Here is a 40,568-nt window from a genome sequence, read left to right on the forward strand (position 1 = left end):
CCTCAGAAAAATGAGCCTCCGACCCGGCTGCGGCTCATTTTTCTGAGGGTACGATCATAAAGCGATTCTTTCACGCTGAAGCGGGTCCGACTGGAAGTCGGAGGGTTTGCTCCACGGCGTGGATACTAAAAAAACTGCCGTTCAGCAGCCACCGGTCGATTTTTGCCGCCTGAATAAATTTTACCAATTGATAAAATTTTAAATCGTGGAATACTGCACTCAGCCATCCAATCCATGGAGACCGCCATGAGTGATACAGCGTTGACCCCCGGCATCCGTGCCGGTCGCCTTGATCCCGCAGAGCTTGCCGATAACTTCGCCGACCTGCACCCCGTGCTTGATGATCACGAAGCCCTTGTCGCGGCGGACCGCTGTTATTTCTGCCACGATGCGCCCTGCATCACCGCCTGCCCCACCGATATCGACATCCCGCTTTTCATCCGCCAGATCGCCACCGGCACGCCCGAGGCCGCGGCACGAACCATCCTCGACCAGAACATCCTTGGCGGCATGTGCGCCCGTGTCTGCCCGACCGAGACCCTGTGCGAACAGGCCTGTGTGCGAGAGGCCGCCGAAGGCAAGCCCGTTCTGATCGGACGCCTTCAGCGCTATGCCACCGACACCCTGATGGCGCATGGCACGCATCCGTTCGTGCGCGCCGCGCCCACCGGCAAATCGGTTGCGGTTGTCGGCGCCGGTCCCGCCGGTCTTGCCTGCGCGCACCGTCTGGCGATGCATGGCCATGACGTGACCCTCTATGACAGCCGCGACAAACCCGGTGGCCTGAACGAATTTGGCATCGCCGCCTATAAAAGCACCGACGATTTTGCCGCGAGAGAGGTCGACTGGCTTCTTCAGATCGGCGGCATCACTTTGCAGACCGGCAAACGGCTGGGTCGCGAACTATTGCTGAGTGATCTGCGCGACGCGCATGATGCCGTGTTTCTTGGCATAGGTCTTGGTGGCGTGAACGCGCTTGGGCTTGAGGGCGAAGACAGGGTGGGCATGCGCGACGCGGTCGATTTCATAGCCGAGCTGCGACAGGTCAGTGATCTTGCCACCCTGCCCATCGGGCGCGACGTGGTGGTGATCGGCGGCGGCATGACGGCGGTGGATGCTGCCGTACAGGCCCGTCTGTTGGGCGCGCTGAACGTCACCCTTGTCTATCGCCGGGGCCGCGAGCGGATGAATGCCAGCCGCTTCGAACAGGATCTTGCCGCCTCCAAGGGCGTGCGCATCATCACCAATGCCAGCCCGATTGCCGTGCATGGCAACGGCGCGGTCCGCGAGATTGAATTTGAATATACCGATGACGCGCTGACCGCGACCGGCCAGACCTTTCGCCTTGCCGCCGATCAGGTCTTCAAGGCCATCGGTCAGTCCCTTGAATGTGGCGACCTGCCCGATCTTGAAGGTCGCAAGATCGCCGTGACCGGCGCCGGGCGCACAAGCGCGCCGGGGGTCTGGGCGGGGGGTGATTGTGCCACGGGCGGTGATGACCTTACCGTGACGGCGGTGGCCCAGGGGCGCGATGCGGCGATGGATATTCATGCTACACTGCTCGGATAAACCACAATTGGCGAGGGCATCGGAATGAGCCTTACAGAAACAGATATCGCCCGGCACTATGGCAAGCGCGGGCTTTATGAACGGATCATCACCGGCTTGGCAGAGCTTGGTAAATCAGAGGAAAGTCTGACGCCCGAGGATCTGAAGGCGGTGGATGAGTTCCATATCGGCGGGATCGAGGCGACACGGGATCTGATGGCGCAGATCGATATCGGCCCGCAAAGCCGCGTTCTCGATATCGGCTCTGGCATCGGCGGTCCGGCGCGGCATATGGCCCACAGCCATGGCGCGGCCGTAACCGGGCTGGACCTGACCCCCGAATATGTGGAAACCGCGCGCAGATTGACAACACTGGTCGGGCTGAGCCCTGAATTTGTGGTCGGCAGCGCTCTGGACATGCCGTTTGACGACCGGAACTTTGATGTTGCGACCTTGATCCATGTGGGCATGAACCTGCCCGACAAGCCGAAACTCTTTTCCGAGGTGGCGCGCATCCTGCGACCCGGCGGCACCTTTGCTGTCTATGATGTGATGCAGCTCGGAGGCGCACATCCGGAGTTTCCCGTGCCCTGGGCAAGCTCCGCCGACACATCGTTTCTGGATGCACCGGAAACCTATCTTGCGGCCGCAGACAAGGTCGGCCTCACCTTGGTGGCGCAACGCGAGCGCGTCGCATTTGCCCGCGATTTCTTTGACCGCCTCTCGGCCAGCCTGCAGGGGGCAAGCCCGCCCCCTGTCGGGCTTGGCCTGCTGATGGGCGAGGACGCGCAATTGAAAATCCGGAATATGGTCAAATCCATAGGTGCCGGTGACATCGCACCCGTCGAAATGATCTTTCGCTTGCCCGGCTAAGCGGCAACCCCAACAGGGAAAGGAAACAGCCCAATGGCCAATCTCGAAACCACCTTTATCGGCATCAAATCCCCCAACCCGTTCTGGCTTGCCTCGGCGCCGCCAACGGACAAGGAATACAACGTCCACCGCGCGTTCGAGGCCGGCTGGGGCGGGGTCGTCTGGAAAACCCTGGGCGAGGCCGGGCCGCCGGTGGTCAACGTCAACGGCCCGCGGTACGGCGCAATCTACGGCGCGGATCGTCGTCTTTTGGGGCTCAATAATATTGAGCTGATCACCGATCGCCCGCTTGAAGTGAACCTTGAGGAAATGAAGCGGGTCAAGCGCGACTGGCCCGACCGCGCCCTCATTGCGTCGCTGATGGTCCCGGTCAATGAGGACGCCTGGAAAGACATCCTGCACCGGGTCGAGGATACCGGCTGTGACGGGGTCGAGCTCAATTTTGGTTGTCCGCACGGGATGAGCGAACGCGGCATGGGAAGTGCCGTGGGCCAGGTGCCCGAATACGTCGGCCAGGTGGCCCATTGGTGCAAGAAACACAGTGACCTGCCGGTGATCGTCAAGCTGACGCCGAACATCACCGACATCCGCAAACCCGCGCAGGCCGCCAAAAAGGGCGGCGCCGATGCGGTAAGTCTGATCAACACGATCAACTCGATCACGTCGGTCGATCTGGACCTGTTTGCGCCGGAACCCACGATCGACGGGCAAGGCGCGCATGGCGGATATTGCGGGCCGGCGGTGAAACCAATCGCGCTCAACATGGTGGCGGAAATCGCCCGTGATCCGGCAACGGCAGGCCTGCCGATCAGTGGCATCGGCGGGGTAACCACCTGGCGCGACGCGGCCGAATTCATGGCGCTTGGGGCGGGCAACGTTCAGGTCTGCACGGCGGCCATGACCTATGGCTTCAAGGTGGTGCAGGAGATGATGTCAGGCCTGTCGCAATATATGGACGAAAAGGGGTTTACGTCGACCGAGCAACTGATCGGGCGGGCCGTGCCGAATGTGGTGAACTGGCAGGATCTGAACCTCAACTACGTGGCCAAGGCCAAGATCAACCAACAGGACTGTATCAAATGCGGGCGGTGCTATGCGGCCTGTGAAGATACCTCGCATCAGGCAATTTCAATGTCCGAAGATCGCGTGTTCGAGGTCAAGGACGACGAATGCGTAGCCTGCAACCTTTGCGTCAATGTCTGCCCGGTTGAGGGGTGCATAACGATGGAACAAATGCCAGCGGGCGAGATTGATCCGCGTACCGGCAAGGTAGTACAAGAGGACTACACCAACTGGACAACCCACCCCAACAATCCGGGCGCCTGTGCCGCAGAGTGAGACCCAAGATTTTTCGTCGAAAAATCTCAATCCAAGAAAATTCGGCGAATTTTCTTGGTCCTAAAACAGGATACGGATGGGGCCAGAATGGCAGACCACGACAAACTGATCCGCCGTCTGAATCAGATGAAAGCCGCGACACTTGACCTCTTGCATAAAGCGGTCTCGGCCAACCTCGCGATCAACCCACGCGAGGGACCGTCGCACCACAGCGCCCTTTCGCGCCGATTTGGCGGAAAACAATTGAGCGATCCAGGGCTCATTCGGGGCATGGCGGGTCATCATGTTCATGCCCGGTATCCTGCCGATTCGAGGTTAATCCAAGCTTAAGGCCTCAGCAAACGGCGAAACATCATATCAAGATGCGCGCGCGCCCCGCCCTCTACATCTGCCTCTCCCATCAAAACTCGCACCTGTGCGGCGAAATCGGCATAATGCTGCGTCGTGGCCCAAATCGAAAATATCAGATGCCGCGCATCCATCTGCGCCAGCTTACCCGCCGCCATCCAGCCCTCGAACAGGGTTGAAGTTTCATCCACCAGCGGTTTCAGTCCCGCCTCAAGATGCGGCCCGATGCGCGGCGCGCCCTGAATGATCTCGTTGGCAAACAGGCGGCTTTCTCGGGGAAACTCTCGGCTCATCTCAAGCTTTCGATGCACATAGCGCAGGATTTCCTCAAGTGGGTCACCCTCAGGGTCAATCTCTCGCATGGGGGCCAGCCAGGTATCCATCAGCCCGTTCAAAAGCGTGATATGGATCTCTTCCTTGCCAGTGAAATAATAGAGGATATTGGGCTTGCTCAGCCCCGCACAGGTTGCGATCTGATCCAGCGTCGCCCCGCGATACCCATGCGTCGAGAACACCTCCAGCGCAGCATCGAGAATAAGCTTGCGATTGCGCTTTTGGATGCGGCTTGGCTTTCGGGTCGGGCTGGCGGTGTTCATCGGTTTCTCCGGCATGGTCCTGCCTAGCATGGGCCATTTCACGCGCCGGGGGAAGGCTGGGCGCCGATCCCCTTGAGGATAATGCCCTTGACCGTTTCCTTGGCCGCCGCCCATTGCACGTCGGACAGAGGGCGCCCCCCATTCAGGGTCTCGATCTGATGGCCGAAATCGGCATAATGCTGAGTCGTCGCCCAGAGCATGTACAAAAGATGGCGCGGATCGACCGCGTCCATTTTACCCTCGGCGATCCAGCGGCGGATCACATCCATACGCCCCTCGGTCCACTCCACCAGGGTCGTTTCAAGATAGTCCTGAATGACCGGCGCACGATGCATGACCTCGGACGCCCAAACCTTTGAACCCGCCGGATGACGGCGGCTGATTTCCATCTTGGCATCAATATATGCGCCCAAGCCCTCAACCGGGCCGGGGGCAGCGTCAAAGACATCCGCCGCCTTGAGCCAATCGAGAAAAATCGCCTGCACCACCTGCCGATAAAGCGATTCCTTGGTGGGGAAGTAATAATGAAGGTTGGCCTTGGGCAACCCGGCCATATCGGCGATCAACTGCATCGTGGCCCCGCCAAACCCGGCCTCTGCAAAGACTTTCTCGGCGGCCTCAAGAATAAGCCTTTCATTCTCTCGACGGATATCCTTGCGGCTCAGCGGGCGGGAAGACGCAGTCATCGCAGATCGCTTTCAGAAATTTCTTGACCAGTTGGTCAACCTATGATGCTCTTTTCTTGACCATACGGTCAGGAACCGCTCGATTGCAAGAGGCCGCTCATCGGCCCGCATGACCCGACACCCAGGAGATTTCAGATGGCAGCCCCCGGCGAGAACCTCAAGATCAACCCAGATCGCCTTTGGGATAGCCTGATGGAGATGGCCAAGATCGGCCCCGGCGTGGCGGGCGGCAACAACCGCCAGACGCTGACCGATGAAGACGGCGAAGGGCGCAAGCTATTCCAGTCCTGGTGCGAGGATGCGGGCCTTGCCATGGGGCTGGACAGCATGGGCAACATGTTTGCCCGGCGAGAGGGAACCGACAAGGACGCACTCCCGGTTTATGTCGGTTCCCACCTCGACACCCAACCGACGGGCGGCAAATACGACGGCGTGCTTGGCGTGCTTGGGGGGCTTGAGATCATCCGCACGATGAATGACCTTGGCATCAAGACCAAACACCCCATCGTCGTGACCAACTGGACCAACGAAGAGGGCACGCGCTTTGCCCCGGCGATGCTTGCCTCGGGGGTTTTTGCCGGGGTCCACGCCCAGGACTGGGCCGAGGACCGCACCGATGCCGAAGGCACCCGCTTTGGCGACGAGCTTGACCGGATCGGCTGGCGCGGAGACGAACCCGTGGGCGCACGCAAGATGCACGCGTTCTTCGAACTGCATATCGAACAGGGCCCCATTCTTGAGGCCGAAGGCAAGGACATCGGCGTGGTCACCCATGGCCAGGGCCTTAGCTGGACCCAGGTCACGATCGAAGGCAATGCCAGCCATACCGGATCAACCCCGATGCCAATGCGCAAGAACGCCGGGCTTGGCATGGCGCGGGTGCTGGAACTTGTCGAACAGATCGCCCTGTCCCACGCCCCCGATGCGGTGGGCGCGGCAGGGCATATCGACATCTTCCCCAACTCGCGCAACGTGATCCCCGGCAAGGCGGTGTTTACCGTCGATTTCCGTTCGCCCGACAAGGCGGTGATCGAGGAGATGGAAAAAATGCTGCGCATGGGGGCATCCGATATCTGTGGCCAGATGGGCCTTAGCATCGCCTTTGAAAAGGTCGGCGGATTTGATCCGGTGACCTTTGACGAGGGCTGTGTTGCGGCCGTGCGGGGCGCCGCCGAACGGCTGGGCTATTCCCACCGCGATCTGATCTCGGGCGCCGGCCACGACGCCTGCTGGATCAACCGGGTGGCGCCGACGGCTATGGTGATGTGCCCCTGTGTGGACGGGTTGTCGCACAACGAGGCGGAAGAGATTTCGCGGGAATGGGCGGCTGCGGGAACCGATGTTCTGATGCATGCGGCGTTGGAGACTGCGGAGGTGGTGGAATAATCGGGGGCGCTGCCCCCGTCGCGCAAGCGCGACTCCCCCGGGATATTTCCAGCAAGAAGAAACGCAAAGACGATCTATGACAAACGGAGACATGACATGACCAAAGTCATCAAGAACGGCACTGTCTGCACGGCGGATCGCACGTGGAAGGCCGATGTTCTGATCGAAGGCGAAACGATCAAGCAGATCGGCGAAGACCTCAAGGGCGATGAGTATATCGACGCCGAGGGCGCCTATGTCATCCCCGGCGGGATTGATCCGCATACCCATCTGGAAATGCCCTTTATGGGCACCACTGCCGCCGAGACGTTCGAGACCGGCACATGGGCCGCGGCTTGTGGTGGCACCACGATGCTGGTGGATTTCTGCCTGCCCGGCGCCGACGGCTCGATCAAGAACGCGATCAATGAATGGCACCGCAAGAGCGCGCCGCAGATTTGCAGCGATATCGGCTATCACATGGCGATCACCGGCTGGAATGAGAACGTGTTTTCCGAAATGGAAGATGCGGTCAAGATGGGCGTGAATTCGTTCAAGCATTTCATGGCCTACAAAGGCGCCTTGATGATCGAGGACGATGAGATGTTCGCCAGCTTCAAGCGCTGTGCGGAACTTGGTGCGCTGCCGATGGTGCATGCCGAGAATGGTGATCTTGTCGCCGAGATGCAGCAGAAATATTTCGATCAGGGCATCACCGGGCCAGAGGGGCACGCGTACTCGCGCCCGCCAGAATTTGAGGGCGAGGCCGCCAATCGCGCGATCTGTATTGCCGATGCGGCGGGGGTGCCTTTGTACATCGTGCATGTCAGCTGTGAGCAGGCGCATGAAGCAATCCGGCGCGCGCGGCAAAAGGGGATGCGGGTCTACGGCGAGCCGTTGATTCAGTTTCTGACGCTGGATGAGAGCGAGTATTTCAACAAGGATTGGGACCATGCCGCGCGCCGTGTGATGTCGCCGCCGTTCCGCAACAAGGCGCATCAGGATAGCCTCTGGGCCGGGCTGCAATCGGGGTCTTTACAGGTCGTGGCGACCGATCACGCCGCCTTTTCCACCGCGCAGAAACGTGCCGGACGCGATGATTTCCGCATCATCCCCAATGGGTCAAACGGGGTGGAGGAACGCCTTGCCATGCTCTGGACCCAAGGCGTGGAAACCGGCCGCCTGACCCCTAATGAATTCGTCGCGGCGACCAGCACGAATGTGGCCAAGATATTGAATATATACCCGAAAAAGGGCGCGATCGTCGAAGGGGCCGATGCCGATATCGTGATCTGGGACCCGAAAATCACCAAAACGATTAGCGCCTCGAACCACCACTCTATCCTTGATTACAATGTGTTCGAGGGCTTCGAGGTCAAGGCGCAAAGCCGCTATACCCTGAGCCGTGGCGAGGTGATCTGGGCCTGGGGTCAAAACTCGCAGCCGCAACCGGGTCGCGGCCGGTTCGTGCCCCGCCCGGCCTTTCCATCGGCGCACGAGGCGCTCAGCAAATGGAAGGCGCTGACCGCCCCCAAGATGATCCAGCGCGACCCGCTGAACATTCCGGCAGGTATCTAAAAATGACGCCTCCCCTGCCGCCTTGGGCGGAGGATGGCTTGACAAAGACAAGGCAGCACGGCGCAGTAGAGACGGGCAAGCGGGGGATGAAGTTTGACCAGTGACACGGTGATCAGCGCAAGGGATTTGTCGCTGACGTTCCAGACAAATGACGGGCCGGTGCATGCGCTCAAGGATGTAAACCTTGAGGTGCAGAAAGGCGATTTCGTAAGTTTCATCGGTCCCTCGGGCTGTGGCAAAACCACCTTTCTGCGGGTGATGGCCGATCTCGAACACCCCACAGACGGGCAAATCACCGTGAATGGCATCAGCCCCGAAGACGCCCGCAAGGCGCGCGCCTATGGCTATGTGTTTCAGGCGGCGGGGCTTTATCCCTGGCGCACGATTGGCGGCAACATCCGCCTGCCGCTCGAGATCATGGGCTATGCCAAGGCCGATCAGGACACGCGGGTGCAGCGCGTTCTTGAACTGGTTGATCTGGCAGGGTTTGAAAAGAAATTCCCGTGGCAACTGTCGGGTGGCATGCAGCAGCGCGCCAGCATCGCCCGCGCCCTCGCGTTTGACGCCGATCTTTTGTTGATGGACGAACCCTTTGGCGCGCTGGATGAAATCGTGCGTGACCACCTCAACGAACAGCTTTTGGAGCTGTGGAAACGGACCAGCAAGACCATCTGCTTTGTCACCCACTCGATCCCCGAGGCGGTCTATCTGTCCACCAAAATCGTGGTCATGTCACCGCGCCCCGGCCGGATCACCGATGTCATCGAAAGCCCGCTGCCGCGCGATCGCCCGTTGGACATCCGCGACACGCCTGAATTCCTCGAGGTTGCGCATCGCGTGCGCGAGGGTCTGAGAGCAGGGCATGGCGATGCGGTATAAAGGAACTCTCTTGGCAAGTGCCCCCTCCCGTATGACGGGGAGAGGGGCTTTCACCGTTCACGGCCATCGGCTCTCCAGCCTGTTCCGCTTTTATACAAAACCCCAAAATCCTTTCATCGTTCTTAAAATACTCAAAAAATTCGCTCGATCCCGCCCGTGGGATTTGAGTATTTTTGGAACAGTGAAAGCAGGGGCGACATGATGCGAAATCTTGTGCCTATTCTCACGGTAGTCGCGACGTTGTTTGTGCTCTGGTACAGCGCGGCGATAGCCCTTAACGCGCCTTGGGCGCGGGATCAGGCGGCACGCGCGGGGCAAGAGCTTGGATTTAGCGCGCTGGTGGCAGAGACCTGGTCACAAGACAAGCCAAAGCTGCCTGCGCCGCATCAAGTGGCGGCTGAAATCTGGAAGACAACCGGCGCGATGGTTCTGGCGGGGCGTGGGTTTTCAAAGCGCTCCCTGTTTTATCACAGCTGGATCACCTTTAGTGCAACAGCACTCGGCTTCGTGCTTGGCACCGCGCTTGGCGTCTCGCTTGCGATCGGGATTGTCTATAATCGCACCATGGATATGAGTGTGATGCCCTGGGTCATTGCCAGCCAGACCATTCCCATTCTGGCAATTGCACCGATGATCATCGTGGTGCTGAATGCGGTCGGCATTTCGGGGCTTTTGCCCAAGGCGATGATCTCGATGTATCTGTCGTTTTTTCCTGTGGTCGTTGGCATGGTCAAGGGGTTGCGCAGCCCGGGCGCCATGCAGGTTGATCAGATGCGCACCTGGAATGCGAGCCCGGCCCAGACATTCTGGCGGCTGCGCCTGCCCTCCTCGATGCCCTATCTCTTTACCTCGCTCAAGATCGGCATGGCCGCGAGCCTTGTGGGCGCCATTGTCGGCGAATTGCCCACCGGTGCGGTCGCCGGGCTTGGCGCGCGTCTGCTGGCCGGGAGCTATTATGGCCAGACCATCCAGATCTGGAGCGCGTTGATCATGGCCGCCACTCTGGCCGCGGCGCTGGTGGGGATCATTGGGCTTGTTCAGCGTATCACCCTAAAGCGTATGGGGATGTCATGATGGGTTGGCTTGTGTTCGGAGCCGTTGTCTGGGCGGCAGGCTGGTGGATCAATTCCCGCCTGTCGCACCGCCCGAAAACACGCCTCACCTCCTTGCTGGTGCCGGTGATCTTTGGCCTGACGCTGGTCGTGATCTGGGAAAGCCTTGTGCGCGGGCTTGATATCTCGCCGATCCTTCTTCCGCCGCCCACGGCGATTGCGGCGACCTTTGCCAAATCCACCGATATCCTGTGGCAGGATTTCGTGCAGACCGCCCTTAAGGGCGCGCTGTCGGGCTATGTCATCGGCTGTGGCGCGGCGTTTTTGATCGCGGTTGCGATTGACCGCTTTCCCTTTCTGCAACGTGGGTTGTTGCCGGTTGGCAATTTCGTCGCCGCCTTGCCGATCATCGGCATGGCGCCGATCCTTGTGATGTGGTTCGGCTTTGACTGGCAATCCAAGGCCGCCGTCGTGGTGGTCATGGTGTTTTTCCCGATGCTGGTGAACACCGTACAGGGCCTTCAGGACACAGATGCCATGCAACGCGACCTGATGCGGACCTATGCGGCGGGCTATTGGAAAACCCTCCTGAAGCTGCGCCTGCCGGCCGCGATGCCGTTCATCTTTAATGGGCTGAAGATTGCAACCACGCTGGCCTTGATCGGCGCGATCGTGGCAGAGTTCTTTGGCTCGCCCATCAAGGGCATGGGCTTTCGCATTTCCACCTCGGTGGGCCAGCTTGCGCTTGATCTGGTGTGGGCGGAAATCGTCGTCGCGGCGATTGTCGGCTCGGGATTTTACGGCGCTATGGCGCTTATCGAAAAGGCGGTGACCTTTTGGCACCCCTCACAAAGAGGCCGGACATAAGGCTGACACTTAAAAAAGGGAGACGACCGATGAAGACGTTTTTGACAGGCCTGGGTCTTGCAGCGCTGACCAGCGTTGCGGGCATGGCGCAGGCGGCGGATGATCTGACGCTACAGCTCAAGTGGGTCACACAGGCCCAGTTCGCGGGCTATTACGTGGCGCAGGACAAGGGGTTTTACGGTGACGAAGACCTGAATGTCACGATCAAGCCGGGCGGCCCGGATATCGCCCCGACCCAGGTGATTGCCGGCGGTGGTGCCGATGTCACCGTAGAATGGATGCCAGCCGCCCTGTCGGCGCGTGAAAAGGGCCTGCCGCTGGTCAATATCGCCCAGCCGTTCAAATCTTCGGGCATGATGCTGACCTGTCTCAAGGAAAGTGGCGTGACCGGGCCGACGGATTTTCCGGGGCGCACCCTTGGGGTCTGGTTCTTTGGCAATGAATTCCCGTTCCTGTCCTGGATGAGCCAGCTTGGCATTCCGACCACCGGCGGCGCGGATGGTGTGACCGTTCTCAAGCAGGGCTTCAACGTTGATCCACTGTTGCAGAAACAGGCCGATTGCATTTCGACCATGACCTACAATGAATACTGGCAGGTGATTGATGCCGGAATCAGCGCCGATCAGCTTATCACCTTCAAATACGAGGATCAGGGCGTCGCCACGCTGGAAGACGGGCTTTACGTGCTTGAGGACAAGCTGAACGATCCCGCCGAGGTCGACAAGCTTACGCGCTTTGTGCGGGCCTCGATGAAGGGCTGGAAATGGGCCGAGGAAAACCCGGAAGAGGCGGCGATGATCGTACTGGATAACGACGCCACCGGGGCACAGACTGAAAGCCATCAGATTCGCATGATGGGTGAAGTGGCCAAGCTGACCTCAGGCAGCAACGGCGCGCTTGATCCGGCGGATTTTGAACGCACGGTGCAATCACTTTTGTCCGGCGGCTCTGATCCGGTGATCAGCACACACCCCGGCGACGCGGCCTGGACGCATGTCATTTCCGACGCCGCGCTGAAATAGGACAGGCGAAAAATCAGACAGATTGGCCCGGGCTTCACGACCCGGGCCTTTTTTCGATTGGCGTGAGGGTAGCCGCCCGCGCTACGATCATCTTGGGGATGGGCCCGCGTTGACCACAACATATTGCAGAAGGCGCCTGCAAAACTTCGAAAAACCTATTATAAATGAATACTTTAAAAGAAATGACAGCTGTGTTATCCTCAAAGGCATAAATAAATGCCAGTCGAATAATCGGCGGCGCGAGGCAGAAAAAGAGCAGTTCTATGAAAGCACGGGGCAAACAGCCGGTCCGTTGGGGTCTGTTGGTGTTGGCAAGCATTTGGATGCTGGTCGTTGTGCCGCTAAGCGCCATGGCGGCGCCCTATGCGGCGATGGTGATAGATGCGCGCAGCGGTAAGGTGCTGCATGCACGCAATGCCGATGTCCGGCTTCATCCTGCCTCGCTCACCAAGATGATGACGCTTTATATCGTGTTCGAGGCCGTCCAGAATGGTGAGATCAGTCTTGACGACAAGGTCCGCATTTCAGCCCATGCCGCAAGCGAGCCGCCCAGCAAACTTGGCCTGCGCGCCGGTCAGACAATTGCACTTCGCTACCTTGTGCGCGCCGCGGCGGTCAAGTCGGCCAATGATGCCGCCACCGCCCTTGGCGAGGCGATCGAGGGATCAGAGGCACAGTTTGCCCGCAGGATGAATCGCACCGCCAAGGCGCTTGGCATGACCCGCACCACCTTCAAGAATGCGCATGGCCTGACCGAAAGCGGGCATTTGTCGACCGCCCACGACATGACCCTTCTGGGGCGCAGCCTGTTTTACGACTATCCGCAGTATTACAACCTGTTTTCGCGCATCACCGCAGATGCCGGCGTGCGCTCGGTCCGGCACACCAACCGCCGCATGCTCGAAAACTATCGCGGCGCCGATGGCATCAAGACCGGCTATACCCGCGCGGCGGGGTTTAACCTTGTGGCCAGTGCCGAGCGCGGCGGCGAACGGATCATTGCGACCGTCTTTGGCGGTCAATCCACGGCCTCGCGCAATGCCAAGGTTGCCGAACTTCTGGACCTCGGCTTTCGCAAAGCGCCAAGCCGAGTCGCGGTGAACCGCCCCGCACGTCCGCCCTACAAGGGCAAGATCGGAAGCGGCGCAACGGTGATGATCGCCAAAGGTCAGGATCGCCCCGCATTGGCCGCCAAGACCGTGCGCCTTGCCGGTGCCGCCGCCGTACGCAAAAGCCTTCGGCCCAAGTCGCGCCCGGCCCCCGAGGCGCCGGTGCTCTTGGCCGTCAAGGAAGATATAGAACGCGCGCTTGTGGTCGCACAGCAGGTTGCCGAGGCCGAGGTGATCCCCGCAGGAAGCGTCGCCACCACGCCAACGCTCACCGCCGCAGTCACCCCGAAGGTTCGCCCCGAACCGCGCCCCGAGAATATCGTGCTGGCAAGCGCGCCCTCTGGCGATCCGATTCAAGAGGTGGTGATGCGTGTCTCAACCTCTGGCGGGCGCCATTGGGGGATCAACGTGGGCCGCTATCCGAGCCAGTATAAGGCGCGCCAAATCCTGTTGAAGACAGCCCTGAATGAAATGAGCACGCTGGACGGCTCGCTTCGCAAGGTCGTCAAGCGCCCTACCGGGTTTGATGCGAATTTCATGGGCCTGACCCGCGAAAGCGCCGATCTGGCCTGTCGCCGGTTGCAGGCGAAAAAGATCACCTGCTTCATGATCGGGCCGGGCTGAGGTTAGGGTCGGATTGGGGGCGCTGCCCCCAAAGCCCCCGGGATATTTTCAGCAAGAAGAAACGCCTATTGAGCTTTGATGCAAGTCCGGTGGTGTGTCGCGCACGCAAGAGCGCGACAAGCCGATCGCGTCAGGGCTTGGGATGATCATCCCATTCATCCGAGAGAATGCGGCGGCTGTCGCCTTCGGGATCGTCATATTGGTTCGATCTCACCGTGTAGATAAAAGCGACAAGCCCGACACCCCCAAGCACCAGAGAAATCGGAATGAGATAGGTCAGGATGTTCATCGGCCTTACCTCAGTCTCAAGGCGTTGAGCGAAACCGTGATCGAGCTCAGCGACATGGCAAGCGCCGCGATCAGCGGTGTGGCGAGGCCAGCCACCGCCAGGGGCACCGCGATCACATTGTAAATCGTGGCGATCCGAAAGTTTTCGCGGATGCGCCGCGTGGCCGATTGCGCCGTCTCGCAAGCCGTTGCAATCGGCGCAAGGTCATTGCCCAAAAGAACGATATCGCTGGCGACCCGCGCCGCATCAAGCGCGGTGGCGGGCGAGATCGACACATGCGCCGCCGCCAGAGCCGCCGTATCGTTAAGCCCGTCGCCGACCATCAGAACATGCGCGCCTTCACTGCTCAGCGCCTGAATTCGAGCGGATTTATCAGCAGGCAGAGCCTCGGCCATCCATTGCGGAATGCCAAGGCGCGTGGCCTGGGCCTCGACCGCCGGGGTGGTGTCGCCCGACATCAGGATCACGGTCTTGCCGCTGGATTTGAGCGCCTCGACCGCCTCGGCGGCACCGGGGCGCAGGTTGTCGGCAAAGACAAAAGCCACCGGCGCCTGATCCCCGATCTTGAGGAAACTGGCGGTTTCGGCCAGAGGCGCGGCCCCGGTCCAGCTTGCGCGGCCAAGCCGTACCTCTTGCCCGTTCAGCAGCGCGCGGGTGCCATAACCCGGCACCTCGGTCACGTCGCTCAGCTCAGAAGCGGCAAAGCCGGCGTCCCGCGCCGCCGCTGTGATCGCCCGCGCCAACGGGTGCGAAGAGCCCTCAGCAAGCGCAAGCGCGCATTCCACCGCCGCGCGCGGCAGCCCCGCCAGATTGGTCAACTGCGGCGTCCCAGTGGTTAGCGTGCCGGTCTTGTCAAACACCACGGTGTCGACCTGCGCCAAGCGCTCAAGCGCAGTTTCGTGCTTGATCAGCATACCGCGCCGAAACAGCCGCCCCGAGGCCGCCGTTGTCACCGCAGGCACCGCAAGCCCAAGCGCACAGGGGCAGGTGATGATCAAAACGGCAGCGGCAATGTTAAGCGCCGTGCGCATGTCCCACGTGTAAAGATACCAGCCGACAAAGCTGAGGGCCGACAGGATATGCACCCCCGGCGCATAAAGCTTGGCCGCCTTATCCGCCAAAGAGGTATAGCGCGAGCGCCCCGATTCAGCGATCGCCACAAGATCGGCCATCCGGTGAAGCGATGTATCCGCCCCCACCGCCGTCGCGCGAATGGTCAGCGGCCCGGTCAGGTTGACCTCGCCCGCCGAGACCACCTGCCCCTCGCCTGCGAACACAGGCAGGGTTTCACCGGTCAGCAAAGAGCGGTCAAGTTCAGAGGTGCCATTTACGATCTCGCCATCCACCGGCATCCGCCCGCCGGGGCGCACCAGAATCAGATCACCAACCCGAAGCTCGGCAATGTTCACCTGTTCCTCGACCCCGTCGCGCAGACGCGTGGCGCGTGGCACCTCAAGCGCGGTAAGTTCTTCGGCGGCAGAGCGGGCAATCGCGCGGGTGCGGTGATCAAGATAGCGCCCCGCCAAAAGGAAAAACGTCAGAGCAAGTGCGGCGTCGAAATAGGCATGTTCGCCCGACAGGACCGTTTCCCAGAGCGATGTGAAAATCGCCAGCACAATCGCCAGCGTGATCGGCACATCCATATTAAGCCGCCCCTTGGACAGGGCCGCCCAGGCGTTGCGGAAAAATGGCTGGCCCGAAAACGCAATCGCCGGAAGGGTGATCGCCGCCGAAATCCAGTGGAACATGTCGCGCGTGGCGTCCTCCGCCCCCGACCAGACCGAGACCGACAAGAGCATCACATTCATGCTGGCAAAGCCCGCCACCGCCAGCCGCATCAAAAGATCACGCCCGGCGCGGTCGGTTGCCGTCGCTCCAAGCGATGCACCGTCAAGCTCGTGCGCCTCAAAACCAAGCCCCTCGACGAGGGCGCGCAATTCCTCGGCGCTGACCTCGGGGGCCGCATCAATGCTGGCGCGCTTAAGCGTCAGGTTCACCCGTGCCGAGCGCACACCGGGATGCGCGTTCAGCCCGCGTTCGATCTTGGAAATGCAGGCAGAGCAATGAATCGTCGGCAACGACAGCGCAATCTGTGTCGGCTTTAACGCCCGCTCGGCCAAGGCCTCGGCCGCCGGGGCGGCGGCACAGGCCGGACAGGCCGAAGGCGAAGGACGCATGGTGGCGGTCATCGCGGGCTATTCCTTGTGCAAAATGACGCGCTGTTGAAAGAGCGTGCCATCCTCAGAGGTGGCTTTCATCCGGATATTCCAATTGCCATCACCAAGGTCGACAGGCGCGGTATAGGCCTGCCCATCAAAGTGAAAATCGGGGGTTTGATCGTCAAAGATATGCGTCGCGCGCCCCACGGTGGCCTCAAGGCTCGCGACCTCGACCGGCTTGCCGGCATCATCGGTGATATGCAGCAGCAGCGTGCCATCGGCATGATCCGCCTCGATATGCCAGCCAAGCCCCTCTTGCGCGGCCTTGCGCACATTGAACTCCTGACTTGCGACATAGGAATTCTTGACCTCAAGCCCCGGAAAGGTGGTGACGGCCGAATAGGCCAGCACCAGATTGACCCCGATAATCACCCCGAATGCGGCGGCAAAACCAAAGAAGACGTGCCGCCCGGTTATCTTGCGTTCAGCCATCAGTTATCCCTTCCGTTAAACACGGTGTCCTTATAGGCGCGATCGCCGTTCAGCGTGTCCTCGATCCACAGGCGCACGTCGCTGCGCTCGACCTGTGCGGCATCCGATCCCGGCGCGGCCACAAGGTAAACCCGCTGAAGACGCATCGAATCCGCAGGCACAGTGATCGACGAATAAGGCGTGCCCTCAAGCGACAGGCGGATTGCCGGATCGCCGCTGACCGTCAGATTAAAGCGCCGGTCCTCGCCATGTTTGTTGCGCAGACGCACCTCATAGGTGTTGCGGATCGCACCGTCTGACAACATCACATAGGTCGGATTGCGCACCGGGGCCACCGTCATGTCGATATCCGAGCGAATGAACAGCGCGAACATCAGACCAAAGCCCACAAGCGCCCAAAGCGCCGTGTACATGATCGTGCGCGGGCGCAGGATATGCTTGAGGATCGGCTTGGGCGGCTTACCGGCGCGTTCGTTCTCCTCATCGGTCAGCGCCATGTAATCAATCAAACCACGCGGCTTGCCGATCTTGGCCATGATATCGTCACAGGCATCAATGCACAGCGCGCAGGTGATGCACTCAAGCTGCTGCCCGTCGCGGATATCAATGCCCACCGGGCAGACGTTCACGCAGGCCATGCAATCAATGCAATCGCCCTGCGGCGCGCCATCCTCAGCCTCTTGGGAATGCTTGCGCGGTTCGCCACGCCAGTCGCGATAGCCGACGACAAGGCTGTCTTCATCAAGCATCGCGGCCTGAATACGCGGCCAGGGGCAGGCATAGATACAGATCTGTTCGCGGGCGAACCCGCCGAAGAAAAACGTCGTGCCGGTCAGGGTGGCGATGGTCGTATAAGCGACCGGATGGGCGTTGAGCGTGACCAGATCAACCAGAAGCGTCGGCGCATCGGTGAAATAAAACACCCAGGCCCCGCCGGTGGCGAGGCCGATCAAAAGCCAACTGATCCATTTGGTCAGCCTGAGGCGAACCTTGCGGACATCCAGTTTCTTTTGGCGATGCAGACGCAGGCGGGCGTTGCGATCGCCCTCAATCCAGCGTTCGACCAGAATGAAAAGGTCGGTCCAGACGGTCTGCGGGCAGGCATAGCCGCACCACACCCGGCCAAGTGCCGAGGTGAACAGGAAGAGGCCCAAGCCCGCCATGACGAGCAGACCGGCGATAAAGTAGAACTCATGCGGCCAGATCTCGATCCAGAAGAAAAAGAACCGCCGACTTGCAAGATCAATCAGCACCGCCTGATCCGGCAGGCTTGGCCCGCGATCCCAGCGGATCCAGGGCGTGACATAGTAAATGCCAAGCGTGACGATCATGATCGCCCACTTCAGATTGCGGAACTTGCCATAAACCTTGCGCGGGAAAATGGGCTCGTGGGCCGCATAAAGGGGCTGGGGGGCATCGGGCTGGGAATCGGCCACGGACTCACTCCGTTATAAGGGTTTCGCCCGTCTTTTCGCAGGACAGACTCGTGGTAACATTGACCTGTGTCAAATTCTGAATCTAGAACTGACCTATTAACAACTCTGCATCAGTTTCGCCTGTTTTTTCAACCATGTTGCAAAGGCTTTGGCCGAGGCGCGCATGACCCCCGGTCGGGTCACGATATAATATCCGGCGTCGTCCGGTTCCTCGAACAAAAGCACCAAGCGCCCTGCGGCGATATCCTGTTTCACCCATTCGCGCACCGTCACGGCCACGCCCTGACCATTGCGCAACCCGTCCAGCAAAAGATTGCCCGGCACCTGAACAAGCCCCGCCGCGCGCGCTTCGCTTACCCCGCGCCGACGCAGCCAGTCGCTCGATTCATTGGTGCCGAATTCCTGAAGCCACGGCAGGTGCACAAGGTCGGCGGGACAGGTGATTTGCATCCCTTCGACAAGGCTTGGGGCGGCAACCGCCACCAGCGAGGAGCGAAACAGCAATTCGGCCTCAAGCCCCGGCCAATCACCGGTGCCATAACGCAGGGCGACATCAATGCCGCCCGGTTCAAGCGTGACCATGTTAGGCGTGGGGTCGATCATGATGTCGATCTGTGGGTGTGCCTGTCGAAACGCGCTCAGGCAGGGCATCAGCCATTGCGCGGCAAAGCCCGGCGTTGTCGAAACCTGCAAGGGGCGATCCGCATCCGCGCCAGTCAGCGCCTCGATGGCGCGCCCAATCGTGCCGAACCCAAGATGAAGCGCATCGGCCAACTGCTGCCCTTCGGTGGTCAGCACAAGCTGGCGCCCCGAGCGGTCGACAAGGGCGACGCCAAGGTGGGTTTCAAGCTGTTTGACCTGCTGGCTTATCGCCGCGTGGCTAACGTTGAGGCGCGCGCCCGCCGCCACCGTCGCACCGGTCTCGGCTAGGGCCGAAAAAGCGCGTAGCGCCGTCAGAGGCGGCAGGGAAAGCCAATCAGTCATGTTAGGCCACCTTACATATCTGAATTTTTCCAGACTCGCGTGAAATGGTCGGTTTTTCCATATTGGACACATAGAAGCACGATCAGGAAGGACAAGGAAATGTTCAATATCTTCGCAAATACTTTCAGGAATGCCACCCGCCTTGGCAATCACAGCGAGGCGCGCCACCACCATGCGGGGCGCGCCCATTGGCCGCCCGCGGAACGCTTTGATGCCCGCTCGGGCGCAGAGATCGAGGCGCATCTTCATGCCCGCCGTCGTGACTGAGCGGCGCGCAGGGGCCAGCCGCGGGCCATGGCGCGGTGGGCGGTGGGCCGCTCATCCGCCCTTACAGGCGGCCTCGCGCAGAGCGCACAAAAAAGGCCCCGCATTGGGACCCGAGGATTGACAGCACCTGATCTTTTGGCGGTTGAATGGCACCGGCCGTTCCAGGAAACGCGCGAACAGGACGGAATGACCGATGCCGACCCCGGGCCACCTGCGCAAACAGGTCGCCCGGGGTATTCTTTTGCGGGCTTACTCGCCGCCGCCCAACTGATGGACGTAGACCGCAACCGCGCGCACTTCGGCCTCGGAGAGGCGGGTGTTCCACGGCGGCATCACGCCATAGCGGCTATTGGTGACGGTTTCCTTGATCGTCGCAAAGTCACCGCCATAAAGCCAGATCGCATCCGCGAGGTTGGGCGCGCCCTGAAAGATATCGCCCTGCGCCTGCTCGCCGTGACAAGCGGCACAGTTCTCCATGAAGACCGTCTGACCGTCGGCCACAAGGCTTGCGTCCTGCGGCGTGCCGGACAGCGACATCACGTAGTTGGCGACCTGATCAATTTGCGGGGTTTCCAGAATCTCGCCAAAGGCGGGCATCTGGGAAAAACGCGCATCGTCGTCGACCTCGTTGCGGATACCATGGGCAATCGTGGTGTGGATATCGTCGATTGTTCCACCCCAAAGCCAGTCGTTGTCCAAGAGGTTGGGATAGCCTTTGGCCCCCGCCGCGCCGGACCCGTGGCACTGGGCGCACCAGGTTTTGAACACCGCCGCCCCTGCCGATGTGGCATAGGCCTGCAATTCGGGCGTCTGCGAGATCGCCTCAAGCTCGGCCGAGGCCAGCTTGGCGTTGATCTCGGCGTTGGCGGCCTCGGCCTCGGCCAGCTCCACCGCGACATTGGCCCGCGTCGACCAGCCCTTGTAGCCAGCCGTCGCGCCTTCGATCATCGGCCAGGCCGGATAGGCGATCACATACCAAAGCCCCCAGACGATACAGGCATAGAACGTCCACAGCCACCAGCGCGGCAGGGGATTGTTATATTCCTCGATACCATCCCATTGATGGCCGGTGGTCTCGACCTCGGGTTTCTTGTTGGGTTTTTTTGCCATGTCTCTCACGCCTCCTTGGCGTCAGCCTCGCGGCGCGCGGCCGCGGGTTTGTCATCATGCCGAAAGGGAATGCCAGCCGGATCGTCATAGGCCTTGGAAGAGCCTGGGCGAAACACCCAGACCACCATGCCAACAAAGAACGCGAACAACAGCAGCAACATCCAGCTATCGGCAAATTCACGCAGCAGGGAATAGGTTTCCATTGTGTCACCCCTCCCTTAGCGGCTTGCGTCAGGCGTGAAGGTCGAAAAATCAACCAGCGTGCCCAGCATTTGCAGATAAGCGATCAGCGCGTCAGCCTCGGAAATCCCGGCCTGCCCGTCAAAGTTACGGACCTGCGCATTGGGATAGCGCGCCAGCAAGCCGTCGGTATCACCGAAGGGATCAACCTGAACCTTGAAATCGGCCTTGGCATTTTCGATCATCTCGTCGGAATACGGCACCCCGACAAGCGCATGCGTCGCCAAAAGCTCTTCGATATGCTCGGGCTCGATCATGCGGTTTTCAAGAAAGCCATACTTGGGCATCACCGATTCCGGCACAACCGATTGCGGGCTGCGCAGGTGATCGACATGCCATTCATCCGAATAGCGGCCGCCAACACGGGCCAGATCCGGTCCGGTACGTTTGGAGCCCCACTGGAACGGGTGGTCGTATTTGGATTCCGCCGCAAGGCTATAGTGGCCATAGCGTTCGACCTCGTCGCGCATCGGGCGGATCATCTGGCTATGACAGACATAACAGCCTTCGCGCAGATAGATGTCGCGCCCGGTCAGTTCCAGCGGGGAATAGGGGCGCATGCCCTCGACATCCTCGATGGTGTTTTCAAGCCAGAACAGCGGGGCGATCTGAACGATCCCCCCGATGGTGACCACGAGGAAGGCAAAGACCGCCAAAAGCGTGACGTTCTTTTCCAGGACTGCGTGTTTATCAAGAATTCCCATCTTTCCGGCCCTCCTTATTCAGCCGGAACTGTGGAGTTCGTGGCCTCAACGGCCGGCGAACGTTTCACAGTCATCCAGAGGTTATAGCACATGACAATCGCACCAGAGAGGAACATGACCCCACCCAGACCGCGCACCACATACATCGGCAGCTTGGCCGCCACAGTGTCGGCAAACGAGTTCACGAGGAAACCGTTGGCATCGACTTCGCGCCACATCAGGCCTTCCATAATCCCGGTCACCCACATCGAGGCGGCGTAGAGAATGATGCCAATCGTCGCGAGCCAGAAGTGCCAGCTGACAAGGCTGAGCGAATAAAGCCGCTCACGGTTCCAGAGCTTGGGCACAAGGAAGTAGAGCGCGCCAAAGGTGATCATCCCGTTCCAGCCAAGCGCACCGGAATGCACGTGCCCGATGGTCCAGTCGGTGTAATGGCTGAGCGAGTTGACCGCGCGGATCGACATCATCGGCCCTTCAAAGGTCGACATGCCGTAGAACCCGATCGAGATCACCATCATCCGGATCACCGGATCGGTGCGCAGCTTGTCCCAGGCCCCCGAAAGCGTCATCAGACCGTTGATCATCCCGCCCCATGAGGGCATCCAGAGAATGATCGAGAACACCATGCCAAGCGTCGCCGCCCAATCGGGCAGAGCCGTGTAATGCAAGTGGTGCGGACCGGCCCAGATATAGATGAAGATCAGCGCCCAGAAGTGGATGATCGACAGTTTATAGCTGTACACCGGGCGTTCGGCCTGTTTCGGCACGAAATAGTACATCATTCCAAGGAAACCCGCGGTCAGGAAGAAGCCCACCGCGTTATGGCCGTACCACCACTGTACCATGGCATCCTGCACGCCGCTGAACACCTGCACCGATTTCGACCCGAAGATCGACACCGGAATGCTAAGGTTGTTCACCACATGAAGCATCGCCACCGTGATGATGAACGACAAATAGAACCAGTTGGCCACATAGATATGCGGCTCTTTGCGCTTGACGATGGTGCCGAGGAAAACCGCCAGATAGGCCAGCCAGACAACTGTCAGCCACAGATCGACGTACCATTCCGGCTCGGCGTATTCCTTGGATTGCGTGGCGCCCAGAAGGTATCCGGTCGCGGCCAGCACGATCACAAGCTGATAGCCCCAGAACACGAACCACGCCAGATTGCCGCCCCAGAGCCGCGCCGCGCTTGTGCGCTGGACGACATAAAATGAGGTCGCGATCAAAGCGTTGCCGCCAAAGGCGAAAATCACCGCGCTGGTGTGCAGCGGGCGCAAGCGTCCGAAATTGGCAAATCCTTGAGCCCATTCAAAATTAAGCCCCGGAAAGGCCAGCTGAAAGGCAATAAATGTGCCCGCCAGAAAACCGACAACCCCCCAGAGGGCGGTGGCTATTACCCCGGCGCGGATGACCCCGTCGAAGTATTCCCCCGACAGGTCAACATCCCTGGTCGGTTCATCGGTATGGCGCAGCGTCCATAGAAATAGGCCCCCGGCCACAAGCGCGATTGTCAGCGCGTTGACCAAATAGGCCAGATCGCGCGCATAATTGGCCGCGATCAGCGCAAAAAGCGTGATCAGGCCAAGCACGATCAGCTTGATATAGTTCGTCATAATGCGTCCCTTCGTCCTTATTCCGCGCGATTCGAACTGTCCCGCGCGGGCGCGTTTAGACTGATGCCGTAATGCGAGCATAGCAGTCGCGATACCTTGATCTGTGTCAAACCCATTCATTCCTTTGATTGATTAGCATCAAAGCGGACACCTGCGCATGATGCATATGCTCAATTGATGCGCGACCCCGAGCAAAGGAATGCAAAAATGACCTATAACACCCTGTTTTCGGTTCTGACGGATGAAGCCCTGGTGGAAGAAACCATGGCCCATGCGATTGCCACGGCCGAAGTTCACGACGCACATCTTGATGTGCTCTGTCTTGGCGTGGATCGCAGCCAGGCCGGTTACTACTACGCCGGCGCCAGCGCCATTGTGCTTCAGGAAACCATCGCCCGCGCCCAGGAAGAGGCCGAGGCGATCGAGGCCAAGGTGCGCAACGTTCTGGGCACCACCGCCCTGCGCTGGAGTTGTGAAGGCGGCGTGGCGCAGCTTGCCGATCTGGGGCGGCACGTGGCGATGCGCGCGCGGTTCTCCGATCTTGTGGTTCTGCCCCAGCCTTATGGCGAAGGCCGCGGCGCGGAACTTGAACCCGTGACCGAGGCCGCTCTGTTTGATGGCGCCACCCCGGTTCTTGTGGCTCCTGCGGGCAGCACGCCGGTGACACGCCCCAAACGCATCCTTGTCGCCTGGAACGAAAGCAGCGAGGCCCTTGGCGCGGTTCGCGCCGCGCTGCCGCTGCTGACCGGGGCGGATGTGGTGCATGTGGTGATCATCGACCCGCCAACCCATGGGCCGAACCGCTCTGATCCCGGTGGTCTGTTGTCGCAATATCTGGCCCGCCATGGTGTCACCGTCGAGGTTGATGTTCTGTCCAAGACCCTGCCTCGGGTGTCGGATGTGCTCTTGCGTCACGCAGGCGACATGAATGCCGATATGGTCGTGATGGGCGCCTATGGTCATTCGCGGTTCCGTGAGGCCATCTTTGGTGGCGCCACACGCTATATGCTGGAACAAAGTAAAGTTCCGGTTCTCATGTCACACTAAATCCGGTTCGGGTGGCGGTCCGGTGACCCGCCGCCGCCCGCATCGCCCCCTCAGGCGAGCATGCCACCGTCACTGTCGTCGCCCGCCTCATCCAGCAGACGGTTGAAATCGTGAATGGTGATACGACGTTTGCCCTCTAGCGTAATCACCGCGTCCTTTTTGAGCGCCGAGACCTGACGGCTGACCGTTTCCAGCGTCAGGCCAAGATAATCGGCCATCGCCTCGCGGGTCAGGGGCAATTCAAAGGTGATCGGCCCCTGTATCCCGGCCATGTTCAGCGTGGCATCGCGCCGCGCGATGATCGCCAGAAGCGAGGCAATCTTTTCGCGCGCGGTCTTGCGGCCCAGCACCAGCATCCATTCGCGCGCGGCATCAAGCTCGTCCAACGTCATCTCAAGCAGGCGCTGCGCGATATGCGGCGTCTCGGTCATCATCGCCTCGAACGGTTTCTTGCGAAAACAGCACATCACCATGTCGGTGACCGCAACCACGTCATAGGCGGCGCTGTCGCGTCCGGGGCGGCCCACGAAATCGCTGGGGAGCAACAGGCCAACCATCTGGGTGCGCCCGTCTTCCATGGTCTGGGTAAGGGTGGCGATGCCCGACACGACCGAGCCGACGAAATCCATCTTGTCGCCAGACCAGATCACGGTCTGGCCGGCCTCGTAATTGCGGTAATACTTGATCTGATCCAGCCGCTCCAACTCGTCCGACTCGCAGCGCGCGCAAACCGCCCGGTGGCGGATCGGGCAGTCTCCGCATTGGCGCGAGGTGATTGAGGGATCATTCATCAGCATGAAACGGTCACTTTTTTGTGGTTTGATCTGGGTCAAAGTCATGGCCAGCTATCACGCCTAACCCTATGCGCATGGATACGAAAACTCAACTGGGCAAACTTGGTCTCTTTGACGCCAAAGTGCCGCGCTATACAAGCTATCCCACGGCCCCGCATTTCAATGGCGGCGTTGGAGCGGATGATTTTTCAAGCTGGATCAAGGCGATCCCCGAGAACGGCGAAATATCGCTCTACGTGCATGTGCCGTTTTGCAGGCGTTTGTGCTGGTTCTGTGCCTGCCGCACCCAGGGCACCCAGACCGACAAGCCCGTGGTTGCCTATCTCGAGACGCTGAAGGCCGAACTTGCCATGCTGGGCAAGCTTTTGCCCAAGGGCGTCCGATTGTCACGCCTGCATTGGGGCGGCGGTACCCCGACGCTTTTATCGCCCGGCATGATCGACGAATTGGCCGGTGCGATTCGCGCCATCGCGCCCTTCACCGACAAGACCGAGTTTTCAGTCGAGATCGACCCGAACGAAGTGGATGGTCCCCGGCTTGACGCGCTTGCCGCAGCCGGTATGAACCGCGCCTCAATCGGGGTGCAGGATTTTGACGAGAAGATCCAGCAAAGCATCGGCCGGTTGCAAAGCTATGACATCACCCGGCACGCCGCCGATGAAATCAGAAGCCGCGGCGTCAGGAGCCTGAATGCCGACATCCTTTATGGCCTGCCGCATCAGACCAATGCGCGCATCACCGAAAGCGTGCAAAAGCTTCTGTCGCTCAATCCCGACCGCGTGGCGCTTTATGGCTATGCCCATGTGCCGTGGATGGCCAAGCGCCAGCAGATGATCCCCTCGGAGGCCCTGCCAACCCCGCAAGAGCGGCTGGAGCTGTTTGAAACCGCCCGCAAGCTGTTTCTCTGGGACAATTACGCCGAAATCGGGATCGACCATTTCGCCACACCCGATGACGGGCTTGCCATTGCGCAAAAAGCCGGACGGCTGCGGCGCAATTTCCAGGGCTATACCGATGACACATCCGATGTGTTGATCGGCGTCGGGGCTTCGTCGATCTCTCGCTTTCCTCAGGGCTATGCGCAGAATGCGCCCGCCACCGGGGCCCATACCGGCGCCATCCGCGAGGGCCGTTTTTCGGTCACACGCGGCCACCGCTTTAGCGCAGACGACAAGATGCGCGGCCGCATGATCGAGGCGCTGATGTGCGATTTCCGGATTGATGCGGATGAGATTACGCAGTCATTCGACATTGCCCCTGCGGCGCTCGCCGCGATGCTGCAAGAGGTCAGCGAGGCCTTTCCAGGCCTGCTTCGCACCGATCAGGGCGGGCTGTTCGTTCCGCCTGCGGCGCGCCCGCTGACCCGGATGATCGCGCGTCACCTTGATGCCTATGCAATGGATGCCGAGGGCCATAGTTCGGCGATTTGAACCCGCCGCTCATCCGACCTTGCGGTCGGCGGCGCGACGCAGCAGGTCACGGCTGGTGAGCGCCCGCCTTGAGATCAAGCGCCGCCGCCAGAAGGGTGCGCGCATACTCGGTCTTGGGCGCTGAAAACAGCGCCTCTGCCTCGCCCTCTTCAACCACATCGCCCTGCTTCATCACCAACACCCGATGGCTCATCGCGCGCACCACATTTAGATCGTGACTGATGAACAGATAGGCCAGCCCGTATTTCACCTGTAGATCACGCAACAGGTCCACAATCTGAACCTGCACCGTCATATCAAGCGCCGATGTCGGCTCGTCCAGCACCACAAGCTTGGGCCGCAGGATCATCGCCCGCGCAATCGCGATCCGCTGTCGCTGACCGCCGGAAAACTCGTGCGGGTAGCGATCCATCGTTGCCGGGTTCAACCCCACCTCTTCCATCACCTCAGCCACCAGAACGCGCTGCGCGCGCCCGTCCGGGCTTCCGTGTACTCCCATGCCTTCGGCAATGATCTGTTCACAGGTCATGCGCGGGCTCAGGCTTCCGAAGGGGTCCTGAAAGACGATCTGCATGTCGGCCCTGCGATGGCGCAATTCGCGCGTTGACCAGCCATGCACGTCGCCGCCGTCAAAGGTGATCTTCCCCTCAGACGCAATCAACCGCATGATCGCAAGCGCCAGCGTGGTCTTGCCCGACCCGCTTTCGCCGACAATCCCAAGCGTCTCGCCCGCACGCACCGTCAAATTGGCGTCGTTAACCGCCTTCACATGGCCGACGGTGCGCTTCAAAAATCCCTTCTGGATCGGGAACCAGACGCGCAGGCCCTCGGTCTCAACCATCACCGGCGCATTTTCGGGCACAACGGCGGGTTGCCCCACCGCCCGCGCGCCCAGCAGTTTGCGGGTATAGGGGTGCTCTGGATTGGCAAATATCTCGGCCGTCGGCCCCTCTTCGACAATCTCGCCATCCTTCATCACGCAAACCCGGTCGGCGATCCGCTGAACCACGCCAAGGTCGTGGGTGATGAACAAAAGGCCCATCCCCTCTTCGCGCTTCAGCTCTGCCAACAACTCCAGAATCTGCGCCTGAATGGTGACATCAAGCGCCGTCGTCGGCTCGTCCGCGATAAGGATATCGGGCTTGTTGGCCAGAGCCATGGCGATCATCACCCGCTGGCGCTGTCCACCAGACAACTGATGCGGATAGGCGCCAAGCCGACTTTCAGCGTCGCGAATACCGACCCTTTGCAACAACTCGATAATCCGCACCCTTGCCGCGTCGCCGGTCAGCCCCTGATGCAATTCAAGGCTTTCGCGGATCTGCTTTTCAAGCGTGTGCAGCGGGTTGAGCGAGGTCATCGGCTCCTGGAAGATAAAGCTGATGTCGTTGCCGCGCACCTGCCGCAGCCGCCTGTCATCGGCGCCGATCATCTCTTGCCCGTCATAGGTCACACTTCCCGAGACCTCGGCCGAGCCGCCAAGAAGCGACACGGTACTTAGCGCCGTCACCGACTTGCCCGAGCCGCTTTCGCCCACGATGGCCACCGTCTCGCCGGGATCAAGGCGAAAGGACACGCCTTTGACCGCCTCGATCAATTGCCCGTCCTGGCGGAAACTTACCCGCAGGTCTTTGACCGTCAAAAGGCTCATTCGAATGTCTTTCTGGGGTCAAACGCATCCCGCACGCCTTCAAAGATGAAGACCAGCAGCGACAACATGATGGCAAAAGCAAAGAAGGCGGTGAACGCAAGCCAGGGCGCCTGAAGGTTCTGCTTGGCCTGAAGCGTCAACTCGCCAAGGCTCGGCGATGAGGACGGCAGGCCAAAACCCAGGAAATCCAGACCCGCCAGCAAGGAAATCGTGCCGGTGATTACAAAAGGCAACATGGTCAGCGTCGCCACCATGGCATTGGGCAACATATGTCGGAACATGATCGTCAGGTTGCTCACGCCCAAGGCCTTGGCCGCGCGCACATATTCAAGATTACGGGCGCGCAGGAACTCGGCACGTACCACGCCGACAAGACCCATCCAGCCAAACAGCACAGTGATAAACACCAAAAGCCAGAAACTGCGCGGCAGGATCGCGAACAGGATGATGATCACGTAAAGCTGTGGGGTGGAGGACCAGATTTCGATCACCCTCTGGAAAATCAAATCCGTGCGCCCGCCGAAAAAGCCCTGCACAGCCCCCGCGAAAATGCCGATCACCGAGGAAAGCGCTGTGACGATCAACGTGAACAGAACCGACAGGCGGAAACCGTAAATTACCCGCGCAAGCACATCGCGCTTGGTGTCATCCGTGCCCAAAAGGTTCTGAGCATTGGGCGGCAAGGGCGCGGCGCCGGGCCGATCAACGGTGGTGTTGTAACTGTAGGGGATCGGCGGCCAAATCGCCCAGCCAGCTTCGATCGCATCCCCTTCGACAACCCCGTCCTCGGCATCGGCCATCACGCCCTCTGGATCGTCAAAGCAGATGTCCAAGCCACCACTCGCGATCAGGCACTTTACCTCGGGATCACGATAAATCGCCTCGGTTTCAAAATCGCCACCAAAGGCGGTCTCGGGATAAAACTGAAACACCGGCATATAAAGCTCGCCCCGGTACTGCACCAGGATCGGTTTGTCGTTGGCCACGAACTCGGCAAAGAGCGAAATACCAAACACGATCACGAACAGAAACAGCGACCAATACGCCCGCCGATTGCGCCTGAAATTACGCCAGCGACGTTGATTGAGCGGTGAGAGAGCCATCACCACCCCCCTCTTTCATCGTTCCAGAAATACTCCGGGGGACAAGAAAATTCGCCGAATTTTCTTGGGGGGCAGCGCCCCCACTCCAAATCTGTCCTTGCGGCGCAAGCGTCGATTTTCATACGCCTCACCCTTCCCGCTTTTCAAAATCGATCCGCGGATCGACCAGCACATACATCAGGTCCGACAGGATACCGACAAGCAGGCCGATCAGACCGAACAGGAACAGCGTGCCAAACATCACCGGGTAATCGCGCCCCACGGCGGCCTCGAACCCAAGTCGACCAAGCCCATCAAGACTGAAAATCGTCTCGATCAGAACCGAACCGCCAAAGAACACGCCGATAAACACCGCCGGAAAGCCCGCGATCACGATCAGCATGGCATTGCGGAACACATGGCCATAAAGCACCTTACTTTCGCTTAGCCCCTTGGCCCGCGCTGTCATCACGTAGTGCTTCTTGATCTCGTCCAGAAAGCTGTTCTTGGTCAGCAATGTCAGCGTCGCAAAGGCCGATATGGTCGAGGCCAGCACTGGCAATGCGATGTGCCAGAGGTAATCCAACGCCTTGCCCACCAGCGACAGCTGATCGAAATTGTCCGAGGTCAGCCCACGCAGCGGAAACAGCTGCCAGTAACTGCCGCCCGCGAAGAGCACCAGCAACATGATCGCGAACAAAAACGCCGGGATCGCATAGGCGACGATGATCACAGCACTTGTCCATGTGTCAAAGCGGTTGCCATCGCCCACCGCCTTGCGGATGCCAAGCGGGATCGACACCAGATAGGCGATCACCGTCGACCACAGCCCCAGCGTGATACTGACCGGCATCTTTTCAAGCACCAGGTCAAGCACCTCGATTTTGCGGAAATAACTCTCTCCGAAATCAAGCCGCATGTAGTTCCACATCATGTTGAAGAACCGCTCCACGGGCGGCTTATCAAGGCCGAACTGCTCTTCCAGCTCCTTGATCAACTCGGGCGGAAGACCGCGCGCGCCAAGATATTGCTCATTGCCGCCAGCACTTCCGGTAAGTTCCTGACCGGTATCGCTGCCAGAGCCGGAAAAGCTCTCAAAGACGTTGCCCTGGCCTTGCATATTGGCAATCATCTGTTCGACCGGCCCGCCGGGCACGAATTGCACGAGGGCAAAGTTGATGATCATGATCCCCAACAGCGTCGGGATAATCAACAGCAACCGCCGCAGGATATAGGCACCCATTTACACAGATCCCATTGGCAAGCTCGCTTGCATCACAGCGCGCCTGCGTCCTTCAACGCCTTGGCCTTGTCCGCATTGTACCACCAGAAATCGAGCACCCCCGTCGCATAGCGCGGCAGGGGATCGGGGTGCTCGTACATGTCCCAATAGGCGACCCAGTTTTGATCAAGATACCAGGTCGGGATCATGAAAAACTCGTATCGCAGGGCACGATCAAGCGCGGTGAGGGCCACGTTCTGCGCCTCGGTGCTGTCGGATTCAAGCGCCGCATCGATGATCGCATCGACCATCGGGCTGGCAAGGCCGGCCGGGTTGAACAGGCTAAAGGCGGCCTCTTTGCTGCCGTAGCGTTGATGCAGACCCGTGCCCGCCTCAAGAAACGAGGTGTAGCTGTCAAAGATCAGGTCATAGTCGCGGTCGCGGCTGCGTTGGGTGTATTGCGCGGCGTCGATCTTATCAAACCGCGCGTCGATCCCCATCAGTTCAAGATTGCTGACAAAGCTTTCCACCACCGCCGACATCGTCGCCGAGCCAGAGGCCGAAATCGGGATCTCGATCTTGAGAACCTCGCCCTCGGCATTGCGCCGCTTGCCGTCATCGTCGACGGCCCAGCCGGCCTCGTCCAAAAGCTTCATCGCGGCGCGCAGGTTGCGCCGATCATTCAGCCGCGCCCCGTTTGACGCATGCGCCATCACCGCGGGCGTGCTGAGCATGCCCTCGGGCACGATATCGCCGAGCGATTTGAGCAACTCAAGTTCGGCCCCCTCGGGTAGGCCGGTCGCTTCCAGCGGGGTGTCCTGCACGAAGGAATGACGCTGTTTGAACAACCCGTATTGCAGCGATTCATTGGTCCACTCGAAATTAAACGCAAGCGCGATCGCCTGACGGACGCGGATGTCCTGTAAAATCTCGCGACCGAGATTGAACACAAAACCAGAGGGCGTCGGCGGCAACCCGTCGGGAAGCTCTGCCTTGACCACATGACCGTTCTTGACCGCCGGAAACTCATAGCCCGTGGCCCAGGTTTTCGAATTCCCCTCGGGGCGGAAGGTATAAATGCCGGCCTTGAAGGCCTCGAAGGCGGCATTGTCATCGGCGAAATACTCGATCCGGATCTTATCGAAATTATGCCGCCCCACGTTGATCGGCAAATCGCGGCCCCAGTAATCGGGGTTGCGCTGATAGACGATGTTGCGGTTCACGTCATAGCTTGCCATTTGATAGGGGCCCGACCCGGGCGCGGCATCAAGGCGCGGCTCGTCCAGACGGGCACCGGTTTTCTCGTACCAGGCCTTGGGAAAGACCGGCGTGCCGCCGACCTGATCAATCAGCGAGCGGCGCGAAATGCCTTCTGCAAAGGTGAACTTGACCCGGTGATCATCAAGCGCCTCGGCGCTCAGCACCCGGCGTTTGACCGCGTCGGCATAAGACTTCAAACCCTGATCCAGAAACAGGTTGTGCGAGAACACCACGTCATGCGCCGTCACCGGCGTGCCATCGGCAAACCGCGCCTCGGGGCGCATGGTGAAAATCACCCAAGTCTTGCCCTCGTCATATTCAAGGCTCTCGGCCAAAAGACCGTAGGCCTCGCTATAGCTATCACCGGGAAGCGGCTCGCCGCTGGCCTCGGAGGCGCCAAGCAGGCTCTCGTAGACCATCCAGGACAGGCGCCCGGCGCGGCCCTTGCGCGAATAGGGATTCATCGAATCAAACGTGCCCGGGGCATAAAGCGAGATTTCACCGCCCTTGGGCGCCTCGGGGTTCACGTAATCGAAATGCGGATAATCGGCGGGGTATTTCAGATCACCGAAATAGGAATAGCCATGCGAGGTGATCATATCATCCTGCGCCAAGGCCCCCTGAGCAAGCAGCGCGCCAATCGACAGGCCAATGGCGGCGGCCGCAATCCGCAAAGACGCAAAACGCTGGGGGGCCCGGGCTTTGGCCGGGGCGTGGTATCCGGTCATATCATTTTCCTCCTGCCGCACCCATAACTGGCGCTTTATCTGTTTAGGGCAAGCTAAGAGGGCGCCACGTCTTGTTCAAGCACTGTCGGCCCAAAGCCCCCGCAAATCCGTGTATAGCTCATGAAAAAGGCCGCCAACCCGGTGGGGCGGCGGCCTTGATACGATGTTGCGAGGCTTAGTTGGCGACGCTTTGCAGGTACCCGATCAAATTGGCCCGGTCCTGTTCATCTTTCAGCCCGGAAAAGCTCATGCGGTTACCAGCGGCAAAGTCACGCGGGTTGGTGATGAAGGCACCAAGCTTATCAGCAGACCACTCACCCTCGATACCGCTCAGAGCGTCAGAATATTTGAAGCCATCGACACCGGCGACATCACGGCCAACCACACCATAAAGATGCGGGCCAGCGCCATTCTTGCCGTCCTCTACCTTGTGGCAGGCGCCACATTTACGGAATATCTTTTTCCCGGCTTCGAGATCAGCGGCGGCAACCATCGCGGCAAAGTCCGATGCCCCAGAGGCAGCAGGCTCAGCCGCAGCTTCTTCGGCAGCAGGCGCAGCAGCGGCTTCTTCGGCAGCAGGCGCAGCCGCGGCTTCCTCAGCGGCAGGCTCAGCCGCAGCTTCCTCAGCAGCAGGCTCGGCAGCAGCCTCTTCGGCACCGGCATTCGGGTCTACGTATTTTTCACCGTCAACCTCATCGAGATAGGCAATCAGGTTCACCCGGTCTTCAGGTTTCTTCAAACCGGCAAAGCCCATGGTGGTGCCCGGCGCATAGCCTTTGGGATTTTCAAGGAAATCATAGAGGTTCTTCGGCGTCCAGACCTCGGCCACCGCTTCAAGCGCGCCGGAATAGCCAAAGCCTTCGGCGGCATCCACGTTGCGGCCAACCACGTCATAGAGGTAGGGGCCGGTGGCGTTCTCGCCTTTTTCAAGCTTGTGGCAGGCCTTGCATTTGCCAAAGACCTTTTCGCCCTTGTCGGCATCCGCCGCCAACAGCAGCTCGCCAAAGCTCGGGCCTTCATCGGCAGTGCTCTCGCCGCCCTCTTCGGCGGCGGTTTCAATCATATATCCCTGCGCGTGCTCGTCGCCGTGACCGCCGCCCATAGAATAAATTGTCTCTGCGGCCCAGTTTCCCATCAGAAAGATAAGAAGGGCCCCGCAGAGCGCGCCAACGGTCTTGGTAAGTGTCATTGTGTCGAACATGGGCCCGTTTCCATTTAAACTATCGTTGGCCGCGTATCTATCCGCTTCCCCTATGCGGGCGCAAGGTGTAGTTTCCGCGACCAAACGCCCGAGAGGGCCAAAAATACGGAAAATGTTCATGAGCAAGCGCATTGCCTTTCAGGGAGAGCCCGGTGCCTATTCGCATCAGGCCTGCCTCGAAACCTATCCAGAGCTAGAGGCATTGCCCTGTAGCACCTTTGAAGACGCGATTGCCGCCGTGCGCGATGGCAAGGCCGAATTGGCGATGCTGCCGGTGGAAAATTCAACCTTCGGGCGGGTGGCGGACATTCACCACCTGCTGCCTGATTCGGGGCTTCACATCATCGCCGAGGCCTTCGTGCGGGTGCAGATAAGCCTTTTGGCCCTGCCCGGCGTGCGCCTTGATCAGGTCGAAAGCGCGATGAGCCACACCATGCTTTTGGGTCAGTGCCGCGCCTTTCTCGAACGCCACGACATCCATCGCGTGACCGGCGCCGACACCGCAGGCTCGGCGCGTCACGTGGCCGAGGCCGGACAGCCCGAGATGGCCGCGCTTGCCAGTTCGCTGGCCGGCGAAATCTATGGGCTGGATGTGCTGGCCGAGGGCATCGAGGATGAGGGCAACAACACCACCCGCTTTCTGGTGATGGCGCGCGAGCCGGATTTCAGCCGTCGCGGCGATAACGGCATGATGACAACCTTTGTCTTTGAGGTGCGCAACATTCCGGCGGCGCTCTACAAGGCGATGGGCGGATTCGCGACCAATGGCGTGAACATGACCAAGCTTGAAAGCTATATGGTCGGCGGGTCGTTCACCGCGACACAGTTTTATGCCGATATCGAAGGTCACCCCGACGACCCCGAAGTGGCCCGCGCGCTTGACGAGTTGGATTATTTCACCTCGGACATCACGATTCTGGGCGTCTACCCCGCCGATCCGCGCCGCCATTAGGCGACAGCGGCGCCGTAAATGCCCTCGAAACGCCGCTGGCCCGCGCCCGACGCGGGCCTAACAGATTCGCGGAAGTTGCTCGCCAACAAGCATGTCCACAAGCCGTTGCCCGCCAAAAAGCGTTCCGCTTTCCTGTCGATGATCCTGACAATCCCGATGCCAAGGCCAAGCGCCGCCCCTGCCTCGTCATGGGTGTCCGCTGGTTCAGCGGTCAGAAGTTCGTCGAGATCGCATACGGCGCGGGCGCACGAACCGGTTCAAACCGCAGCTTCGAGATTTGCGTCAAAGGCGGCCGCGCAAAGGCGCAAGCCGGTCTTCGCTGCTACACCCGCTTCATCGGCACGCGTGCGATCATCGTGAGCATCGAACACCCGGGATTCGAGCCGGACCCCGAGACCGAACCCCCCGTAACAGGCCACCTCGACGCCAGGCTCATGCAGCGCCTGATGTCCGTCAAAGCGACGCGCCGGGCGCATGGCGATACGGCCCACTCGGTGATCAGAGCCCAGCATCTGCGGGATCAAAACAGGGAGCGGCTACAAGCGACGCGCGGTTTTCCTGAGCGGAACCGCGGTTCGTGTGTTGCCACCCCCTGAACCAAAACAAGGACGATAAAATGACTTTTGAAGACCTCTACAAACTGGAAACCGTCGAGGAACGCGCGGCGCACGCCTTTGCGGCCTCACGCGACTGCGTTACCGCGCTGAACGTCGATATCATCCCGAACTTGCAGCCACGCGAGCGGAGCGATCCCAAGCGACTGATCTCCGCCATCGAGAGTCGCCGCATCTTCGAACAGGACACACTCACTGAACTTGATGTCCTGATCGAAAAAGTGTCGCACCGGATCCTCGACGGTTCCGAAAACGTCGAGCAGTTCGTCGCCGACGAATGCCACATCAACGGCGATGCCGTGATCACGCATCTGCATCGAACCTCCGACGCAGACGCGCTCGCGCGCGCGCTGCCATTGCTGATCGAGTTCAACGAGACGCTTCTGGATGTCCACGATCTGATGCACGCGATCCGCGCGGTCGACAAGCTGCGCCAGCGTATCTGATCAAAAGCTGCGCGGGCCTCGGTCCGCTCAGGCGGGCGCGTCGATGTTCAACCTCCCTATTGCTGCTTTGTTGAAGGCGCGCCCGTTCATTAAGCTATCCGCGGAGGCTATCAGGTCATGCTTCTCCGCCCCTGTTTGCCAGCAGACCCAACAGGCCTTGAAGGCAGGTCAGGGGGACGGCGGTTAAGTTTGTTTTACGGAGATGACGCGCTGATGGTCCATGCCTTTGCGGTAACGGGTGATGATGATGCCTTTGGCGCGCAGGAACTCGATGAAACCAGAACAGTCAACGTTGAGGTCGGCCCTTTGCGGTCCTTCGTGTCTAATTCAGATGTTACGGCATAGCGCACCAAATTAGGTCCGTCGCAAACGGCGCGCAGCTTTCATGTCGCGCTTTATTTTTGGACGCCCGCCGATGTAGCCCGCATCGGTATAGCCATCGAAAATCATGGTGACCCTTCCGAACATGGCAGGACAGGCAGCCTGAACTGGCGCCCAAGTCTGGCGCCCCGATCTAGCACAAGATGTCACTCGTCCGGATTCGCCGCGCCCTTCTTGCGCACGTATAGCTCCAGCCGGTGATGGACGATGTCATAGCCCATCGCTTCGGCAATTTCGGCTTGCAGCTGCTCGATCCGGTCATTGGCGAATTCGATCACCTCGCCTGTTTCGACATCAATCATGTGATCATGATGCTGGGTCTCGGTATGTTCGAAACGCGCGGGCGTGCCCTCGAACTGATGGCGCAGGATCACGCCCTGCGCCTCGAGTTCGGTCAGAGTCCGATACACCGTCGAAAGCGATATCCCCGGCACCGCTTCTTCGGCGCGGCGTTGCAGTTCAACGGCTTCTGGGTGATCGTCGGCCTCGGCCAGTATGGTCAACAGCGCGGCCCGCTGGCGCGTGATGCGCACACCTGCGCTACGCAGGGCTGTCGTCAATTTCTTGGTTCTGTGGTCAATCCTGGTCATCGCGTCTTTTTCGCGCAAATATGGGGAAACACGCAAGCCCAAGGTGCAATTGATTTGCATTTTCATTGACAGTTGCAACTCATTCCTAAATGCACTTAAAGTAGAGGGAGAAAAGGAAACCTTGGATGATCAACAGAAGAGCGGTTTTGGGAGTGGTCACGAGCCTTGCGCTGGCCGGGATGTCAGGGCCGGCAGTGGCGCAAGACAAGCTAAAGGTCGTCACGACGTTCACGGTGATTGGCGACATGGCGCAAAACGTGGCAGGAGACGCGGCCGAGGTGGTCTCGATCACCAAGCCCGGCGCCGAAATTCACGGTTACGCGCCGACGCCACGCGATCTGGTCAAGGCACAGGGGGCGGACCTTATCCTGTGGAATGGACTGGGGCTCGAACGTTGGTTTGAGCAGTTCTTCGGCAACCTGCGCGATGTGCCTGCCGCCACGGTCTCCGAAGGCGTGGTGCCGATCGCGATTTCCGGCGGAGACTATACGGGAAAGCCCAACCCGCATGCCTGGATGGCGCTCGATTCCGCCGAGATCTATATCGACAACATCCGTGATGCGCTGAGCGCAGCCGATCCCGATAATACCGAAACTTATGCCGCCAATGCCAAAGCCTACAAGCAACAGATGGAAGAGGTGATCGGCCCGCTGCGCGCCGCCGTCCGGGCCCTGCCGGAAAGTCGCCGCTGGCTGGTGACCTCCGAGGGTGCGTTTTCCTATCTGGCGCGCGACTTCGGACTAAACGAGGTTTACCTCTGGCCGATCAACGCCGATGCGCAAGGCACGCCCCAACAGGTGCGCAAGGTGATCGACACGGTGCGCGAACATGCGATTCCGGTGGTGTTCTCCGAAAGCACCGTCTCGGACAAACCGGCACGGCAGGTGGCGCGCGAGACTGGGGTCGGCTATGGCGGTGTCCTTTACGTTGACAGCATCTCGGAACCTGGTGGCCCGGTGCCAAGCTATCTCGACTTGCTGCGCGTGACGTCGGAAACCATCGTAAAAGGTCTGCGGGAATGAACGGGGACGGCATCCGCGCCGAGGGCTTGACCGTCACCTATCGCACCGGGCACACCGCGCTGCGCAACGCCAGTTTTGCAATCCCGCGTGGTACGATCACCGCGCTGGTCGGCGTAAACGGAGCGGGCAAATCGACGCTGTTCAAGGCGCTGATGGGGTTCGTGCCGGTCTCGGCCGGGCGGATCACGATCCTGGGGCAACCGGTGCGCGCGATCATGAAACAACAGGCCGTGGCCTATGTTCCGCAGGCCGAAGAGGTCGACTGGACCTTTCCGGTGCTGGTTGAAGATGTGGTGATGATGGGGCGCTATGGCCATATGGGGTTCTTGCGCCGCGCGCGCGCGCGCGACCACGAGGCCGTTGCCACAGCCCTTGCCCGCGTCAACATGAGCGACTTTCGAAATCGTCAGATCGGCGAGCTTTCTGGCGGGCAGAAGAAGCGCGTCTTTCTGGCGCGAGCGCTTGCACAGGACGCGCAGGTCATTTTGCTGGACGAGCCGTTCACCGGCGTTGATGTGAAGACCGAGGAACAGATGATCGCCCTTTTGCGCGATTTGCGCGAAGAAGGGCGGGTCATGCTCGTCGCCACGCACAATCTGGGATCGGTGCCGGAGTTTTGCGACCGCGTCGTGCTGGTCAAGGGCACGGTGATCGCCCATGGCCCGACGGCCGAGGTTTTCACACCCGAACACCTGCGTGATGCCTTTGGCGGCGTGCTGCGGCATTTCCTGCTTGAAGGGCCGCGGTTGCACGCCGACGAAGACCCCCGCAAGCTTGACATCTTTACCGATGATGAGCGCCCGCTGGTGATCTATGATGATCGCACCCGAACGGTGAAGGGGCGGTCATGATCCTGCTTGAACCCTTCACCTACGGGTATATGACAAATGCAATCTGGGTCTCGGCTCTCGTCGGTGGAGTCTGCGCCTTTCTTTCCGCATACCTGATGCTCAAGGGTTGGTCGCTTATTGGCGATGCGCTTTCGCATTCCGTGGTGCCGGGTGTCGCGGGGGCCTATATGCTAGGGTTGCCCTTCGCACTTGGTGCCTTCCTGTCGGGCGGTCTGGCGGCGCTGTCGATGCTTTTCCTGCGCCAGAAGTCGGGCCTGAAAGAGGACGTGGTGATCGGGCTGATCTTCACCGCCTTTTTCGGCCTGGGGCTGTTCATGGTTTCGCTCAACCCGATGGCGGTTTCGATCCAGACAATCATCATGGGCAATATCCTTGCGATCACGCCCGGCGACACGTTACAGCTTGCGATCATCGGGGGCGTGTCCCTGATCGTTCTGCTTGCGAAATGGCGTGATCTTCTGGCCGTTTTCTTTGACGAGGCCCATGCGCGCTCGATCGGCCTGAATGTGACCGCGTTGCAGCTGGTCTTTTTCACGCTCTTGTCGGCCTCGACCGTGGCCGCGATGCAGACCGTGGGCGCGTTTCTGGTCATCGCGCTTGTCGTCACCCCCGGCGCGACCGCCTATCTGTTGACCGACCACTTTCCCCGGCTGCTGGCGCTTTCGGTCGCGATCGGGTCGACCACCTCGGCATTCGGTGCCTATTTAAGCTATTTCCTCGACGGCGCGACCGGCGGTGTGATCGTCTGCCTGCAAACGGCGCTGTTCGGGGTCGCACTGGTTTTCGCGCCCAAGCACGGGATGCTGGCCGCCCGCGCGCGCGCGAAAGCCGCACTTGAAGAGGCCATATGATGCAAGAGCTTTTACTGCCCCTGCAATTTCCCTTCATTCAGAATGCCATGCTGATCGTGTCGCTGATCGCTCCTGCGGCGGCGATGCTAAGCTGCTTGTTGGTGCTCAAAGGCTGGTCGCTAATGGGCGATGCCACCAGTCACGCGGTGCTGCCCGGCGTCGTACTGGCCTATCTGGCGGGGATTCCACTGATTATCGGCGCTTTTCTGGCGGGGCTTGTCTGCGCGCTTGGCACCGGCTTTATCACGGCAAACTCGAGGATAAAGCAGGACACGGTCATGGGCGTTCTATTTTCAGGCATGTTCGGCCTCGGTATCGTGATCTACACCAAAGTCGAAACCGCGCTTCATCTTGATCACATCCTGTTCGGCAACATGCTGGGTGTCGGGGTCACAGAGCTGTGGACCGCCGGGCTTATCTCGGGCGGAGTCGCTTTGATCCTCGGGGTGAAATGGCGCGATTTCCTCGCGCATAGCTTCGATCCGGTGCAGGCAAAGATGATCGGCCTGCACGTGGGGTTGTTGCATTACGGGCTGCTTGCGATTCTTTCGGCTACCATCGTGGCGATGCTGTCATCGGTTGGCATCATTCTATCGATTGCCTACCTGATTGCTCCGGGTGCCATCGCTTTCCTGCTCACGCGGCGGTTCTCGGCCATGATGGTCGTATCGATTGGCGTGGCCCTGCTGGCAGGAGTGACCGGGATATACGCCTCCTTCTGGCTTGATGCGGCCCCTGCGCCGACCATAGTGCTGATCCTGACGGGGATGTTTCTTGCCGCTCTGGCGCTGCGTAGGTTAGGCGAACGACGCATCAAAGGGCTAGTGTGAGGGATGAAACTGCCCTGAACGCAACGTGTGACAGGGGTTTGAATTGTTTTAGGTAGCACGGCGGAACCGAACCCACAGAACCGCCATTTTTTCCGGAGCCGCGGTCGAGTTGTTAAATGTCTGTTCGCACATAATCGCGAAAGCTCATTCGCACTTGCGGCGAAAGACCGCTTTCCGCCGATTCTGTGGAAAAACAACGTGTTGCTGTTGCAGAAAGTGTGGTTCTGAACAGAGCGCGAGCGCCTTTTCTATCAGGCTTTGCGCGTTTGCTGCGGTGCAGGAAGGATAGAGGTGTGTTGATTGTCACTGAGAACTGACCCGGCAACTGCAGAAATTGTCATTGAGAATTGACCCATGTGCAACCTTACCCCTGCTTGATTCAGCTGGGGGCTATTGGAGTGGTAGACATGGGATTTTTGAGGGTTATTCGG

40 protein-coding genes are annotated in these 40,568 nt (G+C 60.0%); 21 read left to right on the plus strand and 19 right to left on the minus strand.

Features of this window, described 5'->3' with window-relative positions; genetic code table 11:
• Positions 1 to 246 precede the first annotated feature (246 nt).
• From ROG8370_RS14690 to ROG8370_RS20625, 4 genes are all read left to right on the plus strand, one after another.
• On the plus strand, positions 247 to 1,569 hold the full coding sequence (locus ROG8370_RS14690; protein WP_085827964.1) for an NAD(P)-dependent oxidoreductase: 1,323 nt from the start codon (positions 247 to 249) through the stop codon (positions 1,567 to 1,569).
• A 24-nt stretch (positions 1,570 to 1,593) separates the two neighbouring features.
• A complete protein-coding gene (locus tag ROG8370_RS14695; RefSeq protein ID WP_085827933.1) occupies positions 1,594 to 2,421 on the plus strand; it encodes a class I SAM-dependent methyltransferase in 828 nt (275 codons plus the stop codon).
• A 33-nt stretch (positions 2,422 to 2,454) separates the two neighbouring features.
• Positions 2,455 to 3,759 (plus strand): NAD-dependent dihydropyrimidine dehydrogenase subunit PreA, encoded by a 1,305-nt coding sequence (preA, locus tag ROG8370_RS14700; protein WP_085827934.1) that lies wholly within the window; start codon positions 2,455 to 2,457, stop codon positions 3,757 to 3,759.
• 87 nt (positions 3,760 to 3,846) lie between these two features.
• Entirely contained in the window at positions 3,847 to 4,089 is a 243-nt protein-coding gene (locus ROG8370_RS20625) for a hypothetical protein (protein ID WP_170925258.1), read from the plus strand.
• Here the strand turns inward: ROG8370_RS20625 and ROG8370_RS14710 are convergent.
• Together ROG8370_RS14710 and ROG8370_RS14715 are read right to left on the minus strand one after the other, a co-directional pair.
• Positions 4,086 to 4,718, minus strand: coding sequence for a TetR family transcriptional regulator C-terminal domain-containing protein (locus ROG8370_RS14710; RefSeq protein ID WP_085827936.1), 633 nt, complete (start codon positions 4,716 to 4,718; stop codon positions 4,086 to 4,088). The genes ROG8370_RS20625 and ROG8370_RS14710 overlap by 4 nt on opposite strands.
• Positions 4,719 to 4,741: 23 nt before the next feature.
• Complete coding sequence (locus tag ROG8370_RS14715; RefSeq protein ID WP_085827937.1) at positions 4,742 to 5,389, minus strand: TetR/AcrR family transcriptional regulator; 648 nt, start codon at positions 5,387 to 5,389, stop codon at positions 4,742 to 4,744.
• 135 nt (positions 5,390 to 5,524) lie between these two features.
• Here ROG8370_RS14715 and ROG8370_RS14720 point away from each other — a divergent pair, with 135 nt between their 5' ends.
• The 7 genes from ROG8370_RS14720 (at position 5,525) to ROG8370_RS14750 (ending at position 13,885) form a co-directional block, all read left to right on the plus strand.
• The gene (locus ROG8370_RS14720; RefSeq protein WP_085827938.1) at positions 5,525 to 6,775 is read left to right on the plus strand and encodes a Zn-dependent hydrolase; all 1,251 of its coding nucleotides are present in this window, start codon (positions 5,525 to 5,527) and stop codon (positions 6,773 to 6,775) included.
• A 96-nt stretch (positions 6,776 to 6,871) separates the two neighbouring features.
• Positions 6,872 to 8,332, plus strand: a complete 1,461-nt coding sequence (gene hydA, locus ROG8370_RS14725; protein ID WP_085827939.1) for a dihydropyrimidinase — start codon at positions 6,872 to 6,874, stop codon at positions 8,330 to 8,332.
• A 93-nt stretch (positions 8,333 to 8,425) separates the two neighbouring features.
• Positions 8,426 to 9,211 (plus strand): ABC transporter ATP-binding protein, encoded by a 786-nt coding sequence (locus ROG8370_RS14730; protein ID WP_085827940.1) that lies wholly within the window; start codon positions 8,426 to 8,428, stop codon positions 9,209 to 9,211.
• 198 nt (positions 9,212 to 9,409) lie between these two features.
• On the plus strand, positions 9,410 to 10,285 hold the full coding sequence (locus ROG8370_RS14735) for an ABC transporter permease (RefSeq protein WP_085827941.1): 876 nt from the start codon (positions 9,410 to 9,412) through the stop codon (positions 10,283 to 10,285).
• Positions 10,285 to 11,130 (plus strand): ABC transporter permease, encoded by an 846-nt coding sequence (locus ROG8370_RS14740; RefSeq protein ID WP_085827965.1) that lies wholly within the window; start codon positions 10,285 to 10,287, stop codon positions 11,128 to 11,130. The genes ROG8370_RS14735 and ROG8370_RS14740 overlap by 1 nt, the downstream gene beginning before the upstream one ends.
• 29 nt (positions 11,131 to 11,159) lie before the next feature.
• The gene (locus ROG8370_RS14745; protein WP_245827413.1) at positions 11,160 to 12,152 is read left to right on the plus strand and encodes an ABC transporter substrate-binding protein; all 993 of its coding nucleotides are present in this window, start codon (positions 11,160 to 11,162) and stop codon (positions 12,150 to 12,152) included.
• Between the two features lie 263 nt (positions 12,153 to 12,415).
• Positions 12,416 to 13,885, plus strand: a complete 1,470-nt coding sequence (locus tag ROG8370_RS14750) for a D-alanyl-D-alanine carboxypeptidase family protein (protein WP_085827942.1) — start codon at positions 12,416 to 12,418, stop codon at positions 13,883 to 13,885.
• Between the two features lie 130 nt (positions 13,886 to 14,015).
• Here ROG8370_RS14750 and ccoS read toward each other — a convergent pair whose 3' ends face one another.
• From ccoS to ROG8370_RS14775, 5 genes are all read right to left on the minus strand, one after another.
• Positions 14,016 to 14,174: a cbb3-type cytochrome oxidase assembly protein CcoS gene (gene ccoS, locus ROG8370_RS14755; protein WP_085827943.1), complete on the minus strand. Its 159-nt coding sequence runs from the start codon at positions 14,172 to 14,174 to the stop codon at positions 14,016 to 14,018.
• A 5-nt stretch (positions 14,175 to 14,179) separates the two neighbouring features.
• On the minus strand, positions 14,180 to 16,363 hold the full coding sequence (locus ROG8370_RS14760) for a heavy metal translocating P-type ATPase (protein WP_085827944.1): 2,184 nt from the start codon (positions 16,361 to 16,363) through the stop codon (positions 14,180 to 14,182).
• Positions 16,364 to 16,369: 6 nt separating this feature from the next.
• The gene (locus ROG8370_RS14765) at positions 16,370 to 16,825 is read right to left on the minus strand and encodes a FixH family protein (protein WP_170925259.1); all 456 of its coding nucleotides are present in this window, start codon (positions 16,823 to 16,825) and stop codon (positions 16,370 to 16,372) included.
• Complete coding sequence (gene ccoG / locus ROG8370_RS14770) at positions 16,825 to 18,261, minus strand: cytochrome c oxidase accessory protein CcoG (RefSeq protein ID WP_085827946.1); 1,437 nt, start codon at positions 18,259 to 18,261, stop codon at positions 16,825 to 16,827. The genes ROG8370_RS14765 and ccoG overlap by 1 nt, the downstream gene beginning before the upstream one ends.
• A 96-nt stretch (positions 18,262 to 18,357) precedes the next feature.
• Positions 18,358 to 19,245: a LysR family transcriptional regulator gene (locus tag ROG8370_RS14775; RefSeq protein WP_085827947.1), complete on the minus strand. Its 888-nt coding sequence runs from the start codon at positions 19,243 to 19,245 to the stop codon at positions 18,358 to 18,360.
• A gap of 99 nt (positions 19,246 to 19,344) precedes the next feature.
• On the opposite strand from ROG8370_RS14775, the gene ROG8370_RS20630 reads away from it, so the two are divergent.
• On the plus strand, positions 19,345 to 19,512 hold the full coding sequence (locus ROG8370_RS20630; RefSeq protein WP_170865073.1) for a hypothetical protein: 168 nt from the start codon (positions 19,345 to 19,347) through the stop codon (positions 19,510 to 19,512).
• A 249-nt stretch (positions 19,513 to 19,761) separates the two neighbouring features.
• Here the strand turns inward: ROG8370_RS20630 and ccoP are convergent, their stop codons facing one another.
• Genes ccoP through ccoN form a run of 4 tightly spaced genes read right to left on the minus strand, consistent with a single transcriptional unit; the run spans position 19,762 to position 23,185 of the window.
• Positions 19,762 to 20,622 carry a cytochrome-c oxidase, cbb3-type subunit III gene (gene ccoP, locus ROG8370_RS14780; protein WP_085827948.1) on the minus strand — a complete coding sequence of 287 codons (861 nt, stop codon included), beginning with the start codon at positions 20,620 to 20,622 and terminating at the stop codon, positions 19,762 to 19,764.
• Between the two features lie 5 nt (positions 20,623 to 20,627).
• Positions 20,628 to 20,825, minus strand: coding sequence for a cbb3-type cytochrome c oxidase subunit 3 (locus tag ROG8370_RS14785; protein WP_085827949.1), 198 nt, complete (start codon positions 20,823 to 20,825; stop codon positions 20,628 to 20,630).
• 15 nt (positions 20,826 to 20,840) lie between these two features.
• Positions 20,841 to 21,566, minus strand: coding sequence for a cytochrome-c oxidase, cbb3-type subunit II (ccoO, locus tag ROG8370_RS14790; RefSeq protein WP_085827950.1), 726 nt, complete (start codon positions 21,564 to 21,566; stop codon positions 20,841 to 20,843).
• Between the two features lie 14 nt (positions 21,567 to 21,580).
• Positions 21,581 to 23,185, minus strand: a complete 1,605-nt coding sequence (gene ccoN, locus ROG8370_RS14795; RefSeq protein WP_085827951.1) for a cytochrome-c oxidase, cbb3-type subunit I — start codon at positions 23,183 to 23,185, stop codon at positions 21,581 to 21,583.
• 207 nt (positions 23,186 to 23,392) lie between these two features.
• On the opposite strand from ccoN, the gene ROG8370_RS14800 reads away from it, so the two are divergent.
• A complete protein-coding gene (locus tag ROG8370_RS14800; RefSeq protein WP_085827967.1) occupies positions 23,393 to 24,232 on the plus strand; it encodes a universal stress protein in 840 nt (279 codons plus the stop codon).
• Positions 24,233 to 24,282: 50 nt separating this feature from the next.
• Here ROG8370_RS14800 and fnrL read toward each other — a convergent pair whose 3' ends face one another.
• Entirely contained in the window at positions 24,283 to 25,023 is a 741-nt protein-coding gene (gene fnrL, locus ROG8370_RS14805) for a transcriptional regulator FnrL (protein ID WP_139838175.1), read from the minus strand.
• Positions 25,024 to 25,100: 77 nt separating this feature from the next.
• On the opposite strand from fnrL, the gene hemN reads away from it, so the two are divergent.
• Positions 25,101 to 26,456 (plus strand): oxygen-independent coproporphyrinogen III oxidase, encoded by a 1,356-nt coding sequence (hemN, locus tag ROG8370_RS14810; protein WP_085827952.1) that lies wholly within the window; start codon positions 25,101 to 25,103, stop codon positions 26,454 to 26,456.
• A gap of 46 nt (positions 26,457 to 26,502) precedes the next feature.
• Here the strand turns inward: hemN and ROG8370_RS14815 are convergent, their stop codons facing one another.
• From ROG8370_RS14815 to ROG8370_RS21625, 5 genes are all read right to left on the minus strand, one after another.
• Positions 26,503 to 28,107 carry an ABC transporter ATP-binding protein gene (locus ROG8370_RS14815; protein ID WP_085827953.1) on the minus strand — a complete coding sequence of 535 codons (1,605 nt, stop codon included), beginning with the start codon at positions 28,105 to 28,107 and terminating at the stop codon, positions 26,503 to 26,505.
• Complete coding sequence (locus ROG8370_RS14820; RefSeq protein WP_073198475.1) at positions 28,104 to 29,210, minus strand: ABC transporter permease; 1,107 nt, start codon at positions 29,208 to 29,210, stop codon at positions 28,104 to 28,106. Before ROG8370_RS14820 ends, ROG8370_RS14815 begins: the two co-directional genes overlap by 4 nt.
• A gap of 127 nt (positions 29,211 to 29,337) precedes the next feature.
• The gene (locus ROG8370_RS14825) at positions 29,338 to 30,432 is read right to left on the minus strand and encodes a microcin C ABC transporter permease YejB (RefSeq protein WP_085827954.1); all 1,095 of its coding nucleotides are present in this window, start codon (positions 30,430 to 30,432) and stop codon (positions 29,338 to 29,340) included.
• Positions 30,433 to 30,464: 32 nt separating this feature from the next.
• Positions 30,465 to 32,399: an extracellular solute-binding protein gene (locus ROG8370_RS14830; protein WP_139838171.1), complete on the minus strand. Its 1,935-nt coding sequence runs from the start codon at positions 32,397 to 32,399 to the stop codon at positions 30,465 to 30,467.
• Between the two features lie 175 nt (positions 32,400 to 32,574).
• Positions 32,575 to 33,600 carry a c-type cytochrome gene (locus ROG8370_RS21625; RefSeq protein ID WP_085827956.1) on the minus strand — a complete coding sequence of 342 codons (1,026 nt, stop codon included), beginning with the start codon at positions 33,598 to 33,600 and terminating at the stop codon, positions 32,575 to 32,577.
• 118 nt (positions 33,601 to 33,718) lie between these two features.
• Between ROG8370_RS21625 and ROG8370_RS14840 the strand changes: the two genes are divergently transcribed.
• The 3 genes from ROG8370_RS14840 (at position 33,719) to ROG8370_RS14850 (ending at position 35,612) form a co-directional block, all read left to right on the plus strand.
• Positions 33,719 to 34,552 (plus strand): prephenate dehydratase, encoded by an 834-nt coding sequence (locus ROG8370_RS14840; protein WP_085827957.1) that lies wholly within the window; start codon positions 33,719 to 33,721, stop codon positions 34,550 to 34,552.
• Positions 34,553 to 34,740: 188 nt separating this feature from the next.
• Positions 34,741 to 35,148 (plus strand): hypothetical protein, encoded by a 408-nt coding sequence (locus tag ROG8370_RS20255; protein ID WP_139838172.1) that lies wholly within the window; start codon positions 34,741 to 34,743, stop codon positions 35,146 to 35,148.
• Between the two features lie 20 nt (positions 35,149 to 35,168).
• Positions 35,169 to 35,612, plus strand: a complete 444-nt coding sequence (locus ROG8370_RS14850) for a hypothetical protein (protein WP_085827959.1) — start codon at positions 35,169 to 35,171, stop codon at positions 35,610 to 35,612.
• Between the two features lie 527 nt (positions 35,613 to 36,139).
• Here the strand turns inward: ROG8370_RS14850 and ROG8370_RS14855 are convergent.
• On the minus strand, positions 36,140 to 36,583 hold the full coding sequence (locus tag ROG8370_RS14855) for a Fur family transcriptional regulator (RefSeq protein WP_085827969.1): 444 nt from the start codon (positions 36,581 to 36,583) through the stop codon (positions 36,140 to 36,142).
• Positions 36,584 to 36,708: 125 nt separating this feature from the next.
• Here ROG8370_RS14855 and ROG8370_RS14860 point away from each other — a divergent pair, with 125 nt between their 5' ends.
• The 4 genes from ROG8370_RS14860 to ROG8370_RS14875 are packed head-to-tail and all read left to right on the plus strand — an operon-like array spanning position 36,709 to position 40,137.
• The gene (locus tag ROG8370_RS14860) at positions 36,709 to 37,605 is read left to right on the plus strand and encodes a metal ABC transporter substrate-binding protein (protein ID WP_085827960.1); all 897 of its coding nucleotides are present in this window, start codon (positions 36,709 to 36,711) and stop codon (positions 37,603 to 37,605) included.
• Positions 37,602 to 38,456 carry a manganese/iron ABC transporter ATP-binding protein gene (locus ROG8370_RS14865; RefSeq protein WP_085827961.1) on the plus strand — a complete coding sequence of 285 codons (855 nt, stop codon included), beginning with the start codon at positions 37,602 to 37,604 and terminating at the stop codon, positions 38,454 to 38,456. Before ROG8370_RS14860 ends, ROG8370_RS14865 begins: the two co-directional genes overlap by 4 nt.
• Positions 38,453 to 39,307, plus strand: coding sequence for a metal ABC transporter permease (locus ROG8370_RS14870; RefSeq protein WP_085827962.1), 855 nt, complete (start codon positions 38,453 to 38,455; stop codon positions 39,305 to 39,307). The genes ROG8370_RS14865 and ROG8370_RS14870 overlap by 4 nt, the downstream gene beginning before the upstream one ends.
• Positions 39,304 to 40,137 (plus strand): metal ABC transporter permease, encoded by an 834-nt coding sequence (locus ROG8370_RS14875; RefSeq protein ID WP_085827963.1) that lies wholly within the window; start codon positions 39,304 to 39,306, stop codon positions 40,135 to 40,137. The genes ROG8370_RS14870 and ROG8370_RS14875 overlap by 4 nt, the downstream gene beginning before the upstream one ends.
• A 251-nt stretch (positions 40,138 to 40,388) precedes the next feature.
• Here ROG8370_RS14875 and ROG8370_RS20765 read toward each other — a convergent pair.
• Positions 40,389 to 40,568: hypothetical protein (locus tag ROG8370_RS20765; RefSeq protein ID WP_212580092.1), on the minus strand; the 180-nt coding region annotated here is incomplete at its 5' end.

This window comes from Roseovarius gaetbuli (genome assembly GCF_900172365.1).
Classification (GTDB): domain Bacteria; phylum Pseudomonadota; class Alphaproteobacteria; order Rhodobacterales; family Rhodobacteraceae; genus Roseovarius; species Roseovarius gaetbuli.

Coding starts and splice junctions, on each gene's coding strand:
- ROG8370_RS14690 (WP_085827964.1), top strand. CDS start 247: ATGAGTGATACAGCGTTGACCCCCGGCATCCGTGCCGGTCGCCTTGAT.
- ROG8370_RS14695 (WP_085827933.1), top strand. CDS start 1,594: ATGAGCCTTACAGAAACAGATATCGCCCGGCACTATGGCAAGCGCGGG.
- preA (WP_085827934.1), top strand. CDS start 2,455: ATGGCCAATCTCGAAACCACCTTTATCGGCATCAAATCCCCCAACCCG.
- ROG8370_RS20625 (WP_170925258.1), top strand. CDS start 3,847: ATGGCAGACCACGACAAACTGATCCGCCGTCTGAATCAGATGAAAGCC.
- ROG8370_RS14710 (WP_085827936.1), bottom strand. CDS start 4,718: ATGCCGGAGAAACCGATGAACACCGCCAGCCCGACCCGAAAGCCAAGC.
- ROG8370_RS14715 (WP_085827937.1), bottom strand. CDS start 5,389: ATGACTGCGTCTTCCCGCCCGCTGAGCCGCAAGGATATCCGTCGAGAG.
- ROG8370_RS14720 (WP_085827938.1), top strand. CDS start 5,525: ATGGCAGCCCCCGGCGAGAACCTCAAGATCAACCCAGATCGCCTTTGG.
- hydA (WP_085827939.1), top strand. CDS start 6,872: ATGACCAAAGTCATCAAGAACGGCACTGTCTGCACGGCGGATCGCACG.
- ROG8370_RS14735 (WP_085827941.1), top strand. CDS start 9,410: ATGATGCGAAATCTTGTGCCTATTCTCACGGTAGTCGCGACGTTGTTT.
- ROG8370_RS14740 (WP_085827965.1), top strand. CDS start 10,285: ATGGGTTGGCTTGTGTTCGGAGCCGTTGTCTGGGCGGCAGGCTGGTGG.
- ROG8370_RS14745 (WP_245827413.1), top strand. CDS start 11,160: ATGAAGACGTTTTTGACAGGCCTGGGTCTTGCAGCGCTGACCAGCGTT.
- ROG8370_RS14750 (WP_085827942.1), top strand. CDS start 12,416: ATGAAAGCACGGGGCAAACAGCCGGTCCGTTGGGGTCTGTTGGTGTTG.
- ccoS (WP_085827943.1), bottom strand. CDS start 14,174: ATGAACATCCTGACCTATCTCATTCCGATTTCTCTGGTGCTTGGGGGT.
- ROG8370_RS14760 (WP_085827944.1), bottom strand. CDS start 16,363: ATGACCGCCACCATGCGTCCTTCGCCTTCGGCCTGTCCGGCCTGTGCC.
- ROG8370_RS14765 (WP_170925259.1), bottom strand. CDS start 16,825: ATGGCTGAACGCAAGATAACCGGGCGGCACGTCTTCTTTGGTTTTGCC.
- ROG8370_RS14775 (WP_085827947.1), bottom strand. CDS start 19,245: ATGACTGATTGGCTTTCCCTGCCGCCTCTGACGGCGCTACGCGCTTTT.
- ROG8370_RS20630 (WP_170865073.1), top strand. CDS start 19,345: ATGTTCAATATCTTCGCAAATACTTTCAGGAATGCCACCCGCCTTGGC.
- ccoP (WP_085827948.1), bottom strand. CDS start 20,622: ATGGCAAAAAAACCCAACAAGAAACCCGAGGTCGAGACCACCGGCCAT.
- ROG8370_RS14785 (WP_085827949.1), bottom strand. CDS start 20,825: ATGGAAACCTATTCCCTGCTGCGTGAATTTGCCGATAGCTGGATGTTG.
- ccoO (WP_085827950.1), bottom strand. CDS start 21,566: ATGGGAATTCTTGATAAACACGCAGTCCTGGAAAAGAACGTCACGCTT.
- ccoN (WP_085827951.1), bottom strand. CDS start 23,185: ATGACGAACTATATCAAGCTGATCGTGCTTGGCCTGATCACGCTTTTT.
- ROG8370_RS14800 (WP_085827967.1), top strand. CDS start 23,393: ATGACCTATAACACCCTGTTTTCGGTTCTGACGGATGAAGCCCTGGTG.
- fnrL (WP_139838175.1), bottom strand. CDS start 25,023: ATGAATGATCCCTCAATCACCTCGCGCCAATGCGGAGACTGCCCGATC.
- hemN (WP_085827952.1), top strand. CDS start 25,101: ATGGATACGAAAACTCAACTGGGCAAACTTGGTCTCTTTGACGCCAAA.
- ROG8370_RS14815 (WP_085827953.1), bottom strand. CDS start 28,107: ATGAGCCTTTTGACGGTCAAAGACCTGCGGGTAAGTTTCCGCCAGGAC.
- ROG8370_RS14820 (WP_073198475.1), bottom strand. CDS start 29,210: ATGGCTCTCTCACCGCTCAATCAACGTCGCTGGCGTAATTTCAGGCGC.
- ROG8370_RS14825 (WP_085827954.1), bottom strand. CDS start 30,432: ATGGGTGCCTATATCCTGCGGCGGTTGCTGTTGATTATCCCGACGCTG.
- ROG8370_RS14830 (WP_139838171.1), bottom strand. CDS start 32,399: ATGACCGGATACCACGCCCCGGCCAAAGCCCGGGCCCCCCAGCGTTTT.
- ROG8370_RS21625 (WP_085827956.1), bottom strand. CDS start 33,600: ATGTTCGACACAATGACACTTACCAAGACCGTTGGCGCGCTCTGCGGG.
- ROG8370_RS14840 (WP_085827957.1), top strand. CDS start 33,719: ATGAGCAAGCGCATTGCCTTTCAGGGAGAGCCCGGTGCCTATTCGCAT.
- ROG8370_RS20255 (WP_139838172.1), top strand. CDS start 34,741: ATGGGTGTCCGCTGGTTCAGCGGTCAGAAGTTCGTCGAGATCGCATAC.
- ROG8370_RS14850 (WP_085827959.1), top strand. CDS start 35,169: ATGACTTTTGAAGACCTCTACAAACTGGAAACCGTCGAGGAACGCGCG.
- ROG8370_RS14855 (WP_085827969.1), bottom strand. CDS start 36,583: ATGACCAGGATTGACCACAGAACCAAGAAATTGACGACAGCCCTGCGT.
- ROG8370_RS14860 (WP_085827960.1), top strand. CDS start 36,709: ATGATCAACAGAAGAGCGGTTTTGGGAGTGGTCACGAGCCTTGCGCTG.
- ROG8370_RS14865 (WP_085827961.1), top strand. CDS start 37,602: ATGAACGGGGACGGCATCCGCGCCGAGGGCTTGACCGTCACCTATCGC.
- ROG8370_RS14870 (WP_085827962.1), top strand. CDS start 38,453: ATGATCCTGCTTGAACCCTTCACCTACGGGTATATGACAAATGCAATC.
- ROG8370_RS14875 (WP_085827963.1), top strand. CDS start 39,304: ATGATGCAAGAGCTTTTACTGCCCCTGCAATTTCCCTTCATTCAGAAT.